Here is a 57,671-nt window from a genome sequence, read left to right as displayed (position 1 = left end):
GATAATACGACGCGCCATCGAACCGTTTTCCGCGCTCACCGTGCTTTCCGAGCCTTCGCCGCTGGCCTGCTGGTGGGCGAGCGACTTCGCCAGCTTCACGTTAATCGGACCGGTTTCAACAGCCTGCTGCATGTCGCCCATGGTGTTGAGACCTCCCGCAGAGAACGCCTGCATCATCGCCTGCACTTCGGCAGGCTTCGGCAGTTTCTCTGGATCCTGACTCATCAGCTGCTGGCGGATCTCCTCAGGCAGGCTCGACAGCTGATTCCAGGCCATCTCTCCCTGAATCGGGCCGAAGCAATCGATAAGCCATTGGTGGATTGCGTTTTCGTCCATAGCAGTTGCCGTCCTTGTCGTTTTTTGCTTTTGTTCGCGTATGCTGTGAAGGTCGATTGCTTCCATAGTATGGGAGGTATGGCTCATATGCATACAAAACGCCCACTTCAAGCCGAAAGCGCACTTCATGGCACGGTTTGCGGCACGCTTCGTCGCGCTTTTCGTAATTGCACGGCCCGCATGCGCGCATATATTGACGCGCGGTCGCTGCGTTATCTGGCGGGGTTGATTACCGTCGCCTTGTGCGTGTTTGTGTTGGCGTTGCCGAGCGCATACAGTATGGAAATGCCTGGGCCGACGCAGGATGTGTTGGGCAAATCCGGTGGCAAGGAAGTGATTTCGATTTCCGGCGCGAAAACCTATGACGATGACGGGCAGTTGCGTTTGGTGACGGTGAATGCTTCCGGTGTGCCCGGATATCCGATTACGAATGCGCAGATGCTGTGGGGATGGTTGGATTCGTCCACGATGGTGATGCCGGTGGAAGCCGTTGTACCGGTCGGGCAGACGGCTGAGGAATATGCTGAAGAGACCAAGTCGGAAATGACGTCGTCGCAGGATGCCGCAACGCAGGCGGCCTTCAAGTATTTGCAGGCGCAAGGCGTTGATACGAGCGGCATTACGGTAACAATGCATGTTGACGATATCGGTGGCCCTTCCGCTGGAATGATGTATGCACTTGGATTGATTGATAAATTGACCGCCGCTGACGAGACGGGCGGTGCGATTATTGCCGGTACGGGAACGATGGATGCCGATGGCGAGGTCGGTGAGATCGGCGGCATTCGATTGAAGATGCTGGGTGCGAAAAGGGATGGCGCGACATGGTTTTTAGCACCTGCAGGTAATTGCGATGAGGTCGTTGGTCATGTGCCGGATGGTTTGCGTGATGTGATGGTGTCGACGTTGGATGAGGCGTATCAGGCGCTGGTTGCGATCGGTCAGGGCAAGGGCGACGATCTGCCGCATTGCGTTGTGCCGAATGAGTGATTGAGCGGGTGACCGAATAAGTCATTGAGGCGAAAAATCTCGAAACATGACCGTGTCGCGGCCCAATTACATGTGCTCTTCGTCAAGAGTTGGTATATTGGCGTTTGTGAATCAAACGGCAACTGATAACGCTGAAGAATTCGGATTCCACGCCGGCGACCTGGTTCAGGAATGGCTGTGGGACGATGATGTGGACGACTCGATCCGCGCCGGGATCGAGGAGCTGACCGGAGAAGAGCTGGTCGATGAGGATTATGATTCCGCGGTCGACGGCGTCATCATTTGGTGGCGTGATGGTGACGATGAGGACGAACTGTCTGACACCATCGTCGACGCGTACGCGGTACTTGGCGAAGACGGTCCTCTGTGGGTGTTGACCCCGAAGCCGGGGCGCCCAGGGGCGGCAAGTTCCAGCACCGTGCAGTCCGCCGCGAAGACGGCCGGCATGAACGCCGCAACCCCGCTGACCGTAAGCCCGGATTGGAACGGCATTCGCCTGAGGGCTTTCGGTAAGGGCAAGGAGAACAAGTAAACGCATTGCGTGTGCAGGCTTTTGACGGACGGCATCATATGATGCCGTCCGTTTTGTATTTCTCATATTGCGACGTCATGTTGCAGCATCGCATCATCGAACGAAAATCCGACTATGCAATCAAATGTTGATGTTGCGATTGAATAATCACAGACTGCAACCAACAGGTTGCAAATCAGATAGCACACCGCGATCATGCGAAATGAAAATGGAAGCGACAGCAAAAATGAAAATGAAGCCGCCGAAAGGCGAAAACGTTAATGATTGTGGGCGATGAGGGACTCGAACCCCCGACATCCACCGTGTAAAGGTGGCGCTCTAACCAACTGAGCTAATCGCCCGCAAAGTCATACTGTACAGCATTGTGCCGCCATCTGCGTGTTCGCGCGTCGCAACACTGTGTTTTCGGTGTGAATACAGGCAGAGGTCTCAAGAATCGCGTAGAGTTGAGCCGTTGAATACTTATTCCGTAGGAGGTCGATGGCCGTGGAGCAGGAGACGAGTACCGGAAAGAACTCATCGGGTATCTCTCGGACGGGCAAGCGCAAGTGGGGTTATGATTGCGCGCAGGTTGACGCTTTCCTGGAACGTGCACATGCTTTGTACGAAAGCGAAGACGCCCAGCTGAACCAGCAGGAAATCCAGAATATTTCATTTGATTTGTGCAAGGGTGGATACGATATCGCTCAAGTCGACGCGGCATTGTCTCGTTTGGAGCGAGCTGTTGTTGACAAGCGCACCACGTGGGAGCTGTCTCATGATGGACGCGTCGCTTGGAAGGCGAAGACGGAGACGTTGTATCGCCAGATCGCGCAGCATGCTGAACGCAATCCCAAGCAGCGTTTTATGCCGGGAGCTGCGAAAACGCCGTCGTATGACCGCAAGCAGGTTGACCGTTTGATTGATCAGATTGTTGACAAAGTCGCTTGTGAATTAGGTGTGGATGGCGCCGACAGTGCTGATGTCAAGAATTATGTTGATTTGAATTCAGGCACCGTCACGAATGTGATTTTCACGCAGCGGCGCGGCAAGCGCGGCTATGATGAGCGCCAGGTCGATTATTTCCTGAATTCCTGCATTACATTGCTCGGCCGTTTGGAATCGTATGCGCGCGTTGGCGATTTGGTTTCCGAAGAGGAAAGCGCTGCTGCGGATGCCGCATACAATGCCTCCGGCAATGTTGAAACTGCTGCCATGCAGGGTGGCTTGTCCGCTGGCGTGCCTCAGACGGTTGCTCCGCTGTTCGCCGGTACGCAGACTCAGACCGGAGACGCTGCCGGTGCCGCCGGCACTGCGGGCTTCCGCGAGGAGGATTCTTTCGCGCAGCTGCACAAGGCCGAGCAGGAGATTTTCACGGCTCCTATTTCCAAGCCGGCAATGCCGAGCATTCCGCCGATTGCCGCGCAGAATACGGCGCCTGCAGCCGGTGTTTCATCTGCTGCCGGTACCGCAGCTGCTGCTGGCGCCGCTATGGCAGCTCCGGTTTCTTCGCTGTCCGCACTGGTGTCGGAGGGCTCTCCGGCTGAAACCACTCAGACGATCGATCCGTTGGACAGCGTGCGCGAGCCTGAAGCACTTTCGACTTCGCCGTCGTCATTCGCTTCGCAGTCTCCTGTAATGCAGTCCGAAGAAACCTCGTCCTCGTTGGCCGCGCTGGCTCATCTTGCGCAGGTCACGCAGGACAGCAGTGTTTCCGAGCCGGAAAACAGCCTGCCGCCGATGCCGAAGCTGACCGCTGAAGGCGTGCCGGCGTTGGATCTTGAACAGTCCATGTCCATTCCAGTTATTCCGCCGCTGCCCGAACCACCGGCGGCAATGACCCAGCCGAGCGGCGCCTCCCATGATCACTATGGCGATTATGGTGAGACGGCTGCCGCTCCGGCCGAGAACGCCGCGGAAACTTCCACGTCGGAAGTCAAGGAAGAAACGCCGAAGAGTGGGGCTGCCCCGCTGTTCCCGCCGCTGTTCCCCAACGCGGAATCACTGAATGTCGATATTCCTGACCTGTCGTTCCCGACCTTCAGCATGGGCACCCAGCCGACGTTCGGCGAACATTCTGACGAGGAGGAGAATCGCTGATGAGCCTGAGCCATCGCGATGTGGTGATTCTCGGTTCAACGGGATCTATCGGCACGCAAGGCCTTGACGTTATCAAACGCCATTCGGATACATTCACGGTAACCGGTTTGGCCGCAGGCGGCTCGCATATCGAGCTTTTAGCCCAGCAGGCCGTCGAATTCCATGTTCCGCGCGTTGCGGTATTCCATACCGAAGCCCTTGGTGCGTTACGCGAAGCGTTGCGCCAAGCCGGTGCTCCTGATTCGATTGCGGTCGAAGCGGGGCCAGAAGCCGTTCTGGCTTTGGCAGGCAGTGGCGCGGATGTAGTGTTGAACGGCATCACCGGCTCCATAGGCTTGGAACCGTCCATCGCCGCGCTGCAGGCTGGCTCCCAGCTGGCATTGGCGAATAAAGAATCCGTCGTTGCGGGCGGTCATCTGCTGTTCGGCGCACAAGTGCGTGAAGCGCAGATTAATCCGGTGGATTCCGAACATTCCGCAATCTGGCAGTCCCTGCGTTCCGGCACATACGGTGAAGTCGCAAAACTGATCGTCACGGCATCCGGCGGACCGTTCCGCGGTATGCATCGCGATCAGATGGCTGATATCACGCCTGAGCAGGCATTGAATCATCCAACGTGGAATATGGGGCCTGTGGTCACCATCAACTCGTCGACGCTGATGAACAAAGGCCTCGAAGTCATTGAAGCCAGCCGACTGTTCAATATTGCGCCCGGCCGCATCGAAGTGACCGTTCACCCGCAATCCATTGTGCATTCCATGGTGGAATTCGTCGACGGCGCCACCATCGCGCAGGCATCGCCGCCGGATATGCGTCTGCCCATTGCATTGGGCTTGTCCGCGCCCGACCGCCTCGGCAATGTGGCGGCTGCTTGCGATTGGACGAAGGCCGCACAGTGGACGTTCGAACCGTTGGACGACGAGGCCTTCCCCGCGGTCAGCTTGGCACGCCACTGCCTGAACGCGTCCGAAAAACATACTGCGGTGTTGAATGCCGCCAACGAGCAGGCCGTGCACGCGTTCCTCGAACATCGCCTGCCGTATTTGGGCATCGTCGACACTGTCAAAGCAGTGCTTGACGATATGGACGGCGAATTGCGCGGCGCACCACTGTTCGAATCCGTGGAGGAAATGAGTCGAATCGAGCAAGAGGCTCGACATCGCGCCGACCTTCTGATAAACAAGCAGCAGTAACACAGCAATGCGACAGTGCCGATGCGATGCTATGGCAATCGTATCGGCACAATTCAATCAGGCGAATACATCAGGCGAACGATTCAGAGAGGCAAATTGCAGCATGACTTCGATGCCATTGAACGAAAACGCATCCGAAAGCGCAGCAACAATCGAAAAGCCATTCCGCAAAACCGGAGCGGCTGCAATCAGTGAAAGCCCGTTGCATCCGCGTCGCCAATCGCGTCGCATCATGGTCGGTCCAGTCCCCGTCGGTGGCGGTGCACCCATCTCCGTGCAATCCATGACGAATACGCTGACCGCGGACGTGCCGGCAACGTTGCAGCAGATCGCTGAATTGACGGCCGCCGGTTGCGATATTGTCCGTGTTGCCGTCCCTAGCCAGGATGACGCCGATGCATTGCCGCAAATCGTTGCAAAATCACCGATTCCTGTTATTGCGGATATTCATTTCCAAAGTAAGTACGTATTCCAGGCCATTGATGCAGGCTGCGCTGCGGTGCGCGTCAATCCTGGCAATATCCGTAAATTCAACGAAGTCGGCCCGTCCATTTGCAAGGCCGCGACCGATGCCGGCATTTCGCTGCGTATCGGCGTCAACGCCGGCTCGCTCGACAAAGACCTGTATGCGAAATATGGTGGCCCGACACCGGAGGCGCTGGTCGCGTCCGCGCTGAAGGAAGCGCATATGTTCGAAGACGTCGGCTTTAAGGATTTCAAGATTTCCGTCAAGCATCATGACGTGATTACCATGGTGCAAACCTACCGTCTGCTCGCTTCCAAGGGTGATTGGCCGCTGCATTTGGGCGTTACCGAAGCGGGCCCGGCATGGCAGGGCACTATCAAATCCTGCCTTGCGTTCGGCGCACTGCTGGCGGAAGGCATTGGCGATACGATTCGTGTGTCGCTTTCGGCGCCGCCTGTTGAAGAGGTGAAGGTCGGCTGCAAACTGCTTGAATATATGGGATTGCGCCAGCGCAAATTCGACATCATTTCCTGCCCGAGCTGCGGGCGCGCACAGGTGGATGTGATTCAGTTGGCTACCGCCGTAACGGAAGGTCTGAAAGACGTTACCGCGCCGATTCGCATCGCCGTTATGGGCTGCATCGTCAACGGCCCGGGCGAGGCGCGCGAAGCCGATCTGGGCGTCGCCTCCGGCAACGGCAAGGGCCAGATCTTCATCAAGGGCAAGGTTGTGAAGACCGTGCCGGAAGACCGCATTGTTGACACGTTGCTCACCTATGCGCAGGACATTGCGGCGCAGATGGAACGCGACGGACAGGTGCCGGCAGGCTCGATGGGGGCGGTCGTTGTGCCGATCCAGAATCCGGGCCATGGTGGCGCAGGCCAAGTCGCCTGACGTGCCGTGTTGGCGGTGTATGGACGTTCGGGGATTCTTCGCATGCGGCTTGCCGCATGATGCCCCGACTGCCGCTTTTCCGTTTGCATGAATCGGGTGTTTGATGCCGTTATATCGTGATGAAGGCGTGGTGTTGCACACATCCAAACTGGGAGAAGCCGATCGCATCATCACGCTGTTGACGCGAGACCATGGCAAGGTGCGTGCGGTCGCCAAAGGTGCACGGCGTACGAAATCCCGTTTCGGCGCGCGCCTTGAGCCGTTCATGCGCGTGGACGTGCTGATTGCGCAGGGCCGTTCGTTGGACGTGATTTCACAGGCTGAATCGCTTCGTGCCTACGCCGGTCATATCGTCGACGATTACGATTCGTACGTCGCCGCGAATGTTATCGTGGAAACCGTTGACAAGCTGATTTCGACGGAGCATGAGCGCAATACGACGCAGTATCAGCTGCTGATTGGCGCGTTGCATGCGCTGGCTTCGCACGCGCATGAACCACGTATGATTAGCGCTTCATATGTGTTGCGCGCGTTGGGATTGGCCGGTTGGTCGCCGCGTTTAAGCCGCTGCGTTGTGTGTGATGGCATCAAGCCAGTGTCATATTTTTCGATTGCTGCTGGCGGTGTGATGTGTGCCGTTGACCATACGCCTGATGCGCGTCCGGTTTCCATGGACGTTGTGTTCCAGCTGGATGCGTTGATGCAGGGGGATTGGCAGGAGCTTGACGGTCGTCCTTTGCTTGCCGCTGCGGAACATATTGTTGAGGATTGGGGCGAATATTACTTGGAACGGCCGCTGCGGGCGATGCGTTTGATGGATATGTGACTTGTGCTTGACCTGTGATTGAGACCGTGGCTTGTGTGCGGCCTGCATGTCGGCTGCTGCCGTGTGACTGTGGCGTGGATACTGCGTGGATTGCCTGGTGCGCGGTATCAGGCCCTTGATAAATTGGACGCATGGCTTTTGAGAACGTGGATTACAAGTCGTTGAATATTCCGGCAGCACCGTTTTCCGATTCGTCCATCATTCCGGATTTTCCGAAGAACAAGGTGCCGAAGCATGTCGGCGTCATCATGGACGGCAACGGCCGTTGGGCGCAGCAGCGTGGACTGATTCGCACTGAAGGGCATCAGGCCGCCGAACCGGTGGTGTTCGATACGATTGCCGGCGCTATTGAGGCGGGCGTGCGCTATTTGAGCTTGTACACGTTCTCCACTGAGAATTGGAAGCGCTCCCCGCAGGAGGTGCGTTTTCTGATGGGCTTCTCCCGTGACATCATTCGCCGTCGCGTGGCACAGATGGATGAATGGGGTGTGCGCGTGCGCTGGTCTGGTCGCCGTCCAAAACTGTGGAAGTCGGTTATCGACGAATTGGAATCGGCGATGGAACGCACGAAGAACAATAAGGTGATTGATGTGGTGTTCTGCATCAATTACGGTGGCCGTGCGGAAATCGCGGATGCCTGCGCCGAAATCGCAAAACTGGTACGTGACGGCAAAATCAGCGGCGATCGTGTGACGGAGAAGATGATTGCCGAACACTTGTATAACCCGGATATTCCGGATTGCGACCTGGTGATTCGTACTTCCGGCGAGCAGCGCACATCGAACTTCCTGCCATGGGAAGCCGCTTATGCCGAACTTGATTTCGTTCCGGAACTTTTCCCCGACTGCGGCCGTGAAGTCCTATGGCGTTCCATCGACCACTACATCCATCGCGATCGACGATTTGGGGGCGTGAAACGCTAAAAGAAAAGCCCGGTGGGCTTTTCGCGTTTCGCGCCGGAGCGGCTATGCCGCGACGGTAATGTTGAGCCGGCCGGAGGCCGTCGAAAATTGCAGGACGTGAAACGCTAAAAGAAAAGCCCGGTGGGCTTTTCGCGTTTCGCGCCGGAGCGGCTACGCTCGTCCGTCCATGCCGTATAATGGCAAACGCTTATAGCCAATGTGTGGCAAACCGTTGCGGCTCCTATGGCCAATCGGGGGCATTGGACGAGCGGACCGTAGGCCCTCCGCATCGTTTTCTGCCGACCCGCTCGAAGCTTCCCAGAGAACGATACCGTTGTTGACCTAGGGAATCATATGAATATGTGGCCTCACCGCAGCACTAATCGTCGTGCCAATCATATCGCCGACATCATCAAAAAAGCTGCCGTCATCATCTGCAGCATCACCGGCGGCCTCGCCTTGATTTTCGCATCATCCGCATGTGGCGCCGCCGACAGCACTGCGAATAATAATTTGCGCAAAACGACATTCATGCTGTCGTGGGCGCCCGACACGAATCACATCGGCGTGTATGTCGCCAAAAGCATGGGCTGGTTCGCCAAGGCGGGCCTTGATGTCGACATCGTTGCCGTCGCGCAGGCTGGTGCGGAACAGGCCGTCAATAATGGTGTCGCCGATTTCGCATTGTCGAATCTGACCAATGTCGGCGTCTACAGCGTCAAAGGCGCGCATTTGACGCAGGTGCTGCAGGTGCAGCAGAAGACGAGTGCGATCTGGTGTTCGCTGGCCAGCAATACAAGCGTCACCGGGCCGAAGGATTTTGATGGCAAAACCTTCGCCACATTTGGCTCCAGTGAATCCGACGCCGTCATTAAGCGCATGATCCAAACGGATGGCGGTACAGGCGACTTCGACAAGGTGACCGTAGGCACGTCCACATTCCAGACATTGTCAAGTGGTAAGGCTGATTTTGGCGGCTTCTATGCCACGTGGGAAGGCGTGCAGGCCGACATGTACGGCCCGGCATTGAACTGCTTCACCGAACCGGATTACGGCGTGCCCGGTAACGCTGACACCATTGGCATCATCACCAGCGACGACACCATCAAGAACGATCCCGGACTGGTGGAATCCTTCACGCAAGCGGCGCAGCGCGGTTATGAATACGCGTACGCACATCCTGACAAAGCGGCGAAAATCCTTGTGAAAGAGGCCGCCGACGCGAATCTGGATTTGGAATTCGTCAAGCGCAGCATGCAAGTGATCGTCGACGGCGAGTATTGGGGCAGCCGCAGCGCCATCGAGAACGGCTCGTTCATTCTCGGCACCGCCAATCCTGAAAGCGCGCAGGAATATTTCGATTTCCTCGCCCAAGAAGACGCTTATACTGACGCTTCCGGCGAAATCGTGCATAAGGCGCCTCAAGCGTCATCGTTGTCGACCGACGAATTCCTGTCGGCAAAGTCGGCGTTCTGATGCTTGGCTATTTGACTACTCGGCACTTGACGTTTGACGCTTGGAAAGTGGGGATTACGGCATGACTACTGCGAAGTCGAAGCGTGCTCTGATGCGTCGCCTGCCGACGGTGATTGCGGTGATCGCATTGCTGGCGATTTGGGAAGCATGGATTCGTATTGGTGATGTGCCGGTGACGATGCTTGCCGCGCCCAGTGATATCGCCGTCGCCACGGTGAAGGCATGGCCGACGCTGTGGCCTGCGACGGCGGTGACCGCTGTGGAAGGCTATATCGGTTTTCTGTTTGCGGTGTTGTGCGGCGTACTGATCGGCATTGTACTGCACTGTTCGCGTGTTGCGCATGCGGCGTTCTTTCCGATGCTGTCGGCTGCACAGACGATGCCGCTGATTTCCATTGCGCCGCTGTTTTTGATTTGGTTTGGCTTTGAGATTTCGGGAAAAGTCGCGATTGTGACGATCTTTGGCCTGTTTCCGATTGCTGTGCAGACGATTCGCGGGCTTGACGCTGTGCCGCAATTTTATGTGGATGTGGCGTTGACATGTGGTGCGACGCAGCGGTGGACGCTGTGGCATGTGAAGCTGCGTGTGGCGGCGCGTCAGATCTTCGGCGGCATAAAAGTGTCGGCGGCGTACATTTTCGCCACGGCATCGACGGCTGAATATTTGGGGGCTCGCGCCGGCCTTGGCATTTGGCTTCAGGCGGCCTATAACTCGTTTCAGACGCCGCTGATTTTTTCCGCGACGCTGATGATCATCGTGCTGACGGGGGTCCTTATGCTGGCTGTCAACCTTGTGGAGCGCCTCCTCTTGGGCCCCACCGATGCTGACGCCACTGTCGACCCTGATGCCGACCAGTTCTAATCTCCAAACCGTTAAAACCACATGGTTCTTACGGATTGAGGCTGCCACCGCCGTGCATTTCGTTAAAACCACATGGTTTTAACGAAATCAGCCTATCTGGCGCCTGTTTTTCGTAATTTCCCTGGGGAAATTACGATTTGAAATGCGAATGGGGGTGTTTTGTTAAAACCACATGGTTTTAACAAAACACCCCCATTCGGTTCAGAGTCAGAGGTTCAAAAAGTAGGGTTGGGCGGAATTACTCCAGACCGATGGACTTCAACGTGTGCATCTTCAGGTCGGTGACATTCAGGGTGCCGGATTCGGCGACCAGTTTGATGGCACGCGGGCCTTCGGCAGCGTAGGAGTAGGAGCTCATCGCCTGGCGTCCGTCGTTCACGTATACTTCCACGCAACCGCGGTCGACGAAGACTCGCAGCTTCAGTGTGCCGGCGGCAAGCTCGCCCTCGTCGAGCGGGGCGGCGCGGTAGCCGCGGTCGCCATACTTGGCGGCTTGGCGGTCCACGACGACGTGGCCGATCTGATCGTCGAATGCTACGTATGTGTAGGAGCCGTCTTCGGTGGCGTGCAGCTTCAGGCCAGCACGTTCCGCGGTGGAGGCATTCAGGTCGATGGTCATTTCGATTTCGACGGCTTCGGCGTCATCGGCCAGCGTCATTTCGCCGTTGACCCCCAGCTCGACGGCACCGAAATCGCGGGTATCGGCACGGAGGCCTTCCATTTCGGCAACCGGAGTGGTGTGCAGGTCTCCGTCGGCGCCAAGCGTGATTTCACGCGGCAGCGTCAGGTTGCCGCACCAGCCGTCCTCTTCCATCGGAATCGGCTGTGTGAACGGACTCATCCAGCCGTACATGATTTGGCGGCCGTCAGCAGCGGTGAAGGACTGCGGAGCGTAGAAGTTGTGGCCGCAATCCCACAGGCGGAATTCGGTTTCCGGCTTGAAAGAGGTGCCCGGTTCCCAGGTACCGATCATGTAGCCGGCGTTGTTGACGTTGCGGTTCATGAAGGCGTTGGCCTTGGCGCCCATGGCGGAGAAGCCGATAACCCACTTTTCATTGCCTTCGGCATCCTTGATCGGGAAGAAGTCGGGGCATTCCAGCATCCAGACGCTCTTATCCGGGTGCTCGAACAGCACGCGGTCGAAAGTCCAGGTGACCATGTCGTCGGACGTGTACAGCCACATCTGGCCGCGGCGTTCCTTCGAACACACGCCGAAGGTCATGTACCAGGTGTCGCCAATCTTCCAAACCTTCGGGTCGCGGAAGTGGGAGTCGACCTGATCGCGAGGGCAGTCGACGATCATGCCATGCTTGGTAGCGGAGGTCAGCTCATCGTTGTCCGGCGTGGCGTACATCTGGACCTGCCATTCGCCGTTGGAGCCGTCAACGCCGTTGACCCAGCGGTGGCCGGTGTAGTAGAAGCGCAGCTTGCCGTCGTCGCCGATAACGGCGGAGCCGGAGAAGACGCCGTCCTTCTCCTGTTCCAGGCTGGGCGCGAACATCACGGGTTCACGCCGCCACGTCAGCATATCGGTGGAGGAGACGTGGCCCCAATGCATTGGGCCCCACTGCGTGCCGTACGGGTGCAGCTGGTAGAACACGTGCCAGCGGCCGTTGTAGAAGCTCAGTCCGTTCGGGTCGTTGATCCAGCCGCCGTTGGAGGTGATATGGAACTTCGGATACCATCGGTTGTTGCGTGTCGCGGCCAGAGCCGCGACACCGGCTTCCGCCTTGGCGAGCTCTGCGACGTGATCCTTAATGGGGGTGAGCACCGGTTCGGTGACGTTGCTGATGGAGTCACTCATCGTTAAATGCCTTTCTATTCACGATTACTGATTGCGATTGCTGCGCTTTGTGACAATTGGTCGGTGATTGTGGAGAACGGCCAGTATGCGGTTTGGATTTCATCATGCATACTGGCCGTTCGCCATGATCGGGATGGCGTTCCGTCAGGCCTTGGCGGCTTCCATTTGACGGAGCTGCTTATCGGTATAGAACGGGTCGCCACCGACGTCCTGGCTGTCCTTCTTGATTACGAAGAAGCCGTAGATCAGGGCAGCCAGCACGATGCCGGAAATAGTGAAGAAGGTCGGACGATCGCCCATCGCGTCATGCATGGCACCCAGCGGCGTGGAGAAGATCACCTGGCCGACCTGGGATGCGATCTGGAAGCCGACCATGTACAACGTCGCGGACAGCTTGGTGTCGAAGTGCAGCGTGAAGTAACGGAATGCCGGCAGGCAGAACAGCGGAACTTCGATGGAGTGGAACAGCTTGACGATGGAGACGGAGACCGGATCGTGGAAGGCGCCACATAGTCCGATGCGGGCGAACATGACGAAGGCGCCGAGCAACAAGGCGTTGCGCACGCCGATCTTGCGCATGATGATCGGGACGACACCCATCATCGCGGACTCGAGGAAGACTTGGAAACCGTTGAGCGTGCCGTAGGTGGCATCGCCGATCTCCGTGGTCGGGAACAGGCTGGAATAGTAGGTCGGGAACATCTGCTGGTCGAACACGGTGTAGAAGGTGTTGGTCAGCAGCATGAAAACGATGAGTACCCACAGCGTCGGCATCTTGAGTACGGAGAGCATCTCCTTGAAGGACGGGTTGGTTGGCGCAGCATTCGGGTCGGCTTCCTTCTTGAGCTCTTCCTTTTGCTCGGCCGGAATCCAGAACGCGTAGACGGCCAGCATGCCGAGACCGAAAGCAGAGCCGACCCAGAAGTTGATCAGCGGGTTGACATTGAACAGGAAGCCTGCGCACAGTGCGACGATGGCGTAGCCGAATGAGCCCCAAGCGCGGGACTGGCCGTATTCGAAGCCGAACTTACGGGAGTAGCGTTCGGTGACGGCTTCGAACAGGGAGCATCCTGCCATGAAGCCTGCGGACAGCACGATGGATCCGATCAAGATGCCGATGAAACGGGTGGAGCCGCCGGCGGAGAGCATCGGGGAATAGACGAACTGGACGAACGGGCCGACCAGTGCGGCGATTGCGGAGATGACGATGACGAGCTTGCGTTTGATGCCGAGCTGATCCTGAATCACGCCGTACACGAACATGATGACCAGCGTGGCCAGCGAGTTGATGGAATAGATTTGACCCTGTTCCGCGGAGGTCATGCCGAGGCCCTTATCGGGGTCGAGCAGCCACCTCGAGAAGAAGGACCACCAGATGCCCCACGAGCAGAAGAACATAAAGATGCCGAATGAGCTTTGCAGGTAGGAAGGATTCCTCCATGCGGCCTTTGTATTTGCCATGTGTTTCCTTTTCTTCGTTCCAACGTGGACCGCTGTGTGCCATGTCGGATACCCATTGTTGTGCTGCTCCCTTGCCGCTGCTGCGTCGTTGCCGGGATGCGCTGAGAAGCCAGTATAAAACGTCAAACGTTTGACGTCAAACGATTGACAATGTGTGGCGAACGTGTTGCGTCAAACGATTGAAATACTGCTGATTCGCGGTTTGTTGGGATATAGGAATGCGGCGTGTCGCGTTTTAGCGTTTACGGTTGAAAACCGATGCTTTTTCAATCAGCGTGCAATGCACCTGTGCCGGCGAAGCGGCATTAAGAGGCGGCATGGGAGCGGTGGTCTGCACTGCGTCAAAGTCCTTGATCGGACGATGCTCGATCAAGGAAATGATTTTGCTGGCCGCCCAATAGCCCATTTCATAATGGGGGAGTTCCACCGTGGTCAATTGCGGCTCCAGGGTCTCTGCAAGCACGCGGTGATTGTCGACGCCGACCACGGAAATATCCTTGCCGATTTCCAATCCGCGTCGTGCCGCGCATTCATACACATACCAAGCGCGAGCATCGTTGAAGCAGAAGAATCCGTCAGGCTGCCGTGCATCGAACAAATCGCTGATGGCCTGCAGAGCGGGGCCGTTATTGTACACATTGGTCACCAATGTCTCATCGAAGCTGCGTCCGTGATCGCGCAACGCCGAACGGTATCCTTCCAAACGGCCATCCTGCGCGACCATCACTTCCGAGCATCCGATGTAGGCGATGCGTTCGCATCCGGCCTCGATCAATCGCGTCGTCGCATCATATGCGATCCGGAATTCATCCGGTTCGATGCTGGGGAAGCGATTGCGTGAATCAACGGCATCCACCAATACCAGCGGGTAATCCGTAATCGAATCAGGCACTTCGACGATACGATTCGACATCGCCGAATACAGGAAACCGTCCACACCATACCGCTTCAATGCGGCGATTTCGTCTTCGGCCTTGTCCTCATCGTCGACGCTGACCGTGATTATCACATAGCCCTGCGCTCTGGCCGCATCCTGCGCGCCCAAAATAATGCCGCCTGCATATGGCGTAGTCGCGACTTCCTTACTGACAAAACCAATGATTTTCGTCTTATTTGTACGCAGGCTGCGTGCTAACTGATTCGGCGCATACCCCAATTCATCCGCAATGTTGCGCACACGCTGTGCAATTGCCGCCTTAACACGTCCCCCATCGCGATTATTCAACACCAGCGAAACCGTGGAAACCGAAACTCCCGCCTTTTCGGCGACTTCCTTCATCGTTGTCATAGCGTAAAACGATATACCCAACTTGTTCCAAGTGATAGCGCGCGTCGCTGAAAACTCCGAAGACCTTGTGACGATCAGCAGAATATTCCGCCAATCGTCACAAGACCTTCGTTGTTGAAACCGTTTTCTTCTGTTGCAGTCGCTTTACTGCGCGTCATCCAACAACTGGTTGACCAACTGCTGCTTCTCGTTGATTTGACAGGTGAAGCCGGGGCGGATGTCAAGCTTCAAAGTCACGCCGGTGCGGTAGCCCTGAGCGGCGAGCTTCATCGCCGCATCGCGCACAACCTTCAACACGTCGTCAAGATTTCCTTCGATATTGGTGAACATCGCATTCGTCTCATTCGGCAGGCCGGAATCACGAATGACGCCGACCGCTTGGGCAACGTATTCGCTTAGCTCAGAGCCTACGCCGCTGGGCGCGATGGCGACGGCCGCAACCGTATTGATATACGGTTTGCCGGTTTTTGCATCAACCGGCACTTCTTGCTTCACTGCATTGCGATCAACCATGGTTTCCATCTTTCTCGTTTTCTGTACGGCTTTGTGTCGTTGTGTACTTTTTTCTGTGATCGTTCGCGCTGTCGCGCTTCTCAGCGCCACTTCCACGCATGATCCATCGGGCCGGAGCCGGCTCCCAGATCAAGCTGCGCCTTCAACGCTCCGGTCAGATACTCCTTCGCGCTGCGAATCGCCTGCGGCAAGGTCTCACCCAACGCCAGGTGCGAGGCGATGGCGCTTGACAGCGTGCAGCCGGTGCCATGCGTGTTCGGATTGTCGATGCGTGGGCTGGAGAACCAGGTCGCGGTGCCGTCGGCTTCCACCAGTACGTCATTGGCGTCCTTGATGCCGTGACCGCCCTTGACCAGTACGGCGCAGCCGAAATGTTCGGCCAGAATGCGGCCAGTCTGCTCCATGTCCGCTTCGCTGTGGATATTCATGTGCTGGCCCTGCGTCTGCTCCAGCAGCGCTTCGGTCTCCGGCATATTCGGCGTAATCACCGTGGCCAGCGGGAACAGCTTCGTCGTCAGCGCTTCAATGGCGTCGTCGTCGATCAGCTTGGCGCCGGAGGTGGCGACCATCACCGGGTCGAGCACGATATTGCGGGCCTGATGCGCGGTCAGACGGTCGGCGATGGCCGAAATCAGTTCGGCGGAAGACACCATGCCGATTTTCACGGCTTCCGGGCGAATGTCTTCGAACACCATGTCGATTTGATCGGCCAGAATCTGCGGATCGGTGTTTTGGATGGAACGCACGCCCGTCGTGTTCTGCGCGGTCAATGCGGCGATCGCGCTCATGCCGAACACGCCATTGGCCATCATCGTCTTCAAGTCGGCCTGTATGCCGGCGCCGCCAGAGGAATCGCTGCCGGCAACCGTCAGCACGCCCGGCAGCGTCGAACGGACCTGGCCGGCAGCAACATCACTGGCAGTGTCATCACCAACAAATCCGTGGCGTACGTCACCGCGCAGCGCAATCCAACGTTCAACCAAATCCTTCGTAGCGGCCTTCGGGTCGGCAGCGGCGGCAATCGCCGACACCACGAACCAGCCATCGGCGCCGGTCTCGGCAAGGCCTTCCACGTCGTCGGCATGCACGCCGCCGCCGACCACCACCGGGTAGGCGCTGGCCCTGCAAATCGCGTCGGCGCCGTCATACTCCAATCCGACCTTTTTGCCATCAACCTGACCGGCGGCGGCCTCCGGCTTGGTGGCTGTCAAATGCAGCGGACCCGCGCCTAAATAATCGATTGTTCCTGCCAGCAGCGTATTGGCGGCTTCGGCCTGTTCCACCGTTTTCACCGACAGGCCGATGATGGCGTCGTCGCCAAGCAGCATACGCGCCTGAATCGGATCCATGTCGGTCTGCCCGACATGCACGCCGTCCACTTTGATGCCCATATTGCGGCACTGCCATGCCACATCCACGCGGTCGTCGATAACGAGCGGCACGGTGGCGGCCTTGCCGCATTCGGCGATGACGTCAGCCATACGACGCGCCATTTCGGTGATTTCGGACGCGTCGGAATACTTCGCACGCAATTGGATGAACGTTGCGCCGCCTTCCAGCGCTTCGCGCGTCACCTCTTCGACGGGGCGGCCTTTCGTGTCGTCGGGACCGAGCACAAAATAAAAACGCAGGTCGAAGCTGCGGCGCATCGACGGGTAGGGGAATGCGGTCATGGTATTCGGCTTTCTATTTGTAGGGGCGGATATTGCTGAATAAAAATATTCGTGATTGTCTCTTGCGATTCGTGCCATGCGATGCCACCTTGTGATTTCGCCTTCCGTCGGCGTCGCCACAAGGCGGCATGCGATATGTGTTCGATTGTGCGGTATGCGCCCATTATGCGCGGATGATGTCGGATTGCGCGATTTGCTCGGCGGTCACATTCCACAAAGCATCCAAGAAGTTGACCTGGAACGATCCCGGACCCTTCGAAGCGTCCTCTGCGATTTCGGAGGCCCTGTTGTACAGCAGGGACGCGCTCAATGCGGCGGTTAGCGGTTCGGCCACGGCCAGATACGTTGCCGTGACACCGCCCAACGAGCAGCCGGCGCCCGTGATCTTCGTCATCAGTGCGCTGCCGCCTGGCAAACGGTACACATCGTCGCCGTCTGTCACCAGATCGACGGCGCCCGACACTGCAACAGCGACCTTGCCGGTTGCCGAATGCGCCGCCATATGGCGGGCCAGCCGGCGTGCGGCCTCCACGGCGGAATCGACTTCGTCGACGGATTCCACGCCGGCCGGACGTGTTGCGTCGTCAGCGGCGTCGCTCAAGCCCCACATGGCATCCAAGGCGATGATTTCGGAGGCGTTGCCGCGCACGATGGTCGGCGGTACATCACGGAAGGATTCAAGAATGGCGGTGCGGGTTTTTCCGATGCCGGCAGCCACCGGGTCAAGCACCCATGGCTTGCCCATATCATGCAGACGGCGTGTGATTGTGGCGAGGGCCTCTTCATAGAACGGCAGCAGCGTGCCGACATTGATATATGTCGCACCGGCGATCGATGCGGCGTCGATGACGTCGTCGGGAAGGAAGCTCATTGCCGCAGTGCCGCCGGCCGCCAGTTGCGCATTGGCGACAAGATTGATGGTGACGAAATTCGTGAAGGACTGTGCTAGCGGAGTCGTGTTACGCACGTCATTGACGGCTTGCGCAATACTTGCGCGTAATGTGTCATCGGCTGCTATATTGACGCCGTTTACTGCGGAATGCTGAGATTCGCTTACCATTTTTCTCCCTACCATGGTGTTAGCCAACAGGTTCAAAGGGTCAGGCCTGAAGGCCTATCTCAACTTTCGAACTTCCCGAAAGTTCCCCTGATTTATGCGCTTGCCACGCTACGCCCTCTTGTGGACGCATTGCCGTTTTTGCGTAAAAGATCAGTGGACGACGCATGGCTGAACCGGTCTGCGTATGACGGTACGCTTGATGCTTTGTAAAGACCCCAAACCGTTCAAACCAGAAGGTGCATTGTGGCTGTTTCCAAACTTGATGAAGTCGTATCCCTCGCAAAGCGTCGTGGATTCGTTTTTCCCGCCGGTGAAATCTACGGCGGCACCCGCTCCGCATGGGACTACGGTCCGCTGGGCGTCGCGCTGAAAGACAATATCAAGCGCGAATGGTGGCGTTCCATGGTCACCACCCGTGGCGACGTTGTGGGCGTGGACACGTCCATCATCCTGCCGCCGGCCGTGTGGGTGGCTTCCGGCCACGTTTCTGTGTTCAACGATCCGCTGATCGAATGCTTGAACTGTCACAAGCGCCATCGCGCCGACAAGCTTGAGGAATCCTATGCGGAAAAGCACAACGATCAGATGCCGCCGAACGGCCTGAAAGATATCGCATGCCCGGACTGTGGCACTCGCGGCAACTGGACCGAACCGCGTGACTTCAACATGATGCTGCGCACGAGCCTGGGCCCGGTCGAAGACGAGAACTCGATGCACTACCTGCGCCCGGAAACCGCGCAGGGCATTTTCGTGGACTTCAAGAATGTGATGACCTCGTCCCGTTCCAAGCCGCCGTTCGGCATCGCCAACATGGGCAAGAGCTTCCGTAACGAAATCACGCCGGGCAACTTCATCTTCCGTACCCGTGAATTCGAACAGATGGAAATGGAATTCTTCGTCGTGCCGGGCACGGATGAAGAATGGCATCAGTACTGGATCGACGCCCGTACCCAGTGGTACATCGACTTGGGCGTCAATCCGGAAAACCTGCGCCATTACGAGCATCCGAAGGAGAAGCTGTCCCACTATTCGAAGCGCACCGTGGATATCGAATACAAGTTCGGTTTCCAGGGCTCCGATTGGGGAGAGCTCGAAGGCATCGCCAACCGTACCGACTACGATTTGAGCGCTCACTCAAAGCATTCCGGTGAAGACCTGAGCTACTTCAACCAGGCTACCGGCGAAAAGTTCGTGCCGTACGTCATCGAACCGGCTGCTGGCCTGACCCGCTCCTTGATGGCCTTCCTCGTCGACGCCTATGACGTGGATGAGGCTCCGAACACCAAGGGTGGCGTCGACAAGCGTACGGTGCTGCGCCTCGATCCGCGTCTGGCCCCGGTCAAGGCCGCTGTGCTGCCGCTGAGCAAGAAGCCGGAACTGCAGTCCGTCGCCCAGGATTTGGCCTATGACCTGCGCCAGCACGACTGGATGATCGATTACGACGAGGCCGGCGCCATCGGCCGCCGCTACCGTCGCGAAGACGAAATCGGCACCCCGCTGTGCGTCACCGTCGACTTCGATACGCTTGACGACCAGGCCGTGACCATCCGTGAACGCGACACCATGGTTCAGGAACGCGTCTCCTTGAGCAAGGTCGCCGACTATGTGGCCGAACGCATCGGCGAAAAGCATGTGCGTTACCCGCAGAAGCCTGTCGAAATGGGCGGCGAGGCGTGGCCGGATTCGGTGAAGATCGCTTCCGCCGGCGGTGTCTACTAAATAGCGCTGCACATTGTGAATATAGGATAAGCGGAGTGGGGGCAATCCCGCTCCGCTTTCCTGTGTCTGTGCGATCATATGACTGCAATACGGCACATGACAGCAATTGTTGCGTCATCCTTCGCGATATCCGAATAATCTTTTCTGCAATGGTGTTGCGACATTATGCAATCATCATTCCTGCAATCATCCGCGGCGATACTTCATACCAGCATCGAAATGAGGCAACCAATGGAATCTGACATCGACAGCATCATCGTCGACGCGCATGACGAAACGAATGTGCTAGATCCGCGTACTGATGCCGAAGACCTGACGTCGGCCGTGTCAATCGCGCCGGTCGATCTGGGGCCGATTCATGTCGAGACGCCTGTTGTGCTGTCTCCGATGGCGGGCGTCACCAATTGGCCTTTCCGCGTTATCTGCAAAGAATACGGGCCTGAAGGCTTGTATGTCGCGGAAATGATCACTGCACGCGCTTTGGTCGCGCGCAATCCGAAAGCGCTTCGTCTGTGCCATTTCGCACCCAGCGAGAAGATTCGGTCGCTGCAGCTGTACGGCGTCAATCCTGCAATTGTGGAGCAGGCCGCAAAAATCGTCGTCGATGAAAATATGGCCGACCATGTCGATTTGAATTTCGGATGCCCTGTGCCAAAGGTCACCCGACGTGGCGGCGGCTCAGCGTTGCCATGGAAAACGGATTTGTTCCGTGAAATTCTGCAGCGCGTTGTGCGCGTGTGTGATGCGGCGAATATTCCGGTAACCGCCAAAATTCGCGTCGGCATTGATCATGATCATGAAACCTTCCTTCAGGCCGGCCATATCGCGCAGGAGGAAGGATGCAAGGCGGTGACGTTGCACGCGCGCACTACGGCCGAATACTACGGTGGACATTCCGACTGGAGTCGCATCGGCGAATTGGTGGAGGCGTTGGATATTCCCGTATTCGGCAACGGTGATATTTGGGGCGCCAACGATGCTCTCGCCATGGTCAAGGAAACGGGCTGCGCCGGCGTGGCCATTGGACGAGGTTGTCAGGGGCGTCCGTGGCTGTTTGCTGATATCAAAAACGCGTTCGCCGGCAGCGCGGAACGCATCAATCCGACATTGGGCGAAGTGTGCACGGTGATTCGCCGTCATGCCCAATTGCTGACCGAATTCTACGATGGCGATGAACGTATGGCCGTACATGATCTACGTAAGCATATCGCGTGGTATTTGAAGGGTTTTCCGGTCGGCGGAAGCACGCGCCGCGCATTCATGGAATGTGAAAGCCTTGCCGACGTGGACCGTGAGATTGCGCAGCTGGACCCGTCGGTGACCTTCCCCGAACGAATTGTGGACAAGCCGCGTGGCCGTGTTCGCTTCGCAAAGAAAGTCCATCTACCGTACGGATGGTTGGAATCACGCGAAACGACGCACGAGGAACGTGAGGCGCTGTTCGGCGATGATCCGATGGATGCAAGTTACTGACAAATTGTTGACATATTGGCGATGTGATATCGACAAGATGCCGTCGCAGCCGCTGAAACAGAACAAATTATCGGGAAAGCGCAAAAAATTGTGCAGGCATATGCCGTCGAATGCGGAACGCGAGGAATCTGTGAAGCTTATTGCTGATACGATTACCGTGTGAAAACGCGGTACACGCCCGAAAGATACGCATAATATCAATCCCTTTGCGCTAGAGTACTGTGTAACCGTGAACGGACAGGAGACTATGGTGAGCGAGATCGCCCAGACTGACAATTTCAACGACAAGACCAATATCAAGGTTGTCGGTGTCGGTGGAGCCGGCGGCAATGCGGTCAACCGCATGATTGCCGAGGGTCTGCAGAATGTGGAATTTGTTGCGATTAATACTGATGCGAAGGATCTGCTGCGATCCGACGCGGACGTGAAGATCTCGTTGAATGATTCGTCCAGTCGAGGCTTGGGCGCAGGCGCTGACCCTGAGAAGGGTGCGAAGGCGGCACAGGATCATCAGTCGGATATCGAAGAGGCGATGAAGGGTGCCGATATGGTATTCGTCACCTGCGGTGAGGGCGGTGGCACCGGTACCGGTGCGAGCCCGATCGTCGCACGCGCCGCTCACCAGCAGGGTGCTTTGACCATCGCAGTGGTTACTCGTCCGTTCGGTTTCGAGGGTCCGCAGCGCGCAGCATCCGCTTCTCTGGGTATCGAAAATCTGCGCAAGGAAGTCGACGCGCTTATCGTCATCCCAAATGATCGCTTGCTGGAGCTGTCGGACCGCACGATTGGCATCGTGGATGCGTTCAAGACCGCCGACACCGCACTGCTGGCCGGCGTGCAGGGCATCACCGACCTGATCACCTCCAATTCGTATATCCACGTCGACTTCAATGATGTCAACGCCATTCTGCGTGGCGCCGGCACCGCACTGTTCGGCATCGGTTCGGCGCGGGGCGAAGACCGCGCCACCCAGGCTGCGGAAATCGCCATCAGCTCGCCGCTGCTGGAAGAAAGCATCGAAGGCGCACACGGCGCATTAGTTAATATCGCAGGTCCGACTGATCTTGGTCTGCAGGAGGCCGCCGCCGCAACCGCTCTCGTTCAGAAGGCCATCCATCCGGAAGCCCAGATCATTTGGGGTCTGTCTCTCGATGATTCCTATGGTGACGAAGTTCGCGTTACCGTTATCGCCGCCGGTTTCGATCCCAAGGCGAAGAGGACTGATCATGCGGCTCCGCTGACCGGCGAACAGTCCGCGAACGTTCCGGTTTCCGCTTTGGCCGCAGGAGCCGCATCTCACAAAGATGCGCAGCCGGCACCGGCCGCAATGCCGGTCGACACTCCGGTCGTTCCGAATATGCAGCCGATGCAGCAGCAAACCACTCCGGCCTATGTTCCTTCGGTTGCGGCTCCGACGATGTCCCCGTCATACGATCAGACCACCGAGCATGAGGTCATTTCCTCTAACGACCCCGGTGACCTTGATATTCCGGATTTTCTGCGCTGACAGGGCGCAATGAGGCGAAAGGACCGATTTCATGGCAGGGTTCATGAAGAATGCAATGTCCTATTTGGGCATGGCGGATGTTGCTGAAGACGATGAGCTGCTGGATGATGCGGAATCCGAAGGCCGGTCCTTCGATTCCGACCATTCGGTGACCCCGATGCCGTCTTCTTCCACGGCTAATAATTCGGCGTCATCCTCAACAGGTTCCAGAGAACATGTCAATCCGTTCCAGAATCGCCTCAATCGCATCACCACCGTTCATCCGAAGTCTTATGAGGATGCTCAGTTGGTCGGTCGCGCCATTCGCGATGGCGTGCCGGTTGTGCTGAACCTGACCGGTGTTTCCGAGGCGATTGCCTACCGCATCGTTGATTTCTCCTCCGGCGTGGTGTTCGGCGTGCGTGGTTCCATCGAACGTGTTACCCCGCGTGTGTTCTTGCTGAGCCCCGCCCAGGTGAACATCAAGGTGGAAGAGTCACAGTCCGTGGGCGATGCCCATGATCTGTTCGCCGACTGATACTTGACAATCCTTGAAGTTCACTGAATTTCATTGAATTTCAGCTTTACAGATAGCGCAAAAGCATGGTCCCAGCCATTGGTAGGCTGGGACCATGCTTTTGTATTTGATTGGAAGAATAATCGACTGGCTGATCGGCGCCTATATCAGCATCCTCATTGTGCGCATGATTCTTGACTGGGTCGCCGTGCTTGCGCCGCGATGGTATCCGCGTGGCATCGTCTCCTCATTGATCGGCGCCGTATACGATATCACCAATCCACCGCTCAGATGGCTGCGCCGATATATTCCGCCCATCCCGATGGGGCCGATTTATTTTGACACTAGTTTCATCGTGTTGTATTTCGTGCTGACAGTATTGCAGATATTGATATAAAAAGAGCCGGACCGCGGCGTTTTCCTCTCAAAAGCGCCGGAACGTGCTAGCATCAAAGATTGATACCAACACAGCGAGGCATAGCCCCAAAGCGAGGTGTATGATTTATGGCTTTATTGACGCCGAAGGATATTAGGGAGCATACCTTCCGAACGGTTCATTTCAAGGAAGGCTATGATGTTGATGAAGTCGACGACTTCCTCGATCAAGTAACCGAAACCGTTGAAGCATTAGGTAAGCAGGCTGTCGCAGGAAGCCAGTCGACCCAGTCGCTCGGTCCGGATGTCGCCGGTTTGAACACCAAGATCTCCGAGCTGACCGCGCAGGTGCAGTCGCTTGAGAACGAAAATGCAACGCTGAAGTCCGCAGTCGAATCCGCTGCCGGCCAAGGTGACTCTGCAGCACAGGCCGCACAGGCTGCTGCCGCGAAGCTGTCCGAAGCTGAAGAAAACAACCGCACTCTGGCATCCCAGAACGAGCAGCTCAAGGGACAGGTCGATCGTCTTTCCGGTCAGGTCGACCAGCTGACCGCTCAGCTTGCCGATACCGCCAACGCCGACGATCTCGGTAAACAGCTGGTTGCCGTGCAGCATGAGCGTGATCAGTTCCGTGCTCACACCGAAGAACTGTCTCGTCAGCTTGCCGCAGCTCAGGAACAGATTGTTGTGGCACAGCAGCAGGCCGCCCAGATTCAGGATCTCAACCGTCAGCTTGAAGAATCCAAGCAACGCGAAGAGAACCTGCGTGAACAGATCGCCAAGGTCGAGCCGAGCACGGAAACCGGCAGCCTGCAGAAGATCGCCGGCGCCGCCGCCGCTGCCACCACCGAGCCGGAGCGTGCAACCGCCATGCTGACCCTGGCCATGCAGCTGCATGATCAGTATGTCGACAAGGGCAAGGCCAAGGCTCGTGAAATCACCGAGCAGAGCCAGCGCAAGTATGAAGAGCTTCTCGCCAAGGCCAACGACTATTCGAACCGTACCCGTTCCGAGGCGGACGAATACAGCAAGCGCACTCACGACGATTCCGATTCCTACGCCGAGCGCACGCACTCCGAGGCTGACTCCTATGCGGCCAAGACCCGCCACGATGCCGACACCTATATGCAGGCTCGTCATAGCGAAGGCGATCAGTACTTCGCCGATAAGACCCAGGAAGGCAACGCTTATCTGGATCAGAAGAAGAACGAGGGCAACGCCTACTTCGACCAGAAGAAGAACGAGGGCAACGCCTACCTCGCTCAGCGCACCGACGAAGGCGACTCCTACCTGGCTCAGAAGACCAAGGAAGGCGACGCCTACCTCGCTCAGCGCACCAACGAGGGCAACACCTATCTGGAGCAGAAGACCGCCGCCGGCGACCAGTACTACACCACCAAGGAAGCCGAAGGCAACGAGTACGCTGCCCAGAAGATCCAGGAAGCGAATCAGTATGTGACCGACAAGCACAACGAAGCTGATACGTATGAGGCAGAAGTGCAGCGTCGCGCATCCGAATACGATACGAATACCCGCAAGGCAGCTGACGACTATGCTCAGCAGGTTCGTGAGAACCTTGAGACGCAGTCGAAGGTCATTGAGGGCAATATTCAGAGCCTCAAGCAGTTCGAGACCGAATACCGTGCGCGCCTGACCGAATTCCTCGGCCAGCTGGTGTCTCAGGTTTCGGATACGAACAACTACAACCGCACCGGCCAGAACGACTGATTCGATCGTGTCTGATGCTCTGAAAGCAAAGCAAGGACGGCTGCGCAAACGCGTGGCCGTCTTTGCGTGTGTTGCCGCCGTCGCGCTCGTGTTGGACCGCATCACCAAGATTTGGGCTGAATCCGCATTGGCCGACGGCCGGACGATTTCGGTTATTCCGGAATTGCTGTCGTTTACCCTTGTCCATAATCCAGGCGCCTCATTGGGAATGGGTTCCTCGATGACATGGGTTATCTCCCTGCTGGCCGTCCTTGCAAGCATCGTGCTTGCTGTTATGGCGTTTCGTACGGTTTCCATGCGTTGGACGGTTATGTTGGCGCTGGCTTTCGCTGGAGCCCTGGGCAATCTCATCGATCGCGTGATATATGCCGAGCATTTCCTTGATGGCAAGGTCATTGACTTTCTCAATTATGGATGGTCGGTAGGCAATGTCGCGGATATTTTCCTGATGATTGCCGCGATTGGTATTGTGTTACTGATTTTTCTTTCGGAGCCGTTCAGCACGAAAGATTTGGAAGATAAAGAAAAGACCGGAAAGAACACGGTCGATGCCGAGAAGGTGGATGCTGCATGAGTCGCCTCGCCCCTGCGCCGGATGCGTTGATTGGTAAGCGCTTCGACGTTGCCGTGTCGAAGATGCTCGGCATTTCGCGTGCCAAGGCCGCTGATTTGATCGAAAGCGGACAGGCTCGTGTCTTGGGGCGAGAGATTTCGAAATCCGGCACATTGATGGCCGGGGAAATCGTCGAATTCGACATCGTCGAGGAACGTGTGGAACCGGAGCCCATTGCTGACGATATGGCTGTGGTATATGAAGACGACGATGTCGTCGTCGTGGATAAACCGGTCGGCGTGGCTGCACATGCTTCGGTCGGTTGGACCGGACCGACGGTTCTGGGTAGCCTTCTTGAACGTGGCGTGCACATCACTTCCTATGGTGCTGCGGGCCGGCAGGGCATCGTCTCCCGTTTGGACGTCGGCACATCCGGGCTGATGCTGGTGTGCAAATCCGAGCTTGCCTATGTGGAGATGCGCCGCCAGTTCGCCGAGCATGAAGTGGTGAAAACATACCATGCCTTGGTACAGGGCAATCTGACGGAAGACAAGGCGACTATCGAAGCTCCAATCGGACGTGCGAAGGTTTCCGACTTCCGCTTCTGTGTGACGCCTGCCGGCAAGGACGCGGTAACCCACTGGGACGTGATGGAACGTTTTGGCGAAGCGACCTTGGTTTCGGTCAATTTGGAGACCGGGCGCACGCACCAGATCCGTGTGCATTTCTCATCGATTGGCCACCCCCTGGTGGGCGATTCGATGTATGGGGCGAACCCGGTGCTCTCTCAGACGGTTGGATTGGACCGCCAGTGGCTGCACGCGATGCAGCTGGAATTCCGTCACCCACGAACGCATGTGTGGACGACGATAACCTCGCAGTACCCCGCCGACTTGCAGCATGCGCTTGATGTGATGCGACAGCGCCGGCAAAAGCGGCAATAATACAGATAATCGCACTGATGCCGCCAGTTGGTATCATCAGGCATATGCCGATAAGCACTAATGCGTCGAGCGGATTGCATGTTCCCCTGCCAAGGTAGAGGAATCCTGCGATAACAAGTGTGGCGCAAATCGCCGTCATCAGTCCCGCGATTCGGCTGATATCGTGCAGTGAAGTATTACGTGGCGGCGCATTGTGCGGTGGTCTGTCGTATGTCATGGCGCATTGACTCCTTTGTCAGCGACGGGCTGTTCCAATCATCGTCAAGTATCACGGCGAAACGCAAGCTTGACGAAGGGCTGTGGGCGAAGAGAAGCGGTTATCCACATCGTTCGGGCGTGTCGTACTACCACTGTAAACCGGTATCAAATCAGGGCAGCAAGACTTGCCTCGCACAATTCGACGGTATGACGATGCGGTAGCATGGAACGCATGGCAAATTCCGCGAATTTCGTACAGCTGCATAACCACACCCACTATTCCTTGCTGGATGGTGCTTCGAAAATTCCGGATTTGGTCAATCGAGCCAAGGACTTGGGTATGCCAGCCGTCGGCATCACCGACCACGGCAACATGCATGGCGCATACGAAATGTGGAGCACCGCAGTTAAAGCCGGCATCAAACCGATTATCGGCATCGAAGCATATGCCACTCCGGAAACCGCCCGTCAAGACAAGTCCCGCGTGCACTGGGGCACTGAAGCACAGAAATCCGACGATGTTTCCGGCGGTGGTCTGATTACTCACCTGACGTTGTGGGCGGAAAACGACGAAGGCCTGGTCAATCTGACCAAAGCCTCTTCCGTGGCCAATCTTGAGGGCCGTGTCATGCGCTATCCGCGTATGGACTACGACGTGATGTCCACCTACTCCAAGGGTGTGATCTGCGGTTCCGGATGCCCCTCCGGCACCGTCCAAACCCGCCTGCGTCTGGGCCAATTCGACGAGGCGCTGCGTGCCGCCGGACAGTTGCAGGACATTTACGGTCGCGACAATTTCTACATCGAACTAATGGATCATAATCTGGAAATCGAACGTCGCGTCACCAATGATCTTCTTGAAATCGCGAAGCGCCTGAACGCTCCGATCCTCGCCACCAACGATTCCCATTACGTGATGAAAGAGGATGCCGGTGCACAGGACGCGATGCTGTGTATCAACTCCGGCTCCACACTCGACGAACCCGGCCGTTTCAAATTCGAAGGTGAAGGCTACTATCTGCGTACCGCCGAGGAAATGCGCGAACTGTTCAAGGACCTGCCCGAAGCCTGCGATAACACGCTGGAAGTGGCGGAACGCTGCAACGTGATGTTTGACGATGGCGAAGACGGCGCGTTCATGCCGCAATTCCCATGCCCTGAAGGCTGGGACGAAACCTCGCTGTTCCTGAAGAAGGTCGAGGAAGGTTTGGAAAAGCGCTACAACGGCAATGTGCCGTTGCATGTGCTGAAGCAGGCTGATTACGAATGCGGCGTCATCTGCCAGATGCAGTTCTGCGGCTACTTCCTTGTCGTGGCCGACTACATCAACTGGGCCAAAGACCACGGCGTCATGGTCGGTCCCGGCCGAGGCTCCGCTGCAGGCGCCATGGTCGCCTACGCCATGGGCATCACCGAATTGGACCCGCTCGAACACGGTTTGATCTTCGAACGATTCTTGAACCCGGAACGCGTCTCTTTGCCGGATATCGACGTCGATTTCGATCCGGACGGCCGCGCCAAAGTGCTTGAATATGTGGCCGACAAGTATGGTCATGACAAGGTCGCCCAATGCGTGATCTACGGCACCATCAAAACCAAGCAGGCATTGAAGGATTCCGCCCGCATCATGGGCTACGAATTCTCTATGGGTGAGAAGGTCACGAAGGCGCTTCCGCCGGCGGCGACCGGCGGCAAGGATATCAGCCTGCACGATATCTTCGATCCGAAGGCGAAGCGTTATGCGGAAGCCCGCGAATTCCGTGAGTTGTATGATTCCGACCCGGATGTCAGGCGCATCACCGAGGAGGCGAAGGGCATCGAAGGCCTGATCCGCCAGACCGGTGTGCACGCGTGTGCCACCATCATGGGCTCCGAACCGATCACCGACACGTCGCCGTTGCTGGAGCGCACCGACGGCACCGTCACCACGACGTTCGAATATCACACCTGCGAAACGCTGGGCCTGGTCAAAATGGACTTCCTGGGCCTGTCCAACTTGACGGTGATCCGCGATACGTTGAACAACATCGAAGCGAACGGCAAGCAGCGCATCGACCATACGAAGATTCCGCTGGATGACGCGGAAACCTATCAGCTGCTTTCCAGAGGCGACACGCTCGGCGTCTTCCAGCTCGATGGCGACGGCATGCGTTCGCTGCTTAAAACCTTGAAGCCGAGCAACTTCAATGATATTTCCGCACTGATCGCACTGTATCGTCCGGGCCCGATGGATATGGAATCGCATACCAATTATGCGAAGCGTAAGAACGGCTTGCAGAAGATCGAACCAATCCACCCCGAGCTGGCCGAACCGTTGAAGGAAGTGCTTGACGAAACCTATGGTCTGATTGTTTATCAGGAACAGGTGCAGTCGGCCGCGCGAATTCTTGCCGGTTATTCGCTGGGCAAGGCGGACGTGCTGCGTCGAGCCATGGGTAAGAAGAAGCCGGAAGTGCTGGCCAAGGAGAAGATTCCGTTCTTCGAAGGCATGAAGGAGCACGGCTATTCCGAAGAGGCCGCGCAGGCCGTGTGGGATGTGCTGGTCCCGTTCTCCGGATACGCGTTCAATAAGGCGCATTCCGCCGCATACGGTCTGATCTCCTATTGGACCGCCTATTTGAAGACTCATTACCCGGTCGAATTCATGGCCGCGTTGCTGCAGGGCGCATCGACGAACAAAGACAAGACGGCATTGTATTTGGGCGAAGCGCGTCGCATGGGCATTCAGGTGCTGTCACCTGACGTGAATGAGTCGGTGTTCGAATATTCCGCAGTTGGCGACGTCGTGCGATTCGGTCTTGGTGCGATTCGTAATGTCGGCGAGAACGCGGTGAAAGACATCATTGCCGAGCGCGAAAGCGGACGCGGCAAATACGTGAATTTCATGGATTTCATTCGCCGTGTGCCGCTGAGCGCGTTGAATCGCCGCTTGGTTGAATCTTTGATTAAGGCTGGCGCTTTCGACTCGATCGATCCGAATCGTAGGGCGTTGTATCAGGTCCATGAAAGCGCGATTGAATCGGTTGTCGGGTTGAAGCGCAAGCAGGCGGAAGGCCAGTTTGATTTGTTCGCCGACGCTGACGATGGCGGAGCGGAAGCGATGGGCGACGCGCAGGTTACTGTGCCGGATGTTGAAGAGTGGGACAAGAAAACCAAGCTGAATTTCGAGCGTGAAATGCTGGGCTTGTATGTTTCCGACCATCCTTTGAGCGGCATGCAGTCGATTTTGGCGTCGCTGCGTGAAATGTCTATCGCGCATTTGATCGATCGTGCTAAAACGATGGGGGATAATCAGCAAGTCACCTTGGCTGGTCTGATTACCAGTGTCGATCGTCGTGTGTCCAAGAAGGGCAATACTTGGGCGATTGTGACGATCGAAGACATGGAAAGCTCCATCCAATGCATGTTCTTTGGCAAGGTGTATGAGGCCGCCGCGCCTGAACTGGCGGTTGATACGGTTGTACAGATTCGTGGTCAGGTGGAGCTTCGTGACGAGACGGTAAGCTTGCGTGCTACGGAAATGCAGGTGCCGACGTTGGAAGCGGAAGATGAAAGGCCGCTGTTCATCGCGTTGCCACAGGCGGCATTGGATCGTCCGCATATGATGCAGCTGGGGAAGATTCTGACGAATCATCCAGGTTACTGCGAGGTCAAACTGTCGGTTATGGATGATCAGGGCAACGCGCGCGTGCTGACCTTTGGCGACCGCTTCCGTGTAAAGCGCGACACCTCCCTGTTCGCCGAAATCAAAATCCTTTTCGGCCCCAGCTCCCTTCCCGTTGCCTAAGCTCACCCGTCTTCCCTCCGCCCACCTCATAGACGTCACCGCCTGATCCCACAGGCGTCACCACTCCTCCTGCAAATGTGACCGTTTTACCCCGGTTTTGCGGTCACATTTGCTGACGGGAACGTACTCCTTCAGCAAGTGTGACCGTTTCTGGCCCGTTTTTCGGTCACATGTGCTGATGAAGACGTGTTCCGCCTGCAAGTGTGACCGTTTTTAGGGGGTAAAACGGTCACACTTGCTGATGGGGGTGGTCTTCTTCTGCAGGTGTGACCGTTCTTGGCTCGTTTTCGGTCATATCTGTTGGTGGGGTGTATGGGTGTTTTCCATTTCGCGGCCTTATGTCTCAGCATGTGAAGACCGCGAAGTTGCGCAACGCAAACGGGATACGATGGGCTTATGCGTGAAGAAAACTATATGCGAATCATTGATCTGCGTGGTAAGAAGTTGACTCGAGCCGAAATGCTTGAAGCCATGCCGCGCGCCGTCATGGGCACCAGTGAAGCCAGCGACCTGGTTCGTCCGATTCTTGATGATGTGAAGGCCCGCGGCGCTGCGGCCCTTCGCGACTTTGCGGAGAAGTTTGATCATATTCGCCCTCATGACCTGCGCGTGCCGGTTGAAGTGATGAAGGCCGCTGTCGAAGAGCTTGATCCGGAAGTGCGTGACGCCATTGAAGAGTCTGTCCGTCGCGCTCGAGCAGTCGCCGCCTCCCAGGTTCCGGAAAACTTCCACACTGATTTGGCTGAAGGTGCTCGCGTTTCCGAACGCTGGATCCCCGTACAACGCGTTGGCCTGTATGTGCCAGGCGGCAAGGCCGTGTATCCAAGCTCGGTGATTATGAACGTCGTGCCGGCACAGGCCGCCGGCGTCGAATCGCTGGCCATCGCCACTCCGCCGAGCCGCGCCACCGAGGATGGTCTACCGGATCGCACGATTCTGGCCACCTGTGCAATCCTTGGCGTCGACGAAGTGTATGCGGTCGGTGGCGCTCAGGCCATCGCCATGTTCGCTTATGGTGCGAAGGGCAGCGAGCCGCAGGATGGCGATGTGCTGTGCGAACCGGTCGACAAGATCACCGGCCCGGGCAATATTTTCGTGGCCACCGCCAAGAGCCTTGTTTCCGGCATTGTCGGCATCGACGCAGTTGCCGGCCCGTCCGAAATCGCCATCGTCGCCGACGGTGGCGCAAACCCGAGCTGGCTGGCCGCCGATCTGATTGGTCAGGCCGAACATGACGAGCTCGCCGGTGCCGTGTTGATCACCGACTCCGAAGAAGTCGCCGCCGGTGTGCAGGAAAGTCTGAAGTATCGCGTGCCACGCACTGAACACTGCGAACGTGTCGAAACCTCGCTGACCGGCTGTCAGTCGGGCATCATCCTCACCGACAGTCTCGACCAGTCCATCGATGCCGCCAACGCGTACGCCGCAGAACACTTGGAAATCCAGGTCGCCGACCCGGATGCCGCCATCGCACGCATCCGCAACGCCGGCGCCATCTTCCGCGGCCCGTATTCCCCGGTTCCGCTGGGCGACTACATGTCCGGTTCCAATCACGTGCTGCCTACTTCGGGCACGGCCCATTTTGCTGCAGGCCTCGGCGTGCACACGTTCATGAAGCCGGTTGAAGTCATCGAATATGACGAGCCGGGCTTGAAGGCTTTGGCCGCCAAGATCAATGCTTTTGCAGTGTCTGAAGACCTGCCGGCGCACGGCGAATGTGTGCTGAGCCGTTTCATCGACGACCCGTACAACAAGACCACGATTCGCGAGCAGGAAGAACAGGCGGGGCTGCGATGAGCGAATCCAATGCCATTCCCGCAAGTCTGCCGCTGCGCAACGATCTGATCGGCGAGGAACCGTATGGCGCCCCGCAGTTGGACGTTCCGGTATGCCTGAACGTCAACGAGAACCCGTACGCGCCCTCGCAGGCCGTGGTCGAGGCGATTGTTCGCCGCGTCACGGAAGTCGCGCCGACGCTGAACCGCTACCCGGACCGCGAACATGTCGAATTGCGCAAGGCCCTGTGCGCGTATCTCAAGCGCGAATCCGACGTCGAACTGGCCGTCGAACAGATGTGGGCCGCGAACGGTTCGAACGAAATCATGCTGCAGCTGTTCCAAGCGTTCGGCGGTCCCGGCCGCGTCGCCCTCGGCTGCGATCCGACGTATTCGATGTACCCGGAATACGCGCGCGATACGTTCACGACGTGGCACACGTCGCATCGCAACGCCGACTTCACGTTGGACGCCGATGCGGTAATCAGGGCCATTGAAAACGAAAAGCCGTCGATGGTGGTGTTGACCAGTCCGAATAATCCGACCGGCACCCCGCTGCCGATGGGCGATTTGAAGCACATCCTCGACGCATGCCGTACCGTGTCGGTACGCGGCGCGAACGAGGGCGTCCATCCGATTGTCGTCGTCGACGAAGCCTACGTGGAATTCCGCAATCCCGGCACCCCGTCCGCGGCGACGCTGATCGACGAATACGACAATCTTGCCGTGTCCCGCACGATGAGCAAGGCCTTCGCCTTCGCTGGCACGCGCCTGGGCTATGTCGCCGCATCCAAGGGCATCATCGACTGCTTGCGTATCGTGCGCATGCCGTACCACCTGTCCGCCGTCACCCAGGCCGTCGCGTTGGCGGCGCTGGAGCATACCGACGAACAGCTGGCGCAGGTCGGCCATCTGCGTGAAATCCGCGAACAGACCGCCGCATGGCTGAAAACACAGACCTATAAAGGCAAGCCTTTGCAAGTGGCTGCTTCCGAATCGAATTTCCTGCTGTTCGGCGGCCATTTTGATGATCGTGACCGTATTTTCGACGAACTGTTGAAGCGTGGCGTGCTCATCCGCGTGGTCGGTCCGGCCGGCTGGATGCGCGTATGCATGGGAACCGATGAAGAAATGGCGCGTTTCCGCGAAGCGCTGGCCGAAACTTTGCGTATTGTGGAACAGGACTGAACATTTCGATCGAAAAGGAGCCGAACATGGCGCGTACAGCGACCATCGTGCGTGAAACCAGCGAATCCAAGGTTGAGCTGAGCCTGAATCTTGACGGTACCGGCAAAACCGACATCGACACTTCCGTGCCGTTCTACAACCATATGATGACCGCGCTCGGCAAGCATTCGCTGATCGATCTGACCATCAAGGCCAGCGGCGACACTGATATCGACGCGCATCATACGGTGGAGGATATCGCCATCGTGTTCGGTGAAGCCCTGCGCCAGGCGCTCGGCGACAAGCGTGGCATTCGTCGTTTCGCCGATGCCACGGTGCCGTTGGATGAGGCGCTTGCCAAGGCAGTCGTCGATATTTCCGGCCGCCCGTACTGTGTGTGCACGGGTGAGCCTGAAGGTTTCGAATATTGCATGATCGGCGGCCATTTCACTGGTTCCCTGGTGCGTCATGTTATGGAATCGATCGCCAATCATGCCGGTATCTGCCTGCATATGCAGGTGCTTGCCGGCCGTGACCCGCATCATATCGCCGAAGCTGAATTTAAGGCGTTGGCTCGCGCATTGCGCGTCGCCGTTGAGCCGGATCCACGCGTCGACGGCATTCCCAGCACGAAGGGGGCGCTGTGATGCAGGACGGCAACGAGTCGAATGACAGGTTTGAAAACGAATTCAATGATGATGATCTGCATTTCACCGACGAAGAGCTCGAATCGGCGATGGCTGGTTTTGAAGCGGAATTCGCTGATGACATTGCAGGCGTAGGCGCTTCGGGTGGTGCGGATACCGCGAACTCCGCAGGAGACGCCGCCGACGCGGCAAATGCCGGCACGAACACAGCTGTTGCGGATGCCGCAGGTGATTTCACGATTCCTGAAGACGCTTCAGCATTGTTTGAAGACGCCCAGAAGGATCCGGAAATCGGTTTCGAAGATGAATTACAGGGATTGCTCGGCAATAAGGCGAAGGCGGCGATGATTATCACGCGCCTGACCTCGCCTGAATTGCTGGCCGCCTTCTGCCAGTTGTCTGATATTTCCGCGCTATGCATCGGCGCTGATGAGGGTGCTGTGGCGGTGCTGCGCAATCTGACTGGTGACGGCCCGGAGGCGGCGGCCCGCGATATGACCGTCGTCGTTTCCGGCATGCCGGTCGTATTGGCGGTGAACCGTGCGGACAAGCTTGAAGCGAATATGTATGTCGAAGGCAAAGCGGTGCAGTCGTTCCCGCCGCCTGTGCTGTTCTCTTCCGCCGCACGCTTCGTCGAGGATCTGATGCTGGGTATCGCCGATGTCGATTCGGTGCGCGCATCCGGCGCAACAGTTTTGGATTCGGCTGATTTCGACCGTGAATCCGCGATGAAGGTGATCGCGAAGCATACCCGCTTTGGCAGAGGTGGGTCTCGTATCGAATAGCGGATACGTCGGCCGGCTGACGCGGATACGTCGGCCGGCCGAATTATACGAAACGTTGTTATGTGACAGGCATAGCGAAGGAGAGAGCAGATGACCTCTGTTGTGGTATTCGATTACGGATTCGGCAACGTCCGTTCGATGATGCGCGCATTGGCCAATATCGGTTTGGATGCGACATTGACGGCCGACCCGAAACAGGCGTTGGAAGCGGAAGGATTGGTTGTTCCGGGCGTGGGCGCGTATGGCGCGTGCATGGAAGGCCTGAAGGCGGTCGGCGGAGATCGCCTGATTGTGGAACGCTTATGTGCGCAACGCCCTGTGCTTGGCGTATGTGTGGGTGAGCAGATCATGTTCGAACGTGGTATGGAACATGATGTTCCGACGCAGGGTTTGGGACTGATCGGCGGAACCGTGGAGCAGCTGGATGCCGACGTGGTGCCGCATATGGGGTGGAACACCGTCGAAGCGGCTGAGGATTCCGTGCTGCTTCGAGGCATTGAACATGAACGTTTCTATTTTGTGCATTCGTATGCCGCACATCAGGTGACGCCTGTTGACAATACGGCAAAGGGCATCGATTTCGGCGATGCTCAGGAACGTGTGACGTGGTGCGAATATGGGCGTAGTCGTTTTGTGGCGGCGTATGAGCATGGCGCATTGTGCGCGACGCAATTCCATCCGGAAAAGTCGGCTGAGGCCGGTGCGCAGTTGCTGCGCAACTGGGTGTCCGCATTTCGCTGATTAATCTGATTTATTGTGATGCCAGTTTTTGATAACGCTTGATAAGACCTGATAAGGAAAGGTGAACAACATGTCGCTTACACTGCTTCCCGCCGTTGACGTGCGAGACGGCAAGGCCGTACGTCTGCGTCAAGGCGAATCCGGCTCGGAAACCGATTACGGCTCTCCGCTGGATGCCGCACGTACGTGGGCTGAACTGGGCGCCAACTGGATTCATCTGGTCGATCTCGACGCGGCTTTCGGCACCGGTGACAATCGCGCGCAGCTGCGACAAATCGTCGAAGAACTAGGCGGCAAAGTCAATATTGAGATGAGTGGCGGCATTCGCGATGACGCTTCGCTGGAATCCGCACTCGAAGCGGGTGCGGCGCGCGTGAACATCGGTACCGCGGCTTTGGAGAACCCCGAATGGACGGCATCCGTCATCAAGAAGTATGGCGATCGTGTCGCCGTCGGCCTTGACGTGCGCGGTCACACGCTGGCCGCTCGTGGCTGGGTGAAGGAAGGCGGAGACCTGTTCGAAACAATGGCTTTCCTTGATTCAGTGGGCTGCTCTCGTTACGTCGTTACCGATGTGGCGCGCGACGGCATGATGAGCGGACCGAATCTGACGCTGCTGCGCGAAGTCGCCGAACGCACGGACGCCAAAGTCACCGCCTCGGGCGGCATTTCGTCACTCGACGATCTGGCCGCCATCGAAACACTGTCCAGAATCGGCGTTGACTCGGCGATCCTCGGCAAATCCCTGTATGCGAGAGCCTTCACCCTGCCGCAGGCATTGGAGGTCGTTTCCGGTCACTCGCGTCCGTAGCAGGGCAGCTCGCCTGAATTGATCAACTGCAGGAACAACGCGTAATCCGCATCATTCTGATCAGCATATGATTGCGCAAACGTGGCGATCGCCCTATCAAAAGCATCCGTATCACCCAAATATCCGGCGATCGCCGCCGAATCTCCGGTGCGTGCATGCGCATGCGCCAAACAGCGCGCGCACATGCGTCCCAAATCACTCAGCGTCAAATCATCAAGATGGTCGATGTCAATCGACCCTTTGCCATTCCACAATTGACGCACATAATAATCACGCGGACGGCCGTCATCGCCTATGAAATCGGCCCAGCCAAGCAGCACATCAGCCGTGGACTGAATCAGCTTCTGGCCTTGCACAACGCGTTCGCCATGCGTGCGGTATGGAGAACGGCCGACGAAACGTTCCAACACCGACTCGCAGGCTTCCTTCATCTGCAACATCAGCGTGTCCTCAATATCACGGCCCGTCAAAGCGGCAACCCAAGCCCTCGTGCCGACCGAACCGACGCCGACGACTTTGCGCGCCGCGCCATGATAACGATATTGCGACAGCACATGACGGCGGTCCTCATACAAACTGTGCTTGTAGCGGTCGAACAGCAACTCCAAACGCGCCTGCAGCGCGTCCAAATCGGTGTAGTCGTCAAGCTCGTTGATCGGCACCAATTCCGGTGGGCGCATGTTGAAACGCAGCTTACGTCCGTCGAAATACGTCAGCTTCGCAGTGGCTCGCTTCGAAGTCTTACGGACCGCTTTCGCGGCGGCGGCGCGCAGCACATCGTTGCGCTTGCCGCTTACCGTGTCTTCGTAATGGTCCAGCGAACGCTGCACGTCCAAATGGTCATACCACATGTCGAGATAATCCATCTGCGAATATTGCTCGATGCGCTCGCGATACGTGTGTACGCAACGCATCACCGCAGTCTTGCGGGCCTTCGGCTTGATGCCATTCGCTCTGCCGCAGATCTCCACGGAAACGGCCAGTCGTTTGATATCCCATTCCCAAGGACCGGTGGTCGTCTCGTCAAAATCGTTGATATCGAACACCAAATGGCGTGTAGGGGAGAAGAACATGCCGAAATTGCCGATATGCGCGTCGCCCACGCATTGCACGGGAATGCCGGTCACCGGCGTGCGGGCCAGATCATTGGCCATGATCAACGCGGTACCACGGTAGAACGTGAAAGCGGAAGCGCTCATACGCGCGTAGCGCAAAGGGACCAGATCCTGCACGCGCGTGGCCGACTGCTCCTCAAGCAAGCCGATGACATCGCGGCGGCCTTCCCGCACCTGCCAGAACGCATGATGCTCAAAAGGCGCGAATGCGCGACGCTTGACGCCTGCAACAGTGCGTTCTCCCGGGGTTGCCGCCTGTTGCCAGGACCTTGTATCGATAATGGGCCGGTCTGGGCTGGCCGCAACAACATTGTTCAAAGTCATGGTTGTAACGATACCTGCCGAGCATGTACGGCGTTCACGGTGTGTTCTGCGAAAAGCAATGTGATTACGGTAATAATGCGAGCTGCTGCATAGGAATGCATGAGGATTGCTGATATGTTAACGCGACTCGTAACACAAACGTGGAACCATGGGGCGCATGGATAAACAGCAAGAGTTCGCGTTGCGCACCGTTGAGGAACGTGACGTACGATTCATCCGCCTGTGGTTCACGGATGTGTTGGGAACATTGAAATCCGTTGCGATTGCGCCTGCGGAGCTGGAGGCTGCATTCGAAGAAGGACTCGGTTTCGATGGTTCGGCCATTGAAGGCATGACGCGCGTGTCGGAAGACGACATGATCGTGCGCCCTGATCCTTCGACATTCCAGATGCTGCCGTGGCGCGGCGGCCCCCAGGGCACGGCCCGCATGTTCTGCGACGTGCTCACTCCTGACGGCGAACCCTCGCTGGGCGACCCACGTCATGTGCTGAAGCGTGCGCTCGCCAAGGCCAAGGAAAAAGGATTCACGTTCTATGTGCATCCGGAAATCGAATTCTACCTGTTCGAACAGCAGGAGGATTGGTCGAAGCCGCCGGTCCCGATCGATGAAGGCGGCTATTTCGACCATGTGCCGCGCAGTCCAGGTATGGACTTCCGTCGGGCCACGGTCAATATGCTCGAGCAGATGGGCATTTCGGTCGAGTATTCACATCATGAGATCGGACCGGGCCAGAACGAAATCGATTTGCGCTATGCGGACGCGTTGACCACGGCGGACAACATCATGACATTCCGCACGGTGGTCAAGGAAATCTCTCTTGAACGTGGCATTCATGCAAGCTTCATGCCCAAGCCCCTGGCAGACCAAGCCGGATCGGGCATGCACACGCATCTGAGCCTGTTCGAAGGGGATTCCAACGCCTTCTATGAGGCTGGTCAGGAATTCAACATGTCGGCCACTGCACGCCAGTTCGCAGCAGGCATTCTGTACCATGCGGCGGAAATCTGCGCCGTCACCGCACAGTACGTCAACTCGTATAAGCGTTTGTGGGGTGGCAACGAGGCTCCGAGCTACATTTGCTGGGGACACAACAACCGGTCCGCACTGCTGCGCATTCCGCAGTACAAGCCGGGCAAGGGCAATTCGGCGCGGATGGAATTCCGTGCGCTCGACCCGGTCGCCAACCCGTACTTGGCATATTCGGTGCTGCTGGCCGCAGGCCTCGACGGCATTGAACGTCAGCTGCCGCTTGCCGAACCGACTAGCGACGATGTGTGGGCGCTGACCGATGCGGAACGTCGCGCAATGGGCATCGAACCGTTGCCGACCTCGCTGGGCGCCGCCCTTCGTGTTATGGAAAAATCCGATTTCGTGGCCGAAGTGCTTGGCGAGCATGCCTTCGAATATTTCCTGAGCAACAAGCGTCAGGAATGGGAGGAATACAACCGTCAGGTCACTCCGTACGAGCTTCGCAAGTATCTGCCGAGGCTGTAAGCCGCGAAAAGACGAATAAATATATACCGATGAGATGCCGGCCGTCACCGACAGGGGATGGCCGGCATCGTCATGTGCGGCAAAGCCACGCATAATCATTACAGAAGAGTAAGGGAAAGAGACGAATGACGTCTCGTAATGCAGCGGCATCCGATCGCTTCTTCACCATGCCCGTCATCGCATTGGTCGCATTAAGCTTCGCGCTGGGCATGAGCGAATTCGTTATGGTCGGCATCCTGCCGAATATCGCAGGCGATCTCAACGTATCGGAAACCACCGTCGGCAACCTCGTATCATTATTCCCTTCGTCTACGCGCCGGCCACCCCGTTCGGCTCCGCCCTGTCGGCGCGCTACCCGCGATTCGCCACGCACATGGCGCTTACCGGCGTATTCCTTGTCGGCAATATTCTGTGCGCTGTGGCCGCATCATATTGGATGCTGCTTATCGGACGAATCATCATCGCATTGGTCGCCGGCACAATCGTCTCCACGTCCATGACCTACGCCGCCGACGTGACTGCGCCGCGCAACCGTACCAAATTCATCGCGTGGGTGTTTTCCGGCTTCTCCATCGCCTCCGTCGTCGGCGTGCCGGTGGGCACATGGGTAGCAGGCATATTCGGTTGGCGTTACGCCTTCTATCTGGTAACCGCACTGACCATTCTGCTGATGGTCACCATGGCGGCGGTGCTGCCGCGTGGCGGCGAGCTCGTCAAGGTAAGCATCCTATCCCAGTTCAGGCTGTTCCTTGACCGTCGTATTCAGCTCGGTTTGGCGGCGGTGATCTGCGGCGCTGCGGCAAGCTACGCGTTCTACACGTATCTTTCCCTGATTCTGCGCGACGAAATCGGTGTGCCGGAACAACATATCAGCATCGGCCTGGTGCTGTATGGCGTCGCCTGCCTGTACAGCAATCTGTACAGCGGCAAACTTGCCGGTCAGGAGCGCGGCATGAAACCGCTGTATCGCATTCGTTTCATGTATTACATTCACGCCGTGCTGCTGTGTACGCTGGCGCTTGCCGGCATTGTGCCAGCGTATGGCGCGATTCTGCTGATTGCGCTCGGCTTCTTCATGTATCTGCAGAACTCCTCGTCGCAGGTGCTGTACATGGATGTTGCGGCGCGCTCGCATCCCGGATCGACGAATTTGGCCGCATCGCTTAATTCGATGGCCTTTAATATCGGCATCGCCGTTGGCTCGGCCGCCGGCGGCGTGGTCAATGATGCTTGCGGACTGACTTGGCTGGGCCCTGCCGGAGCGGTGTTCGCATTGCTCGCTGGCCTGTCGGTGGCGGCGATGCGTCCGTATGTTGGACAACGGTAGTCGCGTATAAATTGACTGGCGTGTGTGGCCTCGCACAACCCGCGTGAGGCCACACACGGCGGGCCGTGCATACGACAAGACCGCATACGATAGCCGTATATGATGTAGTGCGGCCGCATACGCGGCGGTCATGCGCAGCAAGTTTGACTATCTCAAATCAACCGTGCGCTCAATAAGAACGTCATCGTTATAGTCCTCGAAGCAGGCCCTGAATTCGCCAGCGTATTCGGGGATTCCATAGGCAACGGTCACTGTGAATTCGATGTCAGGCAGCACCTCTATAAACTCCGAACTGTTTTCGAAGCCTTCCACGGCATCGGCGGAAACATATCTCGTATCCACTTCCTCGCCGTTGAAATATGCGCTGATGGAACCGAGCCATTCCAATGATATCGGCGAATCCGTGCGGTTTATCCACGTGTAGGTGACGATAACGGTATCGATGCCGTCATAGGTTTGGGGGCCGCGCACTATGGAATCGATGCGGGCGTCAGCCATATATTCGTCGCTATACGGATCATGAATCTCAGTCATATCGGCGGCGGCGATGGCCTTCGGCGTTGCGGGCAGCTGCGAGGAATCGATTTGCTCGAACGGTGAGGCCGGCACATCTTGGCCTATATTAAAAGCGGAACGAATCGTGGCGGAATCATAGTTGCCGCTGATGCGAACGTCCAAAGGCTCCGCATCATCACGTAACTCGAAGGGCTTGCTGACGATCGCCGTAGCCCCGGCATCGATGTCGTCATAATCCAGCATGCCATATTCGGGGAGCACGCCCCTTTCTGGGACCAGGTACGTGTCAGGCAATTCAACGCCGTTCTGATACACCGTAATCTCGCCCACTGCGGCCAACGACATCTCAGAAGTGGCATTATTGGTGACCTCAAGTTTGATTACGACGGTACGTGCGTTGGTGTCATTGGCATGGATGCCGGCATACGCGCCGCTGATGGTAACATCCATCGGTGTTTCGGCATATAGCGGGGTCAGCTCGCCGGAACGCTCGTATTCCACCGGCACGGAATCTTGCGAAGAATACACCGGAGGTAGTAAAATGGCGTGATCGGACGAGTGATCTGTCCACAGGCGTATGCCGGCTGCCCCTGCGGCATAAATCGAAATAGCGAGCGCAAGCACGACGGCGGCAACGGTTATGGCGTGTTTTGGATTTCGAGCCTTGCGCTTTTGGGATACGCGTGCACGGTGCGCGGCAGCGCGATGCGAATTCACCGCAGGTGATTGAGCTTGCCGGGATGCCGCATCATCGTATCGACGCCGCTGTTTGAGCCGTTGCAGCCGTATGTCTCTTTGCGCCGCGTCAGCGGCTTTGCGACGATGCCGCTTGGCTTCGATCTGAGCTTCGCGTTCTATCGTGACGCTCGGATCGATATACGAGTCGGAAGCATCCACGTCAAACGGGGATGCATAATCGTCATGAATTCGTTTGAACCGTCCCATATCGGTCTCTTTTCTTGAGCGTCATTGCCGGTGCGGAGTGATGGTTACATTGTACGGGACGCAGACCGGCAGACCTCTTAGCGACGCGGATTGCCGAACCAGTTGTTGTAGATCAATGCGAAATTGCGATTGCCGTACGACGAGCAGGCGTCGCCTGTGCTTGCGCCTGCCTGCAATGCCGCATGATTGGGCTGATACGGCGTGTAGATGTACAGCAATGCGGTCGCCTGATTTTCGATATACACATTGCTGCCGCCGCAGCTGGCTACCGGATTGTATTGAATATAGTTAAGCTGCCCCGCATGATAGGCGTAGTCATCTTCATGTTGCATGTAATAACGGAATCGTTGCGCGGTGCCGAAAACCTGCTTGAAAAAACCGGCATATGAGGGATCGCAATTCGCGTCATCCGGGCAGCTTAATCCCATGGCGGCCTTGTACTGAAAATCGGTCGGATCTGTCGCCGTCAACAGATGCTGCTCTTTTTGCATGATGGTGAGCAGTACTTGCGGACTGATGCCGCAGGCCTGCGCGGAATCGTATATGATATCGGCCGCCGTCTGACCGCCGCCGCCGGCATAGGCACTGCAATATTCGTCGGCTGCGATATCGTCGGTATCGAATCGCATTGACGCAAGACAATTATCGCCTGTGCAATGTGCATTGTGCTTTTCAATGAACGCTGCGATTTGATCGCGGCTCATCGCATTCGCATTGAAAAATTGTCCGTCGGAAATAATATTTCCCGGATTGAAATCATATTGGATGGCCGTTTGCTCTTGATTGGCCTGTGCATGATGAATGGCGATGTTGCGGGTGACGAAATATGATGCCGCTGTGATGACTGCGATGACGCATACGCTGACGATGAGCAGTTTGTGCAGCATGATGGCGCGCTGTTTGAAGCCGGCGGAACGCCAGCTTCGCTTCCACGCGGTGATGATGCCGGTGCGGCGTTTGCGGAAGCGTGCGCGTTTGTGATGTCGTGTGTTCGGTGAAACCATCACCATCATTGTAGCGGCCGCCCATGTGAATATGTTTGGGATTCATACAGGCGGCCTGAACATGCCGGGATTTTACGCCAAGGCTTTGCGGATGCGTTGGATGCTGGCGGGCTTGGCCGTGCCCAATTCCTGCGCCCACAAGGACACGTAGAATTCCTCCAGCATCCAACGGGCCGCAGTGGCCTGCTTCATTAACGCTTCATGCTTCGGGCCGGCCGGCTCGGCCTTGGCTTTGGTCATGGCGATGTCGACCAGCTGCTTGGCCTCATCGGCTTCCCATGCCCAACGCACGTCACGGTTCTTATCGACCTTCGCCTTGCTCAACCGCATCGCATCGGCCTGCAGATACACCGGCAGACGGCGCAGTGCTTCCGGGTCGGTTTCGCCGATGAATCCCGGATGCACCAGAGTCGCGACATGCTCGCGAATCGACTGCAACACCGACAGCATCGGCAGATCGGCCTTGCCGGAAACCGCTTTTTCAACATCCGCGTGCTTGCTGAGAATGGTGATCACATCGCGGGCCATCTGGTAGACGGTGTCCTCGTAGATCTGTTGCACATCAAGCACTGCATCGGCCAACGCCTGATCGGAATCCAATGTGTCAATGCGTGGCAGCAGACGTTTAACCGTAGCCAGCTGAATGTCTTCAACCAGATCGGCGGTGGACTTGTACGGGGCGGACGCCAACATCAGCGCCTCGGTGCCCAGCCAACGCGACGATATACGTTCGGACGGCAATCGTAACGCATCCAACGCGCCCTTCCACAGCATGTCAGCACGGGATTGCGTGGTGGCGCCGGCTTTCTGCAACAGATTCGCCTGTTCGACGATTTTGCCTTGGTCCGCGGCTTTATCCGCTTGCTTCTTGACCATGCGGCGAGCCGACTCTTCGGCCTGGGCGGCGAAACGACGCTGCAATTCCTTAAGATTCTTCGATGCGCCCAACACTTTGACCGGACCGCGCGCACGTCGGCCGCAAGCATTACGCGGCGCGGGCAGTTGCTGCTCCACGCTGAACGTGACGCGCAGATATGGTGCGAGACGCTCCCACAGTTCACCCGTCAACACTTCCGGATGAATCTGCGCGCCGACGATATCGATGGCGGCTTGCGTGAACAAATGCGGCAGATCAGGCCATGACGCGACCGAACCATCCGGGGTCTGCGGAGGCAGATTTGGTTTCTGTCGGGAGCCGGAGCCGGGCAGATGCTCATAACGGTCGTCGATCCATTCACGAATGCGGCGGGCCGTATCCGGAGCCGGCACGAACTGCACACGCAACGTCTTCGGCAGTGCCTTGATCATGCCGACGATCAGCTCGTCCAGCAAGCCCGGTACATTCCAGGTGAACTGTTCCGGCGTCAAACGAGACAACGCCTTCAACGGAACATGCACGGTGACGCCGTCGGCCGGATCATGCGGGTCGTACACGTAGCTCAACCGCAGATCGATAGGGGAGCCGTCCGTGCCAAGCGTATGCCACTGATCCGGGTAATCATCCAGACTCACCGACTCGCTGTCCGCCAGACGCTCCACCTTGCTCGGATCGAAATCCAACAGATGCGGATGCTCGTCGTGTTCAGACTTCCACCACTTGTTCAGGTCGGCCACCGACGTGACAGTATTGGGAATGATGCCGTTATAGAAATCGAACAGATCCTCGTCGCTTACCGTTTCGGCGATCTGACGGGTACGACTGGCATCATCCGCGGCGTCTTCCAGCACATCGCGATTATGTCCGATGAAATCATCATGGGGGAATCGCTGTTGGATATCGCCTTCGACCAAACCCTGCCGAATCAGGAAATCACGGGCCTCAAGCGGGTTGATGCGCCCCCATTGGACCATACGGTCACTGACAATCGGCAGACCATACAGCAGCACCTTCGCGCTGGCCACAGCCGAACCGCGAGAACCCGACCAATGTGGCTCCGCATACGTGGTGCGCGTCAGACTGCCTGCCAAAGGCTCCGCCCAAGCCGGATCAATCGAGGCCGAATATCGGGCCCACAAGCGGCTCGTCTCAACCAATTCCGTGCTCATCACCCACGCCGGCGTCGACTTCGCCACCGAAGAGGCCGGGAACAACGCGAAACGCGTGCCACGCGCACCCTGATAATCATTCTTCGCCATCTTCGTGGCACGCTTCATCGCACGCGCCTTCGCGGCGCCGCTCAAACCAGCGAAATCAGACGCCTTCGGCTCGCGAACCACCTGCATGCCCATCATCGACAGCAGGCCGGCCAGCATGGAGGTATGAATGCCCTGATCATCCCACGAGCAGCACAACGAATGCGCCGCCTGCTGATTGAGCGGCAACTGGCGAATCTTCATATCCGGGCGCGAAGCCGGCAGTGGCAAACCCACCTTGAACTTGAATTCGCCACACATCTGCGTCAGCTGCGTCACCAGATCCTTCCACTGGCGCATACGCAGGAAATTCAGATACTCCGTCTTGCAAATACGACGCAACGCGGAATTGCTCGGTTCACCATCCGCCTGGAACACGCGATCCCAAATATTCAACGCCGTCAAAAAATCGCTGGACTCATCCGCATACCGGTTATGGATGCGGTCGGCCTCCTCACGGTTCTCATCCGGACGTTCGCGCGGATCCTGCAAGCTCAGGAACGAAACAATCACCAGCACCGCAGCCAACGTATTCGGCGTCGTCGATTTCGCCGCCTCGATAATCATGCGGCCCAAACGCACGTCAATCGGAATGCGGGCCAGCTGGCGGCCGGTATGCGTCAACACCACGTCGCCATGCTTGCGGGCGATGGCCTTCAACTCGGTCAGCTCGTTGAAACCATCCGAAACGGCCTTCATGTCCGGCGGGTCGATGAAGCCGAAACTCGTCACATCCTGCGCAGTGCGGGCCACGCCCACCGACAGCATGTGCAACACCACCGCGCCCAGCGAGGTACGCAGAATCTCCGGCTCGGTGAAACGCGGGCGCGTCTCATAATCCTCGCGCGAATACAGGCGGATCGCAATGCCGTCGGCGATACGGCCGCATCGGCCCGAACGCTGGTCGGCGCTCGCCTGACTGATCGGCTCAATCGGAAGACGCTGCACCTTCGCCGTCTTCGAATAGCGGGAAATACGCGCCATGCCCGGATCGACCACATACCGGATGCCCGGAACCGTCAGCGAGGTCTCCGCCACATTCGTGGCGATCACAATGCGCTGATGCTCATGCGTCTCGAACACACGATGCTGCTCCTTGGCCGAAAGACGCGCAAAAAGAGGCATGATCTCAATCGCGTCAGGACGGCGCATATCGGCGGCACGCGGGCCATAATGGCGTCGCAACGCCGTTTCGAACTCGTGAATATCGCGCTCGCCGGAAGCGAACACCAGAATATCGCGGGCACCACGCTCATGACTGGAATGAATGACCAACTCCGCGCAGGCACGTGCCACCGCGGTCGGCATATCCATGGACGTGTCGATATCGGTGCCGTAACCGTCGTTGCCAGGCCGTAGACCGTCTTCGAAACCGGGCACATGACGCATCAGCGTTGGCGCCGAGCCCAAAGGCTCATAAACGATCTGTACGGGGAACGTACGGCCCGACACTTCGATAACCGGCACGTCGGCATGCAACGCATGCTTGAAATGCTCTTGGAATTTCACTGAATCAATGGTCGCCGACGTGATGATCAGCTTCAAATCGGGGCGCTTAGGCAGCAATGCCGTCAGATAACCCAGCAGAAAATCAATATTCAGACTGCGCTCATGCGCTTCGTCGATAACGATCGTGTCGTATTTGCTCAGCATCGGATCGCGCTGGATCTGGGCGAGCAGAATACCGTCGGTGACGACGCGGAGTCGTGTTTTCGGCGAGCTTTCGTCGGTGAAACGCACCTGATAGCCGATTTCGTCGCCCAAACGCACACCCATTTCGGCGGCGATGCGTTCGGCCACGGTGCGCGCGGCGAGACGGCGAGGCTGCGTATGCACAATCTGATGGCCGTGTGAGCCGCGACCCAGTTCCAGCAGAATCTTCGGCAGCTGCGTGGTCTTACCTGAACCGGTCTGGCCGGAAACGATGACCACCTGCGAATGCCGCACGGCCTGCGCGATATCATCGCGGGCCGCGCTTACGGGCAATTGGGAAGGATATTCGAATTTCATAATCCTCGATACATGAAACCTATGCAATCAATCTATGTCGCCGCGCATCATGGGCATGCAATCAGCCGCGCAGCACTTCAATAACGCGGAATCCCTTGGAACTGGCGTATTTCGACACTGCAAAACCGTCGCCCAATTCGCGGGCCAGCCAAGGAATCAGCGAATCCGATCCAAGATTCTTCTGCACCACCAAATAGGCGGCGCCGCCATCGTTCAAACGCGGCAGCCATGTGATCAGCAGCTCATGCAGCGCATCCTTGCCGATACGAATGGGCGGATTCGACCAAATCAGATCAAACGTGAGATCGCTTGGAATGCCGTTGGCGGTCACTACCTTGATATTGTCCACATTGTTGATTTCGGCGTTGCGCCTGGTCAATTCCAACGCTCGCTCATTTACATCCAACGCCCAAATGTCCGCTTTGGGGCTTTCCATGCCAAGCGTCAACGCGATGGGACCCCAACCGCAGCCCAAATCAAGGAATGCGCCGGTTTCAGGCGGTTCGGGCGCCTGCTTCAGCAGCACGGAAGTGCCCAAGTCCACGCGGTTGCCGGAAAACACGCCATTGGATACCTCGACGGTGGCGTCCATGCCGCGCAACGTGACGTTAAGCTGCCTGCGTACATCCTTCGACGATGGTTCGGCGGAAAAATACTGTTCCTGCTGCCTCTGCGTATTCATGCCCATACTAGTCCGCCTTTCCGCCTGATTCGTTCCTGCTCGTATTCGTGTGGCTTGCGCGTTCATACGCGCTTGTATGCGCGACTGTGCGTGCGTATTGGTGCGCTTGTATATGTGCTCGCCCCGGTAAGTAAATTTTGACGTAGTGATTGTACCGTATGCGATGCCCGTCGTTCCGATACGGGATTGATGGTTGAGCGTTTTCTCCGTCAGCCATTCGTGATGGCCTGGTTGTCTGTGTGAATACGGATAATGTGAAACTGTTGTACGTGCAATGATTCCAAAGACGATGGGCGGATATTGACGAATTACATCGATGATGAGAAGAACGACGTGACCAGGAGCGGTCGCGGTGACGTTTTGGCCGAACGCTCCGAAGTGCTGCTGGACGGTGGAAACCGGTTGGACGGTTTCGGCGAAGATTATGACCAAGCGTGGGAGGAACGCGAATCCCGCAACGCCTTGAAGCATGTGACCGGCTTGGGTGAATTGCAGGATGTTACTGAAGTCGAATACCGTAAGGTCAGGCTTGAACGCGTCGTATTGGTCGGTGTATGGTCGTCGCGCACCTCCAGTCTGGCGCAGGCGGAGGAGTCTCTTCGAGAATTGGCCGCATTGGCCGAAACCGCAGGCGCCGTGGTCTGCGACGGCATCCTGCAGCATCGCATGCGCCCTGATGCGGCGACTTATGTAGGTTCCGGCAAGGCGAAGGAAATCGCCGACGTGGTCGCTCGCGAAGAAGCCGACACCATTATCGTGGATGATGATTTGCCGCCAAGCCAACGTCGTGCCCTGGAAGACGCCACCAAGGTCAAGGTGGTGGACCGTACTGCGGTGATTCTTGATATTTTCGCCCAGCATGCGACTTCGCGTGAAGGCAAGGCGCAGGTCGAGCTCGCCCAATTGGAATACATGCTGCCGCGATTGCGTGGCTGGGGCGCCGCATTGTCTCGTCAGGCGGGCGGTCGTGCCGCAGGCGCCGACGCCGGTATCGGATCTCGAGGCCCGGGCGAAACGAAAATCGAAATGGACCGCCGCGCCATTCGCAGTCGTATCGCGAAATTGCGTCGCCAAATCGCCGAAATGGCGCCCGCGCGTGACGTCAAACGCGGGTCGCGTCGCCGCTATGGTCTACCCACCGTGGCCGTTGTCGGCTATACGAATGCAGGCAAATCGTCATTGACCAATCGTCTGACCGGCTCGACGGAACTGGTCGAAAACGCGCTGTTCGCCACCTTGGATACGGCGGTTCGTCGTGCACGCGCCAAGGATGGACGCCTCTACGCGTACGTCGACACGGTCGGATTCGTGCGCAGGCTGCCGACGCAGTTGATTGAAGCGTTCAAGTCGACGCTTGAAGAAGTGGCCGAAGCCGATTTGATTGTGCATGTGGTCGATGGCTCCCATCCGGACCCGTTCTCGCAGATCGACGCGGTCAACGACGTGCTGTCCGACATCGAAGGGGCTATGGAAATCCCGGCGATTCTGGCGTTCAACAAAGCCGATCGCATGGATGAGCCCGCACGCGAACGCATCGAATCCTTGGCACCGGACGGCCATATCGTTTCTGCGGCCACCGGCGAAGGCCTGGACGAGCTGCGTGCCGACATCGAATCGATGCTGCCTTGTCCGGATGTGCATGTCAGCGCACTGCTGCCGTATTCTGCCGGCTCCCTGCTGTCGCGTATCCGAGAATACGGCAATGTCGCATCGGTGGAATACCGCGATGACGGTGTGATGATCGAAGCGGACGTTGACGATCATCTTGCCGCACTGATTGTCGACCAGGCCGTAGGCTGACGGATTTTGGATTTTCCTGAGCCGATTCGTGACGAATATCACGATGCTCAACGCCAAGAAAATCCGTTTTTCCGGTGAGGAACGTCGCGTTGTGCGCGTAGAGTAGCTGTGATGTTCAAGTGATGCCCCGCCACAATGAGGCGAGGGCGTTTGCTCCAAGAGAGGTTCAGAAAATAATGGTTGATTCCCCGATCAAGCCCACGAAGCTCGCGATTATCGGTGCCGGCGCAGTCGGCTCCACCCTTGCATTCGCCGCCGCTCAGCGCGGTGTCGCCCGCGAAATCGTGCTGCAGGACATCGCCAAGGAACGCGTTGAAGCTGAAGTGCTCGATATGCAGCACGGTTCCAGCTTCTACCCGACCGTGTCCATCGCAGGCTCCGACGATGTTGAAATCTGCCGCGACGCCGATATGGTCGTCATCACCGCAGGCGCTCGCCAGAAGCCGGGCCAGACCCGTCTGGACCTCGCCGAGGCGACCATCAACATCATGAAGTCGATCATTCCGAATGCCGTGCGTGTAGCTCCGAACGCCATCTTCATGCTGATCACCAACCCGGTTGACATCGTCACCCATGTCGCCCTGAAGCTTTCCGGCCTGCCGTCCAGCCGCATGTTCGGCTCCGGCACCAACCTGGATTCCGCTCGTCTGCGCTTCCTGATCGCGCAGCAGACCGGCGTCAACGTCAAGAACGTGCATGCCTACATCGCCGGTGAGCATGGCGATTCCGAAGTTCCGCTGTGGGCCTCCGCCACCATCGGTGGCGTTCCGATGTGCGACTGGACCCCGCTGCCGGGCCACGATCCGCTGGACGCTGAAATGCGTGAGCAGATTCATCAGGAAGTCAAGAACGCCGCCTACAGGATCATCAATGGCAAGGGCGCAACCAACTACGCCATCGCCATGTCCGGTGTCGATATCGTCGAGTCCATCATGAACGACACCAACCGTATTCTGCCGGTGTCCTCCATGCTCGACGACTTCCACGGCATCTCCAACGTGTGCATGTCCGTGCCGACCCTGCTGAACCGTTCCGGTGTGAACTCCCGCATCAACACTCCGGTGTCCGATCGTGAGCTCGCCGCTCTGAAGCGCTCCGCAGACACCCTGCGTGAGACAGCTGCCAAGTTCGGCTTCTAAGCGGATTTTCGCGTCGCGATTTCGTGGCGCATATTGAAATCCCGTTCATGCCATGTGCGGTATGAACGGGATTTTTGTTGTTTCCAATAATGAATGCGATGAGGATCTTCGGAATGCTCGCTCAGATTTTCCTCAGCACAGTGACGACCTTGCCCATGATTTCCGCATTGGTGCCGTCGATGGGGGAGTATGCCGGATTATGTGGGATAAGCCAGACATGGCCGTTGTCGTTACGAAAGGTTTTTACCGTGGCCTCGTCTCCAAGTAGGGCTGCGACGATATCGCCATTGACTGCTGTGTGCTGTTCCCTGACCACGACGTAGTCGCCGTCACAAATCGCCGCGTCGATCATGGAATCGCCGTGCACTTCCAGCATGAATAGATTGCCTGTTCCGGTAAGCCGTTCCGGCAGACGCATGACATCGTCGACATGCTGTTCTGCGGTAATCGGTACGCCTGCCGCAATACGCCCGACTAGAGGAATGTCGTGCGAGGTCATAATGGATTCGCTGGCTTCCTCCGTTGAGGAGAACGATACGATGCGTGCTGAACCTGCGGGGCGGAACGGCTGCTGCTCCACCAGTTCGATGGCGCGACCCTTGTTCGCATTCATGCGAATAAGGCCTTTGTCTTCAAGCGTCTGCAGCTGATGCTTGACCGAAGACGGACTTTTTAAGCCAGCGGCCTGGCCGATTTCTCGAAAGGATGGGGCGAAGCCGTGCTGTTCGATGTGAGCTCTGATGGCGTCCAGAACCTTGCTCTGACGCTCGGTAAGCGTCTCGGCCTGGGGCTGCCGCTCGTCCTCCGGCGAGGTGAATGATGTGCTGCTCACGGCTTGCTCCTTTCGTCTTTTGCACCAGCATACCGTGAGTAGGCGGATAAATCAAACATTCGTTCGAAGCATTGCCCGGTTCATTTGAATATTCGTTCCATATATAGAACATCTGTTCGAAGTGATGCGATGGAGGTAGAGCAACCATTACGATGGGATGCGGACATACAGCAGATGCCACACGCGAAAAACCCGCCGGTTTCGCTCTTTTCTATGGTTTCAGGCTATTCTTGGTGACATGCATTGCCCGTTTTGCCAGAACCCAGACACCAAAGTCATCGATACGCGCATCAGCGATGATGGGCATTCGATTCGTCGTAGGCGCGAATGCCCGAAATGCGCTCGACGCTTTACCACGCTTGAATCAACTATGTTGCTGGTCGCAAAACGCTCCGGCAACGTCGAACCCTTTGACCGTAATAAGGTAATCGCCGGCGTACGCAAAGCATGCCAAGGCCGCCCCATTAAGGAAGAAGACCTGAAATTGCTGGGACAGAGGGTTGAAGAGGACCTGCGTTCCCGCGGTCTTGCCGAGGTCAAATCGGATGAAGTCGGTCGAGCCATCCTCAAACCGTTGCGCAAACTGGATGAGGTGGCCTATATGCGCTTTGCAAGCGTGTATCAGAACTTCGAAAATCTGGACGATTTCCAGCATGCAATCGACGAATTGAAATCGGAAAAACAAAACTAGATAAAGCCGCTGACTTGGCATAACGGCTGCGCCGTCCGGCATGAATTGCTTCCCACCCCTCGCCTGAAGGGTGGGAGGCAATTCATATGTAACGCCTTTCAGCGTTGCGCTGATGGCTGTGCAGCGTACGGTTTTTCCAAATCCTAGCGATTGCGAATTTCAGCTGATCACGCGCATGCGAATCGTGCCCTCGATTTCGCGAAGAGCCTCCAGCGCCTCGTCGGTGGGCATTGCGGAAACATCGGTGACCACATATCCGAGCTCGCCCTCAGTACCCAGAGCCTGAGCGGAGATATTGATGTTTTCTTCGCCAAGCACATGATTGACCTTGGCCAGCACGCCAGGAAGATTGTCGTGCAGATGGGCGATGCGGATGCCGGAATAATCGGACAGGGTGATCTGCGGCATATTCACCGACAACATCGTCGATCCCTTGAACCAATAATCCTGTAGACGCTGGGAAACGAAATGGCCGATGGCCTCTTGCGCTTCCAACGTCGAGCCGCCGATATGCGGGGTGAGAATCATATTGTCCTCATCGGCCAGCGGCGTCAGGAACGGGTCTCCGGCTTTCTTCGGCTCGGTGGGGAACACGTCCACGGCGGCACCCGAAAGATGGCCTGAATCCAAATGACGCTTCAACGCTTCCAAATCAGCGACGAAACCACGCGACAGATTAATGAAAATGGCGTTCTGTTTCATATGCGAGAATTGCTCCTCGCCGAAGAATCCCGTATTGGACTTGCGACCGTCCACATGCAGTGTCACCGCATCGGACTGTTCCAGCAGCTCTTCCAACGTGGCGCAGCGAAGGGCGTTGCCCAGTGCCAGTTTCTCTTCGATATCGTAGAAGATCACACGCATGCCCAACGCTTCGGCAAGCACCGACAACTGCGCGCCGATATTGCCGTAGCCGATAATGCCCAGCGTTTTGCCGCGCACTTCATGTGAGCCGGAGGCGGACTTATCCCACATGCCATGCTTCATATGATGCGTGTGCGCAGGAATGCGGCGCATCAGGCAGATGATGTCGCAAATCACCAATTCTACCACGGAACGGGTGTTGGAGTACGGCGCATTGAACACGGCAATACCCTTTTTGCCTGCATAGGCGAGGTCTACCTGATTCGTACCGATGCAGAAGCATCCGACCGCAGTCAACGACGGGCATGCGTCAATGACTTTGGCGGTAACGGAGGTTTTTGAACGGATACCTAGCAGGTCGACACCGTCAAGGGCTTCAATCAGTTCATCCTCACTCAACGCGCCCTTAAGGCATTGTACGTCGAATCCGTGAGCGCGCAACGAATCAGCGGCGAAGGGATGGATGTTCTCCAGTAACAGTGCTTTAGGCATACCTCAACTCTATAACGCAAGGAGGGTTTCATCGCTGATTGTCCGCACTATAAGCAGTCGTTGCGTCGGACGGGTCATCGCCACATACAGATCGGATGCTGCCACAAGGCGTGATGGAGCCTCCGACTCGATCTGCCCTGGCTGCACCACAACGACGGCGTCATATTCAAGACCCTTGACGGTTTGCGTGTCGCAAATCGTCACCTGCTCGTCCCATGAACTTTGGCTGGTAAGCCTCTCATACTCCTGCGTATCAAGGGATTCGCGTAGCTTTTCGCGAATCTGCTTACGCAACGTCGACTTCCAGGAATCCGGGGCGATAATGGCCACACGCCCCGTGCCGTCGGACGACACGTAATCGGCGACCAGACGGTCCACCTGCTCGCCAACGCTGCGCACAAGCTGGTCATCGGTACCGACGACCAGACGTGACACCGATCCGGGAACGGCACGTACCGCATTGACCGTGGAAATATAGAGTCCCTGATCGGTGGCGAAACGCGACGCCAGATCGGAAACCTCTTGAGGATTGCGGTAATTGATGGTCAGCTCGTTGAGATCCCAATTCTCCTCGCCGAACAACGGGTCCATCATGCGGCGCCATACTCGTGTGCCGCCGAGCGCGGAAGTCTGCGCCACGTCGCCGACGATGGTGAACGAGCGTGAAGGACAGCGGCGAATCAACATGCGCCAATCCATCGCAGTCAATTCCTGCGCTTCATCAACTACGATATGGCCGTAGGTCCATTCGCGGTCGGCCGCGGCGCGCTGCGCCACCACTTCAGCTTCGGCTCCGTTGATATTGTCAAGCAGCATCTGCGAAGTGACGATGCTTGAGCCGATACCTGCCTGGGCAAGCGTATCCTTCGCATACTGCTCTTCCTGTGCACGGCGTGCATCCGCGGCGGCCTGACGCGCGGTCGCCTTCGGATCTTCTCCGAGCAGTTCCATGGCCTCATCAAGCAGCGGGACATCGGAAACGGTGAACGGCGACCCTTTGGCTCGGGTCAGCGTAGCCACTTCTTCATCGTTCAGCCATGGCGCAAAACGGTGCAGCTGATACGGCTTGGCGAACAGCTGATCGATAAGCCATGGACCGGTCATCGGCAGCCAAGCGAGGTTCAGCGTTCTGCGAACGGCGTCGTTCATGCGTAGCTGCTGCATCACTTGGGACAGTTCATCATTGCCGGGTGTGTAATCCAATCGCTCGACATACCGCCCGCACATGACCTGCAGCATTTCGTTCACGAAGGTTTCACGTGCCTTGTTATGCGGCTGTCGTGTGCGGCGGGCATCGCTGATCGCTTGTTCGACATCCGCGCGCAGCATAGGGACTGCAAAACCGTTGATATGCACGGTGGGCAGTTGGGAAGGAACACGTTCACGGGCGGAAACCGCATTGGCGATAGCCTTGGCCATGCGTCGTTCGCCCTTGAGTTTGGCTGCGATCGGCGTATCCGTGGCACGGGCGTCGATTCCTGGAATCAGATCGGCGATGGTACGACTGACCACGCCGGTTTCGCCAAGGGAGGGCAACACTTGATCGATATAGTGCAGGAAGGTCGAGCTGGGGCCGACCACAAGCACGCCGGCGCGCTCCAACTTGCGGCGATGCGTGTACAGCAGATATGCGGCGCGATGCAGGGCGACCGCGGTTTTTCCGGTGCCGGGGCCACCCTGAACGACGACGGCATGTGCCATGTCGGAGCGGATGATGCGATCCTGCTCGGCCTGAATGGTGGCGACGATATCCGTCATCTTGCCGGTTCGCTTGGAATTCAGCGAGGCGAGCAGAGCGCCTTCGCCGGTAAGCGTTCCTGCGGAGGAGGCCTTGCCGACCTGATCGGAATGCACGTCAAGCACTTCATCTTCGACGCCGACGACCTCACGGAAATTCAACGTGATATGACGGCGCATAACAATGTCGCCGTGGTTGGAAGGCGTGGCCTCGTAAAAAGGACGTGCTGCCTCGGCTCGCCAGTCGGTCAGAATAGGCTCATGCGATTCGTTGGACAGGCCGATGCGCCCGATATAACGGTGCTCGCCGGCGGTGTTGTCGAGACGGCCGAACACCAGGCGGTCTTCTACGGCACGTAGCTGGGTGAGGCGGTCCTCATACATGGTGGCGAAGGAGTCGCGCTCGGTGCGTTGCGTCGGAGATCCATGGGAGCCTGCGGCGCGTACCTTGTCCAGCCGTTCGCGCGCTTGGGCGCGCAATGCGTCCAAACGGTCATACGCGCGGCTGACCGCATGTTGCTCTTCCTGCAGTTGAGCGGAGTAACTCGACATGGTCTTTCTGATCCCTTCGCTGAAAACTCAAGCACTCAAATGTACCTCAAATTGCCTACGAATGCGATGAATGTTCCATTGATATTCGCATTTTGTGATTCTTGAAAAATCGAAATTTGACGGATGCCACTGATGATGTGCAGAAAAAGGAAAGCATTTGATATTTGGGTGGGGCTTTTCGGTGATTCGTGGGGTAAAGTGGTGAGCTAGTTGCGGCCGGAGTGTATCTAAAAACAGCAAAAAGGAGGTGGAATCGATGATTCATGATGGAAATAATCAGGAAACAGCGCATGATTCCACCGCTGAAGATGCAGCGAAGCCGGACTTTATGGCGGATATGCTGCCGCCGTTGCTGCTGGGAACCTACACACCAAAAATCGATGCTAAAGGGCGTTTGGCTTTGCCGGCGAAATTCCGCACTCAGCTGGGATCAGGTCTGGTTATGGCACGAGGGCAGGAACGATGCATTTATCTGTTGCCGCAAGTCGAATTTCGACGCATCGCCATGCAGATTCAGCGTATTTCATTAGGCAATAAGGCTGCACGTGAATACCTTCGCGTGTTTCTGTCCGGTGCGGCGGATCAGGATCTCGACAAACAAGGTCGTGTGCTTGTTCCGCAGATGCTTCGTGATTACGCGAATCTCGGAGACGACATTGTGGTGATTGGTGTGGGGACTCGTGCTGAGATTTGGAATAAGCAGGCGTGGGAGGAATACCTTGCGGAAAAGGAACAGGGGTATTCCGATATCGCCGATGACGTACTGCCCGCATTGGAGTTTTAAATGACAGACCTGACCACCATCCACCAGCCGGTGCTGCTTGAGGACTGCGTACACCTCATGGCGCCGGCGCTTGAGCGCCCCGGAGCGATTGCGGTGGATTGTACGCTCGGACTTGCAGGCCACTCCACCGCATTCCTTAAGGCGGCTCCCGGCGCCCGGCTCATTGGT

44 protein-coding genes, 1 tRNA gene and 3 pseudogenes (2 of these 48 cut by a window edge) are annotated in these 57,671 nt (G+C 57.3%); 31 read left to right on the top strand and 17 right to left on the bottom strand.

Translation table 11 applies throughout. The features are described from left to right. Positions 1-336, bottom strand: the 5' portion of a protein-coding gene (locus tag AC1AWD_RS05680; protein WP_476564408.1) for a zinc-dependent metalloprotease. 1,158 nt of this gene lie to the left of the window's left edge; only the first 336 of its 1,494 coding nucleotides appear in the window; its start codon is at positions 334-336; its stop codon lies beyond the left edge, outside the window. 87 nt (positions 337-423) lie between these two features. Between AC1AWD_RS05680 and AC1AWD_RS05675 the strand changes: the two genes are divergently transcribed. Together AC1AWD_RS05675 and AC1AWD_RS05670 are read left to right on the top strand one after the other, a co-directional pair. Next, positions 424-1,326 carry a YlbL family protein gene (locus AC1AWD_RS05675; protein ID WP_476564642.1) on the top strand — a complete coding sequence of 301 codons (903 nt, stop codon included), beginning with the start codon at positions 424-426 and terminating at the stop codon, positions 1,324-1,326. Positions 1,327-1,432: 106 nt separating this feature from the next. Then, complete coding sequence (locus AC1AWD_RS05670) at positions 1,433-1,858, top strand: DUF3052 domain-containing protein (protein ID WP_476564406.1); 426 nt, start codon at positions 1,433-1,435, stop codon at positions 1,856-1,858. A 267-nt stretch (positions 1,859-2,125) separates the two neighbouring features. Here AC1AWD_RS05670 and AC1AWD_RS05665 read toward each other — a convergent pair. Next, positions 2,126-2,199, bottom strand: a tRNA-Val gene (locus tag AC1AWD_RS05665). Between the two features lie 139 nt (positions 2,200-2,338). Between AC1AWD_RS05665 and AC1AWD_RS05660 the strand changes: the two genes are divergently transcribed. The 7 genes from AC1AWD_RS05660 (at position 2,339) to AC1AWD_RS05630 (ending at position 10,556) form a co-directional block, all read left to right on the top strand. Further along, positions 2,339-3,937 carry a DivIVA domain-containing protein gene (locus AC1AWD_RS05660; RefSeq protein ID WP_476564404.1) on the top strand — a complete coding sequence of 533 codons (1,599 nt, stop codon included), beginning with the start codon at positions 2,339-2,341 and terminating at the stop codon, positions 3,935-3,937. Beyond that, positions 3,937-5,130, top strand: a complete 1,194-nt coding sequence (gene dxr / locus AC1AWD_RS05655; RefSeq protein WP_476564402.1) for a 1-deoxy-D-xylulose-5-phosphate reductoisomerase — start codon at positions 3,937-3,939, stop codon at positions 5,128-5,130. Before AC1AWD_RS05660 ends, dxr begins: the two co-directional genes overlap by 1 nt. 112 nt (positions 5,131-5,242) lie before the next feature. After that, positions 5,243-6,490, top strand: a complete 1,248-nt coding sequence (gene ispG, locus AC1AWD_RS05650; protein WP_476564640.1) for a flavodoxin-dependent (E)-4-hydroxy-3-methylbut-2-enyl-diphosphate synthase — start codon at positions 5,243-5,245, stop codon at positions 6,488-6,490. A gap of 103 nt (positions 6,491-6,593) precedes the next feature. Next, on the top strand, positions 6,594-7,316 hold the full coding sequence (gene recO / locus AC1AWD_RS05645) for a DNA repair protein RecO (protein WP_476564400.1): 723 nt from the start codon (positions 6,594-6,596) through the stop codon (positions 7,314-7,316). 131 nt (positions 7,317-7,447) lie between these two features. After that, the gene (locus AC1AWD_RS05640; RefSeq protein WP_476564398.1) at positions 7,448-8,239 is read left to right on the top strand and encodes an isoprenyl transferase; all 792 of its coding nucleotides are present in this window, start codon (positions 7,448-7,450) and stop codon (positions 8,237-8,239) included. A gap of 339 nt (positions 8,240-8,578) precedes the next feature. Continuing rightward, positions 8,579-9,694 (top strand): ABC transporter substrate-binding protein, encoded by a 1,116-nt coding sequence (locus AC1AWD_RS05635; protein ID WP_476564638.1) that lies wholly within the window; start codon positions 8,579-8,581, stop codon positions 9,692-9,694. A 61-nt stretch (positions 9,695-9,755) separates the two neighbouring features. Next, positions 9,756-10,556: an ABC transporter permease gene (locus AC1AWD_RS05630; protein ID WP_476564396.1), complete on the top strand. Its 801-nt coding sequence runs from the start codon at positions 9,756-9,758 to the stop codon at positions 10,554-10,556. 238 nt (positions 10,557-10,794) lie between these two features. On the opposite strand, the gene AC1AWD_RS05625 is transcribed toward AC1AWD_RS05630, so the two are convergent. The 7 genes and pseudogenes from AC1AWD_RS05625 to thiM all read right to left on the bottom strand — a co-directional run bounded on the left by AC1AWD_RS05625 (position 10,795) and on the right by thiM (position 18,355). Then, positions 10,795-12,360, bottom strand: coding sequence for a glycoside hydrolase family 32 protein (locus AC1AWD_RS05625; RefSeq protein WP_476564394.1), 1,566 nt, complete (start codon positions 12,358-12,360; stop codon positions 10,795-10,797). A gap of 144 nt (positions 12,361-12,504) precedes the next feature. Then, positions 12,505-13,821: an oligosaccharide MFS transporter gene (locus AC1AWD_RS05620; RefSeq protein ID WP_476564392.1), complete on the bottom strand. Its 1,317-nt coding sequence runs from the start codon at positions 13,819-13,821 to the stop codon at positions 12,505-12,507. A gap of 235 nt (positions 13,822-14,056) precedes the next feature. Beyond that, complete coding sequence (locus AC1AWD_RS05615) at positions 14,057-15,109, bottom strand: LacI family DNA-binding transcriptional regulator (protein ID WP_476564390.1); 1,053 nt, start codon at positions 15,107-15,109, stop codon at positions 14,057-14,059. Between the two features lie 144 nt (positions 15,110-15,253). Further along, positions 15,254-15,631, bottom strand: coding sequence for a thiamine-binding protein (locus tag AC1AWD_RS05610; protein WP_476564388.1), 378 nt, complete (start codon positions 15,629-15,631; stop codon positions 15,254-15,256). Between the two features lie 71 nt (positions 15,632-15,702). After that, entirely contained in the window at positions 15,703-16,506 is an 804-nt protein-coding gene (gene thiD, locus AC1AWD_RS05605; protein ID WP_476564636.1) for a bifunctional hydroxymethylpyrimidine kinase/phosphomethylpyrimidine kinase, read from the bottom strand. Between the two features lie 147 nt (positions 16,507-16,653). Further along, positions 16,654-17,271, bottom strand: a pseudogene (locus AC1AWD_RS05600) (thiamine phosphate synthase); the annotation flags it as partial. A 187-nt stretch (positions 17,272-17,458) separates the two neighbouring features. Then, on the bottom strand, positions 17,459-18,355 hold the full coding sequence (thiM, locus tag AC1AWD_RS05595) for a hydroxyethylthiazole kinase (protein ID WP_476564386.1): 897 nt from the start codon (positions 18,353-18,355) through the stop codon (positions 17,459-17,461). Between the two features lie 243 nt (positions 18,356-18,598). Between thiM and AC1AWD_RS05590 the strand changes: the two genes are divergently transcribed. The 15 genes from AC1AWD_RS05590 to priA all read left to right on the top strand — a co-directional run bounded on the left by AC1AWD_RS05590 (position 18,599) and on the right by priA (position 37,061). Beyond that, on the top strand, positions 18,599-20,074 hold the full coding sequence (locus AC1AWD_RS05590) for a glycine--tRNA ligase (protein WP_476564384.1): 1,476 nt from the start codon (positions 18,599-18,601) through the stop codon (positions 20,072-20,074). 231 nt (positions 20,075-20,305) lie between these two features. After that, entirely contained in the window at positions 20,306-21,547 is a 1,242-nt protein-coding gene (gene dusB / locus AC1AWD_RS05585; RefSeq protein WP_476564382.1) for a tRNA dihydrouridine synthase DusB, read from the top strand. Between the two features lie 250 nt (positions 21,548-21,797). Then, complete coding sequence (gene ftsZ, locus AC1AWD_RS05580) at positions 21,798-23,054, top strand: cell division protein FtsZ (RefSeq protein ID WP_476564635.1); 1,257 nt, start codon at positions 21,798-21,800, stop codon at positions 23,052-23,054. Positions 23,055-23,085: 31 nt separating this feature from the next. Further along, a complete protein-coding gene (locus AC1AWD_RS05575; protein WP_476564380.1) occupies positions 23,086-23,571 on the top strand; it encodes a cell division protein SepF in 486 nt (161 codons plus the stop codon). Positions 23,572-23,665: 94 nt separating this feature from the next. Continuing rightward, positions 23,666-23,947, top strand: a complete 282-nt coding sequence (locus AC1AWD_RS05570) for a YggT family protein (RefSeq protein WP_476564378.1) — start codon at positions 23,666-23,668, stop codon at positions 23,945-23,947. A 107-nt stretch (positions 23,948-24,054) separates the two neighbouring features. Further along, on the top strand, positions 24,055-25,653 hold the full coding sequence (locus tag AC1AWD_RS05565) for a DivIVA domain-containing protein (protein WP_476564375.1): 1,599 nt from the start codon (positions 24,055-24,057) through the stop codon (positions 25,651-25,653). Positions 25,654-25,672: 19 nt separating this feature from the next. Beyond that, the gene (lspA, locus tag AC1AWD_RS05560) at positions 25,673-26,227 is read left to right on the top strand and encodes a signal peptidase II (protein WP_476564633.1); all 555 of its coding nucleotides are present in this window, start codon (positions 25,673-25,675) and stop codon (positions 26,225-26,227) included. Continuing rightward, on the top strand, positions 26,224-27,150 hold the full coding sequence (locus AC1AWD_RS05555; protein WP_476564373.1) for an RluA family pseudouridine synthase: 927 nt from the start codon (positions 26,224-26,226) through the stop codon (positions 27,148-27,150). Before lspA ends, AC1AWD_RS05555 begins: the two co-directional genes overlap by 4 nt. Before the next feature lie 430 nt (positions 27,151-27,580). After that, positions 27,581-31,135: a DNA polymerase III subunit alpha gene (gene dnaE / locus AC1AWD_RS05550; RefSeq protein ID WP_476564631.1), complete on the top strand. Its 3,555-nt coding sequence runs from the start codon at positions 27,581-27,583 to the stop codon at positions 31,133-31,135. Between the two features lie 414 nt (positions 31,136-31,549). Beyond that, complete coding sequence (gene hisD / locus AC1AWD_RS05545; protein ID WP_476564629.1) at positions 31,550-32,932, top strand: histidinol dehydrogenase; 1,383 nt, start codon at positions 31,550-31,552, stop codon at positions 32,930-32,932. Continuing rightward, on the top strand, positions 32,929-34,098 hold the full coding sequence (locus AC1AWD_RS05540) for a histidinol-phosphate transaminase (RefSeq protein WP_476564371.1): 1,170 nt from the start codon (positions 32,929-32,931) through the stop codon (positions 34,096-34,098). Before hisD ends, AC1AWD_RS05540 begins: the two co-directional genes overlap by 4 nt. 26 nt (positions 34,099-34,124) lie before the next feature. Next, entirely contained in the window at positions 34,125-34,724 is a 600-nt protein-coding gene (gene hisB, locus AC1AWD_RS05535; RefSeq protein ID WP_476564369.1) for an imidazoleglycerol-phosphate dehydratase HisB, read from the top strand. Continuing rightward, a complete protein-coding gene (locus AC1AWD_RS05530) occupies positions 34,724-35,509 on the top strand; it encodes a hypothetical protein (RefSeq protein WP_476564367.1) in 786 nt (261 codons plus the stop codon). The genes hisB and AC1AWD_RS05530 overlap by 1 nt, the downstream gene beginning before the upstream one ends. A 90-nt stretch (positions 35,510-35,599) precedes the next feature. Continuing rightward, positions 35,600-36,250, top strand: a complete 651-nt coding sequence (gene hisH, locus AC1AWD_RS05525; RefSeq protein ID WP_476564366.1) for an imidazole glycerol phosphate synthase subunit HisH — start codon at positions 35,600-35,602, stop codon at positions 36,248-36,250. A gap of 70 nt (positions 36,251-36,320) precedes the next feature. Further along, complete coding sequence (gene priA, locus AC1AWD_RS05520; protein ID WP_476564364.1) at positions 36,321-37,061, top strand: bifunctional 1-(5-phosphoribosyl)-5-((5-phosphoribosylamino)methylideneamino)imidazole-4-carboxamide isomerase/phosphoribosylanthranilate isomerase PriA; 741 nt, start codon at positions 36,321-36,323, stop codon at positions 37,059-37,061. Here the strand turns inward: priA and AC1AWD_RS05515 are convergent. Further along, positions 37,046-38,500: a DUF2252 domain-containing protein gene (locus AC1AWD_RS05515; protein WP_476564362.1), complete on the bottom strand. Its 1,455-nt coding sequence runs from the start codon at positions 38,498-38,500 to the stop codon at positions 37,046-37,048. The two genes, priA and AC1AWD_RS05515, sit on opposite strands and share 16 nt — an antisense overlap. Before the next feature lie 157 nt (positions 38,501-38,657). On the opposite strand from AC1AWD_RS05515, the gene AC1AWD_RS05510 reads away from it, so the two are divergent. Next, positions 38,658-39,995 carry a glutamine synthetase family protein gene (locus AC1AWD_RS05510; RefSeq protein ID WP_476564360.1) on the top strand — a complete coding sequence of 446 codons (1,338 nt, stop codon included), beginning with the start codon at positions 38,658-38,660 and terminating at the stop codon, positions 39,993-39,995. A gap of 125 nt (positions 39,996-40,120) precedes the next feature. Further along, positions 40,121-41,322 (top strand): annotated as a pseudogene (locus tag AC1AWD_RS05505) (MFS transporter). 147 nt (positions 41,323-41,469) lie between these two features. Here the strand turns inward: AC1AWD_RS05505 and AC1AWD_RS05500 are convergent. The 4 genes from AC1AWD_RS05500 to AC1AWD_RS05485 all read right to left on the bottom strand — a co-directional run bounded on the left by AC1AWD_RS05500 (position 41,470) and on the right by AC1AWD_RS05485 (position 48,618). Further along, entirely contained in the window at positions 41,470-42,783 is a 1,314-nt protein-coding gene (locus AC1AWD_RS05500; RefSeq protein ID WP_476564358.1) for a DUF5067 domain-containing protein, read from the bottom strand. Between the two features lie 77 nt (positions 42,784-42,860). Then, the gene (locus AC1AWD_RS05495; protein WP_476564625.1) at positions 42,861-43,670 is read right to left on the bottom strand and encodes a hemagglutinin; all 810 of its coding nucleotides are present in this window, start codon (positions 43,668-43,670) and stop codon (positions 42,861-42,863) included. A 189-nt stretch (positions 43,671-43,859) separates the two neighbouring features. After that, positions 43,860-47,930: an ATP-dependent RNA helicase HrpA gene (gene hrpA / locus AC1AWD_RS05490; RefSeq protein WP_476564356.1), complete on the bottom strand. Its 4,071-nt coding sequence runs from the start codon at positions 47,928-47,930 to the stop codon at positions 43,860-43,862. A 61-nt stretch (positions 47,931-47,991) separates the two neighbouring features. After that, positions 47,992-48,618 carry a class I SAM-dependent methyltransferase gene (locus AC1AWD_RS05485; RefSeq protein ID WP_476564354.1) on the bottom strand — a complete coding sequence of 209 codons (627 nt, stop codon included), beginning with the start codon at positions 48,616-48,618 and terminating at the stop codon, positions 47,992-47,994. Positions 48,619-48,912: 294 nt separating this feature from the next. On the opposite strand from AC1AWD_RS05485, the gene hflX reads away from it, so the two are divergent. Together hflX and AC1AWD_RS05475 are read left to right on the top strand one after the other, a co-directional pair. After that, positions 48,913-50,412, top strand: a complete 1,500-nt coding sequence (hflX, locus tag AC1AWD_RS05480) for a GTPase HflX (RefSeq protein WP_476564352.1) — start codon at positions 48,913-48,915, stop codon at positions 50,410-50,412. A gap of 176 nt (positions 50,413-50,588) precedes the next feature. Then, complete coding sequence (locus tag AC1AWD_RS05475) at positions 50,589-51,551, top strand: L-lactate dehydrogenase (RefSeq protein ID WP_476564350.1); 963 nt, start codon at positions 50,589-50,591, stop codon at positions 51,549-51,551. Positions 51,552-51,672: 121 nt separating this feature from the next. Here the strand turns inward: AC1AWD_RS05475 and lexA are convergent. Beyond that, positions 51,673-52,272: pseudogene (gene lexA, locus AC1AWD_RS05470) on the bottom strand (transcriptional repressor LexA); the annotation flags it as partial. A 349-nt stretch (positions 52,273-52,621) separates the two neighbouring features. Here lexA and nrdR point away from each other — a divergent pair. Next, complete coding sequence (gene nrdR / locus AC1AWD_RS05465; RefSeq protein WP_476564623.1) at positions 52,622-53,074, top strand: transcriptional regulator NrdR; 453 nt, start codon at positions 52,622-52,624, stop codon at positions 53,072-53,074. A gap of 159 nt (positions 53,075-53,233) precedes the next feature. On the opposite strand, the gene serA is transcribed toward nrdR, so the two are convergent. Together serA and AC1AWD_RS05455 are read right to left on the bottom strand one after the other, a co-directional pair. Beyond that, positions 53,234-54,430 (bottom strand): phosphoglycerate dehydrogenase, encoded by a 1,197-nt coding sequence (serA, locus tag AC1AWD_RS05460; RefSeq protein WP_476564348.1) that lies wholly within the window; start codon positions 54,428-54,430, stop codon positions 53,234-53,236. 9 nt (positions 54,431-54,439) lie between these two features. Beyond that, a complete protein-coding gene (locus AC1AWD_RS05455; RefSeq protein WP_476564346.1) occupies positions 54,440-56,719 on the bottom strand; it encodes a HelD family protein in 2,280 nt (759 codons plus the stop codon). Positions 56,720-56,975: 256 nt separating this feature from the next. Between AC1AWD_RS05455 and mraZ the strand changes: the two genes are divergently transcribed. Next, positions 56,976-57,503: a division/cell wall cluster transcriptional repressor MraZ gene (mraZ, locus tag AC1AWD_RS05450; protein WP_476564344.1), complete on the top strand. Its 528-nt coding sequence runs from the start codon at positions 56,976-56,978 to the stop codon at positions 57,501-57,503. Further along, positions 57,504-57,671, top strand: the start of a protein-coding gene (gene rsmH / locus AC1AWD_RS05445) for a 16S rRNA (cytosine(1402)-N(4))-methyltransferase RsmH (RefSeq protein WP_476564342.1). The gene runs 918 nt beyond the window's last position; the window shows 168 of its 1,086 coding nt (coding positions 1-168); it begins with the start codon at positions 57,504-57,506; the stop codon falls past the right edge of the window. It begins immediately after the preceding gene.

The sequence above is a fragment of the Bifidobacterium sp. LH_512 genome (assembly GCF_056356435.1).
Note: the sequence above shows the minus strand (reverse complement) of the source record. Positions and strands in the feature narration are given on the sequence as shown.

Excerpts from the sequence above, each read along its gene's own strand:
- ispG (WP_476564640.1), top strand. The coding sequence starts at position 5,243 with ATGCCATTGAACGAAAACGCATCCGAAAGCGCAGCAACAATCGAAAAG.
- recO (WP_476564400.1), top strand. The coding sequence starts at position 6,594 with ATGCCGTTATATCGTGATGAAGGCGTGGTGTTGCACACATCCAAACTG.
- AC1AWD_RS05610 (WP_476564388.1), bottom strand. The coding sequence starts at position 15,631 with ATGGAAACCATGGTTGATCGCAATGCAGTGAAGCAAGAAGTGCCGGTT.
- AC1AWD_RS05500 (WP_476564358.1), bottom strand. The coding sequence starts at position 42,783 with ATGGGACGGTTCAAACGAATTCATGACGATTATGCATCCCCGTTTGAC.
- AC1AWD_RS05640 (WP_476564398.1), top strand. The coding sequence starts at position 7,448 with ATGGCTTTTGAGAACGTGGATTACAAGTCGTTGAATATTCCGGCAGCA.
- AC1AWD_RS05540 (WP_476564371.1), top strand. The coding sequence starts at position 32,929 with ATGAGCGAATCCAATGCCATTCCCGCAAGTCTGCCGCTGCGCAACGAT.
- AC1AWD_RS05625 (WP_476564394.1), bottom strand. The coding sequence starts at position 12,360 with ATGAGTGACTCCATCAGCAACGTCACCGAACCGGTGCTCACCCCCATT.
- priA (WP_476564364.1), top strand. The coding sequence starts at position 36,321 with ATGTCGCTTACACTGCTTCCCGCCGTTGACGTGCGAGACGGCAAGGCC.
- AC1AWD_RS05630 (WP_476564396.1), top strand. The coding sequence starts at position 9,756 with ATGACTACTGCGAAGTCGAAGCGTGCTCTGATGCGTCGCCTGCCGACG.
- AC1AWD_RS05495 (WP_476564625.1), bottom strand. The coding sequence starts at position 43,670 with ATGCTGCACAAACTGCTCATCGTCAGCGTATGCGTCATCGCAGTCATC.
- AC1AWD_RS05575 (WP_476564380.1), top strand. The coding sequence starts at position 23,086 with ATGGCAGGGTTCATGAAGAATGCAATGTCCTATTTGGGCATGGCGGAT.
- mraZ (WP_476564344.1), top strand. The coding sequence starts at position 56,976 with ATGATTCATGATGGAAATAATCAGGAAACAGCGCATGATTCCACCGCT.
- hisB (WP_476564369.1), top strand. The coding sequence starts at position 34,125 with ATGGCGCGTACAGCGACCATCGTGCGTGAAACCAGCGAATCCAAGGTT.
- AC1AWD_RS05615 (WP_476564390.1), bottom strand. The coding sequence starts at position 15,109 with ATGACAACGATGAAGGAAGTCGCCGAAAAGGCGGGAGTTTCGGTTTCC.
- AC1AWD_RS05635 (WP_476564638.1), top strand. The coding sequence starts at position 8,579 with ATGTGGCCTCACCGCAGCACTAATCGTCGTGCCAATCATATCGCCGAC.
- hisD (WP_476564629.1), top strand. The coding sequence starts at position 31,550 with ATGCGAATCATTGATCTGCGTGGTAAGAAGTTGACTCGAGCCGAAATG.
- AC1AWD_RS05510 (WP_476564360.1), top strand. The coding sequence starts at position 38,658 with ATGGATAAACAGCAAGAGTTCGCGTTGCGCACCGTTGAGGAACGTGAC.
- nrdR (WP_476564623.1), top strand. The coding sequence starts at position 52,622 with ATGCATTGCCCGTTTTGCCAGAACCCAGACACCAAAGTCATCGATACG.
- AC1AWD_RS05455 (WP_476564346.1), bottom strand. The coding sequence starts at position 56,719 with ATGTCGAGTTACTCCGCTCAACTGCAGGAAGAGCAACATGCGGTCAGC.
- dusB (WP_476564382.1), top strand. The coding sequence starts at position 20,306 with ATGGAATCTGACATCGACAGCATCATCGTCGACGCGCATGACGAAACG.
- dxr (WP_476564402.1), top strand. The coding sequence starts at position 3,937 with ATGAGCCTGAGCCATCGCGATGTGGTGATTCTCGGTTCAACGGGATCT.
- dnaE (WP_476564631.1), top strand. The coding sequence starts at position 27,581 with ATGGCAAATTCCGCGAATTTCGTACAGCTGCATAACCACACCCACTAT.
- AC1AWD_RS05675 (WP_476564642.1), top strand. The coding sequence starts at position 424 with ATGCATACAAAACGCCCACTTCAAGCCGAAAGCGCACTTCATGGCACG.
- serA (WP_476564348.1), bottom strand. The coding sequence starts at position 54,430 with ATGCCTAAAGCACTGTTACTGGAGAACATCCATCCCTTCGCCGCTGAT.
- AC1AWD_RS05515 (WP_476564362.1), bottom strand. The coding sequence starts at position 38,500 with ATGACTTTGAACAATGTTGTTGCGGCCAGCCCAGACCGGCCCATTATC.
- AC1AWD_RS05530 (WP_476564367.1), top strand. The coding sequence starts at position 34,724 with ATGCAGGACGGCAACGAGTCGAATGACAGGTTTGAAAACGAATTCAAT.
- AC1AWD_RS05555 (WP_476564373.1), top strand. The coding sequence starts at position 26,224 with ATGAGTCGCCTCGCCCCTGCGCCGGATGCGTTGATTGGTAAGCGCTTC.
- AC1AWD_RS05485 (WP_476564354.1), bottom strand. The coding sequence starts at position 48,618 with ATGGGCATGAATACGCAGAGGCAGCAGGAACAGTATTTTTCCGCCGAA.
- AC1AWD_RS05475 (WP_476564350.1), top strand. The coding sequence starts at position 50,589 with ATGGTTGATTCCCCGATCAAGCCCACGAAGCTCGCGATTATCGGTGCC.
- hrpA (WP_476564356.1), bottom strand. The coding sequence starts at position 47,930 with ATGAAATTCGAATATCCTTCCCAATTGCCCGTAAGCGCGGCCCGCGAT.
- AC1AWD_RS05660 (WP_476564404.1), top strand. The coding sequence starts at position 2,339 with ATGGCCGTGGAGCAGGAGACGAGTACCGGAAAGAACTCATCGGGTATC.
- AC1AWD_RS05565 (WP_476564375.1), top strand. The coding sequence starts at position 24,055 with ATGGCTTTATTGACGCCGAAGGATATTAGGGAGCATACCTTCCGAACG.
- thiM (WP_476564386.1), bottom strand. The coding sequence starts at position 18,355 with ATGGTAAGCGAATCTCAGCATTCCGCAGTAAACGGCGTCAATATAGCA.
- AC1AWD_RS05570 (WP_476564378.1), top strand. The coding sequence starts at position 23,666 with ATGCTTTTGTATTTGATTGGAAGAATAATCGACTGGCTGATCGGCGCC.
- hisH (WP_476564366.1), top strand. The coding sequence starts at position 35,600 with ATGACCTCTGTTGTGGTATTCGATTACGGATTCGGCAACGTCCGTTCG.
- AC1AWD_RS05620 (WP_476564392.1), bottom strand. The coding sequence starts at position 13,821 with ATGGCAAATACAAAGGCCGCATGGAGGAATCCTTCCTACCTGCAAAGC.